This is a genomic window from Binatus sp. (SeqCode), assembly GCF_035272065.1.
In the GTDB taxonomy this organism is placed as follows: domain Bacteria; phylum Desulfobacterota; class Binatia; order Binatales; family Binataceae; genus Binatus.
Window position 1 is genome coordinate 1 of the sequence record NZ_DATEQZ010000059.1, and the last position, 54,329, is coordinate 54,329.

Annotated in this window: 46 protein-coding genes and 1 pseudogene; 23 read left to right on the plus strand and 24 right to left on the minus strand. The window is 60.7% G+C overall.

Annotated elements, in window-relative coordinates:
• Positions 1 to 909, minus strand: a 909-nt coding sequence (locus VJX68_RS11470) for an amidohydrolase family protein (RefSeq protein WP_324095829.1), incomplete at its 3' end; no start/stop codon positions are given.
• A gap of 64 nt (positions 910 to 973) precedes the next feature.
• Here VJX68_RS11470 and VJX68_RS11475 point away from each other — a divergent pair.
• From VJX68_RS11475 to VJX68_RS11485, 3 genes are all read left to right on the plus strand, one after another.
• On the plus strand, positions 974 to 1,459 hold the full coding sequence (locus VJX68_RS11475; protein WP_324095830.1) for a hypothetical protein: 486 nt from the start codon (positions 974 to 976) through the stop codon (positions 1,457 to 1,459).
• Between the two features lie 179 nt (positions 1,460 to 1,638).
• The gene (locus VJX68_RS11480; protein WP_324095831.1) at positions 1,639 to 1,947 is read left to right on the plus strand and encodes a hypothetical protein; all 309 of its coding nucleotides are present in this window, start codon (positions 1,639 to 1,641) and stop codon (positions 1,945 to 1,947) included.
• A 337-nt stretch (positions 1,948 to 2,284) separates the two neighbouring features.
• Complete coding sequence (locus tag VJX68_RS11485; protein ID WP_324095832.1) at positions 2,285 to 6,673, plus strand: G8 domain-containing protein; 4,389 nt, start codon at positions 2,285 to 2,287, stop codon at positions 6,671 to 6,673.
• 125 nt (positions 6,674 to 6,798) lie between these two features.
• Here VJX68_RS11485 and VJX68_RS11490 read toward each other — a convergent pair whose 3' ends face one another.
• From VJX68_RS11490 to VJX68_RS11510, 5 genes are all read right to left on the minus strand, one after another.
• Entirely contained in the window at positions 6,799 to 8,019 is a 1,221-nt protein-coding gene (locus tag VJX68_RS11490; protein WP_324095833.1) for a SpoIID/LytB domain-containing protein, read from the minus strand.
• Positions 8,016 to 8,909 (minus strand): DUF4922 domain-containing protein, encoded by an 894-nt coding sequence (locus VJX68_RS11495; protein ID WP_324095834.1) that lies wholly within the window; start codon positions 8,907 to 8,909, stop codon positions 8,016 to 8,018. The genes VJX68_RS11490 and VJX68_RS11495 overlap by 4 nt, the downstream gene beginning before the upstream one ends.
• On the minus strand, positions 8,906 to 10,180 hold the full coding sequence (locus VJX68_RS11500; RefSeq protein WP_324095835.1) for a glycosyltransferase family 2 protein: 1,275 nt from the start codon (positions 10,178 to 10,180) through the stop codon (positions 8,906 to 8,908). The genes VJX68_RS11495 and VJX68_RS11500 overlap by 4 nt, the downstream gene beginning before the upstream one ends.
• Before the next feature lie 225 nt (positions 10,181 to 10,405).
• The gene (locus VJX68_RS11505; protein ID WP_324095836.1) at positions 10,406 to 11,134 is read right to left on the minus strand and encodes an N-acetylmuramoyl-L-alanine amidase-like domain-containing protein; all 729 of its coding nucleotides are present in this window, start codon (positions 11,132 to 11,134) and stop codon (positions 10,406 to 10,408) included.
• Between the two features lie 102 nt (positions 11,135 to 11,236).
• Positions 11,237 to 11,812, minus strand: a complete 576-nt coding sequence (locus tag VJX68_RS11510) for a DOMON-like domain-containing protein (protein WP_324095837.1) — start codon at positions 11,810 to 11,812, stop codon at positions 11,237 to 11,239.
• Between the two features lie 235 nt (positions 11,813 to 12,047).
• Between VJX68_RS11510 and VJX68_RS11515 the strand changes: the two genes are divergently transcribed.
• Positions 12,048 to 13,505, plus strand: a complete 1,458-nt coding sequence (locus VJX68_RS11515; protein ID WP_324095838.1) for an MptA/MptB family glycosyltransferase — start codon at positions 12,048 to 12,050, stop codon at positions 13,503 to 13,505.
• Positions 13,506 to 13,563: 58 nt separating this feature from the next.
• On the opposite strand, the gene VJX68_RS11520 is transcribed toward VJX68_RS11515, so the two are convergent.
• On the minus strand, positions 13,564 to 14,235 hold the full coding sequence (locus tag VJX68_RS11520; RefSeq protein ID WP_324095839.1) for a class I SAM-dependent methyltransferase: 672 nt from the start codon (positions 14,233 to 14,235) through the stop codon (positions 13,564 to 13,566).
• 109 nt (positions 14,236 to 14,344) lie between these two features.
• Here VJX68_RS11520 and VJX68_RS11525 point away from each other — a divergent pair, with 109 nt between their 5' ends.
• Positions 14,345 to 14,872 carry a VOC family protein gene (locus VJX68_RS11525; protein WP_324095840.1) on the plus strand — a complete coding sequence of 176 codons (528 nt, stop codon included), beginning with the start codon at positions 14,345 to 14,347 and terminating at the stop codon, positions 14,870 to 14,872.
• A 65-nt stretch (positions 14,873 to 14,937) separates the two neighbouring features.
• Complete coding sequence (locus VJX68_RS11530; protein ID WP_324095841.1) at positions 14,938 to 15,768, plus strand: enoyl-CoA hydratase/isomerase family protein; 831 nt, start codon at positions 14,938 to 14,940, stop codon at positions 15,766 to 15,768.
• Positions 15,769 to 15,814: 46 nt separating this feature from the next.
• On the opposite strand, the gene VJX68_RS11535 is transcribed toward VJX68_RS11530, so the two are convergent.
• On the minus strand, positions 15,815 to 17,629 hold the full coding sequence (locus tag VJX68_RS11535) for a lipase maturation factor family protein (RefSeq protein WP_324095842.1): 1,815 nt from the start codon (positions 17,627 to 17,629) through the stop codon (positions 15,815 to 15,817).
• A 280-nt stretch (positions 17,630 to 17,909) separates the two neighbouring features.
• Here VJX68_RS11535 and VJX68_RS11540 point away from each other — a divergent pair, with 280 nt between their 5' ends.
• Entirely contained in the window at positions 17,910 to 18,527 is a 618-nt protein-coding gene (locus VJX68_RS11540; protein WP_324095843.1) for a hypothetical protein, read from the plus strand.
• A 125-nt stretch (positions 18,528 to 18,652) separates the two neighbouring features.
• Here the strand turns inward: VJX68_RS11540 and VJX68_RS11545 are convergent, their stop codons facing one another.
• The 3 genes from VJX68_RS11545 to VJX68_RS11555 all read right to left on the minus strand — a co-directional run bounded on the left by VJX68_RS11545 (position 18,653) and on the right by VJX68_RS11555 (position 21,973).
• A complete protein-coding gene (locus tag VJX68_RS11545) occupies positions 18,653 to 19,081 on the minus strand; it encodes a hypothetical protein (RefSeq protein ID WP_324095844.1) in 429 nt (142 codons plus the stop codon).
• Between the two features lie 131 nt (positions 19,082 to 19,212).
• Positions 19,213 to 20,028, minus strand: a complete 816-nt coding sequence (locus tag VJX68_RS11550) for a Crp/Fnr family transcriptional regulator (protein WP_324095845.1) — start codon at positions 20,026 to 20,028, stop codon at positions 19,213 to 19,215.
• A 193-nt stretch (positions 20,029 to 20,221) separates the two neighbouring features.
• A complete protein-coding gene (locus tag VJX68_RS11555; RefSeq protein ID WP_324095846.1) occupies positions 20,222 to 21,973 on the minus strand; it encodes a thiamine pyrophosphate-binding protein in 1,752 nt (583 codons plus the stop codon).
• Between the two features lie 247 nt (positions 21,974 to 22,220).
• On the opposite strand from VJX68_RS11555, the gene VJX68_RS11560 reads away from it, so the two are divergent.
• The 6 genes from VJX68_RS11560 to VJX68_RS11585 all read left to right on the plus strand — a co-directional run bounded on the left by VJX68_RS11560 (position 22,221) and on the right by VJX68_RS11585 (position 28,517).
• A complete protein-coding gene (locus VJX68_RS11560) occupies positions 22,221 to 23,483 on the plus strand; it encodes an acyl-CoA dehydrogenase family protein (RefSeq protein ID WP_324095847.1) in 1,263 nt (420 codons plus the stop codon).
• 27 nt (positions 23,484 to 23,510) lie between these two features.
• Positions 23,511 to 25,070 (plus strand): AMP-binding protein, encoded by a 1,560-nt coding sequence (locus tag VJX68_RS11565; RefSeq protein WP_324095848.1) that lies wholly within the window; start codon positions 23,511 to 23,513, stop codon positions 25,068 to 25,070.
• A gap of 14 nt (positions 25,071 to 25,084) precedes the next feature.
• Positions 25,085 to 26,317, plus strand: coding sequence for a thiolase family protein (locus tag VJX68_RS11570; RefSeq protein ID WP_324095849.1), 1,233 nt, complete (start codon positions 25,085 to 25,087; stop codon positions 26,315 to 26,317).
• 18 nt (positions 26,318 to 26,335) lie between these two features.
• On the plus strand, positions 26,336 to 26,674 hold the full coding sequence (locus tag VJX68_RS11575; RefSeq protein WP_324095850.1) for a hypothetical protein: 339 nt from the start codon (positions 26,336 to 26,338) through the stop codon (positions 26,672 to 26,674).
• 254 nt (positions 26,675 to 26,928) lie between these two features.
• Entirely contained in the window at positions 26,929 to 28,008 is a 1,080-nt protein-coding gene (locus VJX68_RS11580; protein ID WP_324095851.1) for a ferritin-like domain-containing protein, read from the plus strand.
• 44 nt (positions 28,009 to 28,052) lie between these two features.
• The gene (locus VJX68_RS11585) at positions 28,053 to 28,517 is read left to right on the plus strand and encodes a hypothetical protein (RefSeq protein ID WP_324095852.1); all 465 of its coding nucleotides are present in this window, start codon (positions 28,053 to 28,055) and stop codon (positions 28,515 to 28,517) included.
• Positions 28,518 to 28,575: 58 nt separating this feature from the next.
• Here VJX68_RS11585 and VJX68_RS11590 read toward each other — a convergent pair whose 3' ends face one another.
• The 7 genes from VJX68_RS11590 to VJX68_RS11620 are packed head-to-tail and all read right to left on the minus strand — an operon-like array spanning position 28,576 to position 36,386.
• Positions 28,576 to 29,394: a class I SAM-dependent methyltransferase gene (locus VJX68_RS11590; RefSeq protein WP_324095853.1), complete on the minus strand. Its 819-nt coding sequence runs from the start codon at positions 29,392 to 29,394 to the stop codon at positions 28,576 to 28,578.
• 40 nt (positions 29,395 to 29,434) lie between these two features.
• Entirely contained in the window at positions 29,435 to 30,871 is a 1,437-nt protein-coding gene (locus VJX68_RS11595) for a M28 family peptidase (RefSeq protein WP_324095854.1), read from the minus strand.
• Positions 30,838 to 32,271, minus strand: a complete 1,434-nt coding sequence (locus VJX68_RS11600) for an amidase (protein WP_324095855.1) — start codon at positions 32,269 to 32,271, stop codon at positions 30,838 to 30,840. The genes VJX68_RS11595 and VJX68_RS11600 overlap by 34 nt, the downstream gene beginning before the upstream one ends.
• Before the next feature lie 6 nt (positions 32,272 to 32,277).
• Complete coding sequence (locus VJX68_RS11605) at positions 32,278 to 32,751, minus strand: SCP2 sterol-binding domain-containing protein (protein ID WP_324095856.1); 474 nt, start codon at positions 32,749 to 32,751, stop codon at positions 32,278 to 32,280.
• 13 nt (positions 32,752 to 32,764) lie between these two features.
• On the minus strand, positions 32,765 to 34,378 hold the full coding sequence (locus VJX68_RS11610) for a phytoene desaturase family protein (RefSeq protein ID WP_324095857.1): 1,614 nt from the start codon (positions 34,376 to 34,378) through the stop codon (positions 32,765 to 32,767).
• 11 nt (positions 34,379 to 34,389) lie between these two features.
• Positions 34,390 to 34,797, minus strand: coding sequence for a hypothetical protein (locus tag VJX68_RS11615; protein WP_324095858.1), 408 nt, complete (start codon positions 34,795 to 34,797; stop codon positions 34,390 to 34,392).
• A complete protein-coding gene (locus VJX68_RS11620; RefSeq protein ID WP_324095859.1) occupies positions 34,794 to 36,386 on the minus strand; it encodes a phytoene desaturase family protein in 1,593 nt (530 codons plus the stop codon). Before VJX68_RS11620 ends, VJX68_RS11615 begins: the two co-directional genes overlap by 4 nt.
• 437 nt (positions 36,387 to 36,823) lie before the next feature.
• Here VJX68_RS11620 and VJX68_RS11625 point away from each other — a divergent pair, with 437 nt between their 5' ends.
• The 8 genes from VJX68_RS11625 to VJX68_RS11660 all read left to right on the plus strand — a co-directional run bounded on the left by VJX68_RS11625 (position 36,824) and on the right by VJX68_RS11660 (position 45,762).
• Positions 36,824 to 37,903: an ABC transporter permease gene (locus tag VJX68_RS11625; protein ID WP_324095874.1), complete on the plus strand. Its 1,080-nt coding sequence runs from the start codon at positions 36,824 to 36,826 to the stop codon at positions 37,901 to 37,903.
• 150 nt (positions 37,904 to 38,053) lie between these two features.
• Positions 38,054 to 39,787 carry a carboxypeptidase regulatory-like domain-containing protein gene (locus tag VJX68_RS11630; protein WP_324095860.1) on the plus strand — a complete coding sequence of 578 codons (1,734 nt, stop codon included), beginning with the start codon at positions 38,054 to 38,056 and terminating at the stop codon, positions 39,785 to 39,787.
• 19 nt (positions 39,788 to 39,806) lie between these two features.
• On the plus strand, positions 39,807 to 40,952 hold the full coding sequence (locus tag VJX68_RS11635; protein ID WP_324095861.1) for a nitronate monooxygenase: 1,146 nt from the start codon (positions 39,807 to 39,809) through the stop codon (positions 40,950 to 40,952).
• Between the two features lie 49 nt (positions 40,953 to 41,001).
• Positions 41,002 to 42,591: a xylulokinase gene (locus VJX68_RS11640; RefSeq protein WP_324095862.1), complete on the plus strand. Its 1,590-nt coding sequence runs from the start codon at positions 41,002 to 41,004 to the stop codon at positions 42,589 to 42,591.
• Positions 42,592 to 42,645: 54 nt separating this feature from the next.
• On the plus strand, positions 42,646 to 44,073 hold the full coding sequence (locus VJX68_RS11645; RefSeq protein WP_324095863.1) for a pyridoxal phosphate-dependent decarboxylase family protein: 1,428 nt from the start codon (positions 42,646 to 42,648) through the stop codon (positions 44,071 to 44,073).
• A 32-nt stretch (positions 44,074 to 44,105) separates the two neighbouring features.
• On the plus strand, positions 44,106 to 44,912 hold the full coding sequence (gene hisN, locus VJX68_RS11650) for a histidinol-phosphatase (protein WP_324095864.1): 807 nt from the start codon (positions 44,106 to 44,108) through the stop codon (positions 44,910 to 44,912).
• 84 nt (positions 44,913 to 44,996) lie between these two features.
• On the plus strand, positions 44,997 to 45,152 hold the full coding sequence (locus VJX68_RS11655) for a hypothetical protein (protein ID WP_324095865.1): 156 nt from the start codon (positions 44,997 to 44,999) through the stop codon (positions 45,150 to 45,152).
• The gene (locus VJX68_RS11660) at positions 45,103 to 45,762 is read left to right on the plus strand and encodes a phytanoyl-CoA dioxygenase family protein (RefSeq protein WP_324095866.1); all 660 of its coding nucleotides are present in this window, start codon (positions 45,103 to 45,105) and stop codon (positions 45,760 to 45,762) included. Before VJX68_RS11655 ends, VJX68_RS11660 begins: the two co-directional genes overlap by 50 nt.
• Before the next feature lie 43 nt (positions 45,763 to 45,805).
• Here the strand turns inward: VJX68_RS11660 and VJX68_RS11665 are convergent, their stop codons facing one another.
• Positions 45,806 to 46,027, minus strand: coding sequence for a dodecin (locus tag VJX68_RS11665; RefSeq protein ID WP_324095867.1), 222 nt, complete (start codon positions 46,025 to 46,027; stop codon positions 45,806 to 45,808).
• Positions 46,028 to 46,261: 234 nt separating this feature from the next.
• Between VJX68_RS11665 and bufA2 the strand changes: the two genes are divergently transcribed.
• A complete protein-coding gene (bufA2, locus tag VJX68_RS11670) occupies positions 46,262 to 46,549 on the plus strand; it encodes a BufA2 family periplasmic bufferin-type metallophore (protein WP_324095868.1) in 288 nt (95 codons plus the stop codon).
• A gap of 212 nt (positions 46,550 to 46,761) precedes the next feature.
• Here the strand turns inward: bufA2 and VJX68_RS11675 are convergent, their stop codons facing one another.
• The 3 genes from VJX68_RS11675 to VJX68_RS11685 form a co-directional block, all read right to left on the minus strand.
• Complete coding sequence (locus tag VJX68_RS11675) at positions 46,762 to 49,548, minus strand: glycoside hydrolase family 38 N-terminal domain-containing protein (RefSeq protein WP_324095869.1); 2,787 nt, start codon at positions 49,546 to 49,548, stop codon at positions 46,762 to 46,764.
• Between the two features lie 17 nt (positions 49,549 to 49,565).
• Positions 49,566 to 50,525, minus strand: coding sequence for an ROK family protein (locus VJX68_RS11680; protein ID WP_324095870.1), 960 nt, complete (start codon positions 50,523 to 50,525; stop codon positions 49,566 to 49,568).
• 96 nt (positions 50,526 to 50,621) lie between these two features.
• The gene (locus VJX68_RS11685) at positions 50,622 to 51,833 is read right to left on the minus strand and encodes a winged helix-turn-helix domain-containing protein (protein WP_324095871.1); all 1,212 of its coding nucleotides are present in this window, start codon (positions 51,831 to 51,833) and stop codon (positions 50,622 to 50,624) included.
• 43 nt (positions 51,834 to 51,876) lie between these two features.
• Here VJX68_RS11685 and VJX68_RS11690 point away from each other — a divergent pair, with 43 nt between their 5' ends.
• Positions 51,877 to 53,655 carry an acyl-CoA dehydrogenase family protein gene (locus VJX68_RS11690; RefSeq protein WP_324095872.1) on the plus strand — a complete coding sequence of 593 codons (1,779 nt, stop codon included), beginning with the start codon at positions 51,877 to 51,879 and terminating at the stop codon, positions 53,653 to 53,655.
• Here the strand turns inward: VJX68_RS11690 and VJX68_RS11695 are convergent.
• Positions 53,652 to 53,918, minus strand: a complete 267-nt coding sequence (locus VJX68_RS11695; protein WP_324095873.1) for an alpha/beta fold hydrolase — start codon at positions 53,916 to 53,918, stop codon at positions 53,652 to 53,654. The two genes, VJX68_RS11690 and VJX68_RS11695, sit on opposite strands and share 4 nt — an antisense overlap.
• Positions 53,918 to 54,181 (minus strand): annotated as a pseudogene (locus VJX68_RS11700) (alpha/beta fold hydrolase); the annotation flags it as partial. The gene VJX68_RS11695 and the pseudogene VJX68_RS11700, both read right to left, overlap by 1 nt.
• Between the last annotated feature and the right edge of the window lie 148 nt (positions 54,182 to 54,329).

The window sequence follows — 54,329 nt, forward strand, 5'->3', positions numbered from 1 at the left end:
TGAAGTGCGGCTGCCCCACCCGTAACCCACGGAATGAAAAGTCGGTGAGATTTTCAGCTCGACGCATTTGGCCCAGAACGGATCGTAGTCATATTCGCTGTCGAGACCGAAAGTGTCCATCCAGTAGGTATAGCGAGCGGCTTCGGGAAACTCGCGTGCCACTTTCGGTATAGGCCGCCGGACATAACTGGCGACCATCGCGACTTTGAGCCCCAGTTGTTTCACAGCGTATTCGAGCTCTGCAATCGCCTCATCCGGAGTGTGCATCGGGATCACGGCGGCCGGAGTCAGGCGATCCGAAAACTCGCGGAACAGATCAGCTTTCATGGTGTTCATCGCGCGTGCACACGCACGTCGCAGTTCGGCGTCTTCGATGGCAATGGTGACGAGCCCGATTGTTGGATAGACAACTGCGTAATCCAGGCCCAGCTCCTCGAGCCGCTCATGCATCAATTTGGGGAGCACGGCGGTCGCGAGGTCCCGGGTGTTTCCCGCGGCATTGGCCCACCAGGTCGGCTTGAGAGTCCTTCGCGCGCGGCGTTCTTCGATTGAGAAGCTGGACCAGCGCGGGTCGATGACGCTGTCGAAGAAGGCAGTCCGGAAGCTTTTGGTCATTCGGCTTCCAGCCACCAACTTCAGGTATTCCATGAATACCGGGATCGCCTCGATCGTGTGACCGTCGGAATCGATGACTGGATGACCAAGGCGCGAGCGGATCGCCGCCGATTTTGATTCCATCTTTGTGCTCATCCTTTTGCTCCGGCTATTCACCAATGATTCGTGCCAAACGATCAATTCATCAAGCACCGCACAATACTGAGACTCGCGGCTCTGATTCATCGGCTTACTAAAGCCGCATCGCCAAAGTCCATCGAACAGACGGAGATGTCCCTTGCTCTTCGGGTTCACCGCGGTCTATGTGCCGGGCCAGCCCGCGCCTACGGATCCAAGTGTACGGGCGCTGGAGCAGACGATGGCCGGTCTGATGGCGGAAAACCTGCATACAGGATTAAACGAGAACCTGATGGCGGCGATGGCGGATCCGGTGGAAGAGTCGATGCTGCACATGGTCACGCTGGCCGACTCGGCACGCACGCCGACATTTACGTTCTTCGGCGATCTGAACTTCTTCTTCGAGTCGCCGCCGTCCGCTAGGGGCACCCTTCCGTTCGTTGGCATGGGCTTCGCCTGGAATCACGGTGATATCCAGCCCGAGATCGCGCGCACCTTTATCGGGATCGCCGGTCCGGGCGTCAGAAATCCCGGTGTGACCGACAGCTTCTTCTCAGATCATACCGACGTGCGCCCGACGATTGTGTGGCTATCTGGACTCACCGACGACTATGAGCATGACGGCCGCGTTCTGATGGAGCTGATCGCGCCGAACACGTTGAGCGGCCATCTGCATGCGCATCACGAAACGCTGCTCAGGCTTGGACAAACATACAAAGCAGATTAACGCGCCGTTTAGCCAGCTCGCAATGAGCAGGCTGGTCATCTCGACCAAGGCGCTCCAGATCGACGTCTACCGGAAAGCAGCTGTTCTTCACGGGGCGACGGACGATGAGATCCTGGAAGTGATCCACATCGCGAGTCTCCTATGCTGGACCTCCGCGGGCGGTCAACGCCGCTCACGCGATGGTGATCTATCTTTTCTACGACTCGGAACTAGAGGATGCCGGAAACAACGGAGACAATTGTTCGCGAGGCGACCACGACACCATGGCTTGGGATAACGGCAAGGCTGGTCCTGCTATCCTGCTTATCCACACTCTCCGCATGGATCACCGACCGGCAGCCAGACCGGTCGATCACGGCGGCCAATGGTTCCATCAGTTCAACGACAACGCGTTGTACAATTATGCGGTTGCAAAGGGCTACAGTACGCTGCCGCAAAGCCCCGAGCTTGCATACATGCATACAACGGTACTAGGCTTGCAAGCTTAGCGGAGGCGGCACCGGCGTACGACTTGAAGGAAACTATAGAGGAAGCGATCGAGAACGCCGGCGAGGCCGCATCACAAGGGGCGGCTTGACGTAGCGGCGGCAATGGCGACCGCGCAGTCACCTCCTGTTACCTCTCAAAACTTAATCAATTACGAATTCATTGGTCGTCTCGAATTCCTGGCGATAGCCTGCCTTCATGTCGATGCCGGCTTACAGGCAATATTAGAGCCGTTTGGCTCCCCGAGCTTCACGGCGCCAGTGAAACGCTATTTCGCTGGCTTTGGGTATTTACTAAATGTTACAAAATTGTTCCGGGTCATTTCGAGGGATAACAAAGATGGCGTGGGTTTCAACTGGTTGGCTTAAAGCGCGCTCGCGGCGAATCGCTCGATTCGTTTCAATTACAATCGTTTTCTCGATCGGCTTCATCTGCACGGTTTCTGCCGGCGGACCATCGCATTCGTCGAATCGCGCGTCGATTCCCGAATTCCTGGCATCCGCCAGTGACACATCGCTTTCGACCGAGCGCCGGCAGGCCTTCCCGACTGCGAACAATGACGATACATGCCCGGATGCCAATGGCGATCCGCTCGGACCCGGCAACGCCGCTGTCGACTTGGTGGTGAAGAACGGTACCTGCGTGGTGAACGCAGGTCCTCACATGTACCACAACATCAACATTATCAAAGGTGGAACGCTGCAGTTCAGCGACGCGGCGATCGACCTTTATGCGGCCAATATCATCATCGAAAACCAGGGAACGATGCGTGCCGGCAGCGTCGATACCACCACCGGCGTAATAACGCCGATCACCGGACCGCTAAGGATTCATCTGTACGGTTCAAATCAAGGACCGGGCGGCATGGGAGCGAGCTGCAAGACCGACGCGACTTGCGGCGTTCCCAATAAAGACGGCAACGACGTCTGGCGATCCAACGACTCGATGGAGATGTACCCGAAAGGTTGCAAGGAGACGAAAAACCTTGGGGAGGGCGGTGTCGAGGACTGCTTCTACCAATACGACCCGCTGCCTTTCGACAACGGTAAGCCCGCCGACAGCGACTTCGACCAGAAGGTCGGTTACTACGGCTACAAGGTACTAGGGGTAGGCTACGGCGCAACTCTTCAGCTTTACGGAAAAAAAGGCGCGACCTACGACACGATGGGCGACCCAACCAACACCGGCACGAGTTGGGTTCGCCTGAACAACTGCAATCCGGGCGTGAACGATCCTGCCAAGCAGTGCAATAAGGGTGTGCTGCAACCCGGCGCCAACACGCTGGTATTGTCGAAACCTGTGGACTGGCAGGTGAACGACAACATCGTCATCGCCTCGACCGACTATTTGCCGGGGCATGCCGAGGAGGTGCAGATCAACTGCATCAACGACTCTGTGAAATGCCCCGGAAAGATGACCTTCACGCCGGCGCTGAAGTTTCCACATAACGCGTCGGTTTACAGTCTGAGCAAGGTCACTGGTGGACAGTCGCCGACTGGCTGGACGTCGGTTGACACTCGCGCGGCAGTGGCGCTGCTGACCCGCAGCATTCGTATCGATTCCTATGGAGACACGGTAGCGACCCCCTTTCCGGCGGCGCCAACGCCACCGATAACCCCGGCCACCCAGGGCTACTGGTTCGGCGGCCACATGGTAATCCGCCAGGGATTCAAGGAGGTTCAGATCCAGGGAGTTGAGTTCTACCAGATGGGGCAGGGTGGAAAGCTCGGTCACTACCCGGTGCACTTCCACATGGCGCGCAAGGTTCCAAGCACTACTTTCGTGAAAGACAACTCGGTCTGGGATTCGATGACTCGATGGTACGTCCTGCATGCGACCCAGGGCGTGCTGATGGCGCGCAACGTTGGCTATGCGTCGATCGGTCACGGTTACTATTTGGAAGATGGCACCGAGACCGACAATAAGCTGTATGCCAACATAGGTGTCTTTGCGCGCGCTGCGGTCACCAATATTGAGAATCCCCGTAACGTCCCGGGCATCCTGGCGGCGCCCGACTATCCAATCATCGACCGGCCTCCCGAGAACGGCGGCCCCCTGCAGACTGGCCCCTCGGACGATGTGGTCCCCTACCATTCGGACTGGGACCATCCGACCGTGTTCTGGATCATGAACGGCTGGAACGATTTCGAGAACAACATGGCTGCCGGCGCGGGCACCTGCGGAGTCTGCTACTGGTTGCTGCCCGGTATCAACAGCGGCGGGTCACGGAACATGAACTGGACGTCCTACGCATCCGAACAACAGTTGCCAGACAAGAAGACTGACGGGGGCACTACGCCACTGCAAATCTTTACGGGCAACAGTTGCGTTTCCGCGATGTCTTCATTTCTGACAGTCGGCAATACGACGGCTTGCAATGGCGTTCAAATCGGGCCGAATCGAGACAACGCGGCGTTTCCGGTTTTGAACCAGTCGGCAGCGGTGCCCTCGTCGCTCGACTACAATCTGGCCCCGTCCTCAAAAAACATGCCGCCGGACAAAAACGGGTTCACCACCGACAATTACTATCCGCATATCGGCGGTGGCGGACGTTTCCCCACCAGATGCCCCGGTACGGGAGATTGCAGCAAGCAAAAAGTGTGTAGCAGTACGGATGAGTCGAACTGCGTAATCACTAACATCGACCACTACGCCAGCTCGTTCAATTGGCAGGCGACAAACTTCGCCGCAATCTGGCTGCGGCCGTTGTGGTACTTGTTCATCAACAGCGCCCTTACCGATGTGCAGAACGGTGGAATTACTTTCGTGACCGGAGGCGGTTACACGAAATCCGACGCCATCAACGGACATTGGGCGCTCGCCCGCAAGGACGTCTTTATCGGGAACACGCAAGATCCCGCAGCCAACAGTTTTGCCTTGAACGTGGGACCGTTCAACCCGGGGACCAAGCTGACGTGCGCGGAAGCAGTTGGTGTCGGCAAGCCCGGCAATTATTGTCTCGACGCGAACGACGGCATTTCGTTCGCGCTGGCCACTTTCGCCAATAACCAGCGCTTTTTCAGCATCTATGACGGGCCCGCTTACGAGGATTCCAACGCCTATCTCGATATCACGCGCGCGAATCTGCCTAACGACCCGATCCTGGGATGCAACCCTCAACCCAGCACAGATCCGTCTCCCGACCACAATTGCGCCAATAGCGTCTATTCGCAGGCCGGCAAGATGTTGGGGATGCCGTACGATTCGGTCAATAACGTCTGCTATCTACCTAATGCTGCCATCGCGTGGAAACAACCAAACGGGTTCTACTACCCGCCTGCTTTCCACTCGGACAATCTCTTCTTCAACAATGTCGATATTCGCCACTTCGTCATCGAACCATTATTCAAGCCGACTGGCCTCTTCGTAAGCGATCCAGTCCAGTCCAAAACGAGATACTGTACCTATGACCCGTCGATGTTCACGGGTTTTACCGACATCGATCGGCAGACGGAACTCAATGACGACGACGGGACTTTGACCGGGCTTGTTGGGCCGACAGCGCAGACCGGACTGGTAGGCTCGGTCTCGGTCAACCAGGACCCGTTCTTCAATGCACCCTTGCAGACTCCGGAGTGCCTGTCCGACGTGAACGTAACTCCTTCGAACTCTATAAGTAATCCAAAACTCTACGCGGGCACAGCGGTTACCAGCCCTTACGACTATGTGACCACGGTAGTATTTCCAAACTGTGCCGCCTCGGGAGCCAAGTGCGACGACGAGAACAAGAAGGACTCTATTTCGCCCTGGAGCGCTGACTGTACCAATCAAAATTGCTACGGAGTCCCGCTGTACAGAGAAAACCTGATTCCCGGAGAGATCGAGAAATCGCCGATGGGAGTCCCAATCCGGCTGATGGGTCAAGCCACTTTCCAGAGAAGCAGTCTTACGGTCAATAACGGCAGGTATTACATTGACACCAGTGCAAGCCTGGCGGCACAGAAGGCGGTCAATCCGCCGCAGAACAATATCAAGTTGTGGAACGTCTTCCGGAAGGGCGGCAAGTATTACGTTTTCCTCCTATTTGCCAAGCCCAAAACGGCGAATACTCCCGGCACGAAGCAGACCTATGACATATACGTCGGAACGGGTTTCGATCCGAAAGACAGTAACCAGCTCTGGTTGACGCAAGTAAACCTGCCAAGCTCTTACATCTTCAAGGACGAAGGGCAATTCCCACAAAACCAGGTGTCATACGACAAAACGACGGGTATCCTATCGGTCACTCTGGACATGAGCAAGTTACCAAACTTCGCCACCGAATACGCCGCCGAGCAGAAAAACCAATGCCAACCGTCGTCGTTCTGCCAATGGATCGCCAACCCGGAGATGGGCCAGGATAACTGTCAATGCGCGGCCTCCATATTCTCACCTCCGACTTCGACTTTTCAAACGGCCGAATGTACCAAGACTAACGGTATCTGCAGTTGGGCCACCGAGGATGTCAGCTGTCCCGCGGGCGGTTGTTACGGATTCGGCGTTAAACTGTCCAAGTTTGAGACTAGCGACAGTCCTCCGAACCCGGCGCCGCAGAACGTCGCGTGCCTGACCAGACCTGTTCCGCCACCATTGTCGCCTTACGATGTCAAATGGACTTTGACGACCAATAGTTCGGACTGCAACTACTCGACCACAAATCCGGCAAACTTCTGTACTAGTCCGACCGGCGCTGGTCCCGAAGACTCAGGCAGCAGTCCGGACGCAACCGGCCCTGATTACTCAAACTGAGGGCAGGTCAGTGGAATAGATTCCGACATCTTTGGTACCAACATCCATCAACCGTAGCAACTGACGTTCGGCCCGATTCCATGAGCCGCGAGTCGTAGGGACACCAGATGAGCGCGCGGCGCACATCAAACGCTGACGGTGGTCCCGCGATAGTAGTGCTGCAAGATTTGTGTGTAGGTCTTGCCCTCATTTGCCATAATCGCCGCGCCGATCTGGCATAGGCCGACACCATGGCCCCAGCCGGCGCCTATCAGGACAAAGCGGCCGGACTCCTTGTCTACGACGAATGCGGAGCTGTACAGATGCGTCCGCGATAGGGCGCGGCGAATTTCCAGTTCCTTGCCGATGATGAGGTAGTCGCGTTGCCCCGTGATCTTCAGGCGAAATATTCGGCCTGAAGGTCCGCGCGCTAGCGCCTGCATGTCGCGAATCGGACCAAGGTCCGCGCCTAGCCTTGTGCTGATCAGATCGCCGAGTTCTTCGGGCGTGTACGCAACCCGCCAGCGATAAAAATCCCGGGTCTCCTGATCGAATCCCGGGAGAACACGTGAGAGAAGCTCCGAATCGGTCGTACTGCAGTAAGCAGGCGGGCTTGAACGTATCCATGCCTCAGGAGTGTAAGAGCAGGATTGCGCCGGACCGTCGTAGATAGATTCAAGATAGGGAATATCTTCATGTTCCCAGGCGGTCGCATAGCGCTCGGTTATTCCGCCACAGCACTTGGAAAACCGTGCGTCGCAGATAGCGCCTTTGTAACAGAGAAACTCGCCGGCCGTCGCGCGAACCGCTTCGGCTGCAGCTGGCGAGAATGCTTTGGTGATGCCCTGATACCGCTGGCAGTGGTCGTCGGCGCACACGTCGAAATCCGGATGCGCTTCGCGGCCGTACCAGCGAAGGATTTCGTGAGCATCGAGACTCTCACTTTGCGATTCCACTGAGTGAGAGGGGTTTGCTTTGGGAAACCACAGCCAGCTGCGCGAAATCACCGCGTGAGCTTTCAGCAGTTCGAGCGGACAGCTTGCGCTCATTTCGGATGAAATCACGCTGGCGACGTAGTCTTCGAGCGAAAGATCATTGATCACCGTCAGCCGGGCTTCTCGTTTCATGAGGCGAAGAGCCCCGCGGAATACCTGGCGCTCCTTGCGTTCCCAATGAAATCCGATTCCGATCGTGACGTCGTCGAGCGCAAACGCGCACGATGCCAGGTCCGACGGAGTAAGTGTAACTTCTGAAGTAAACCTGTGGCGCCCGGGGGTGTACGGCTTGCCGAGAGTGTCAGTGAAGGTACCCGTCAATTCGACTTCGACAGCGGATTGTCCTTCGAGCAGTCCTACCGATACGTTCAAGGCTTACTCTCCAGCTTGCGGGCGACTTCCTGAAACTGATCGTCAGGCAAAGTGACTTCTCGGAAAATCGCCGCAATCGCATCACCTGCAATTCTTGCGAAATCATGCGCCAGCGGCACGACAAATATTCCGCACAAATCAATCGATGCCGGACTGACCATCAGTTCGCCCGTGTGAAAGACCTGTGGCCGATGTTTTCCTCGCGGAAACAGATATGTGACCCACTCACCTCTCTCATGAAAGACCGCGATGTTGACCAGCGGCTCCGGCCGTTTGCCGGTCGTTTCCGCGAGCAGAGCGATGGCACGATCCACTCGATCGATCAAAGCGGATCGATCACGTCCACGAAGCATGAACACATTTCTTCCGTAATTCGGAACAGTGACGCCGGTTATTCCAGCCGTGTCGTTCTCGATCGGAAACAATCCTCGCAAGCCTGCCTGAAAGTGCAGGTGGTCTGGTGCGGACGCGCCGCATTCGGGGCCGTTGTAGATTACGAAATATCCGGGGAGGGCCGCAGCGATGTCGAGCATACTTCCGAACTGGTTTGCGATGCGCTGCGAGCCGTGTTCTCCGTGGGCGATTGTCAGGTGATGATCCACGATAGGAAACGGATTGCAGTAGACCGTGAAGTCCCCATCGAACCGCACTCCCTCCTCCTCCGAAGGCAGATTCTCTGCGCATAGGAAGCAGGGGCGTTTGGCAACCGACTCACGGTCGACCGGCGCCGTTGTGCTGGCCATACGATGGGGAATGTGACGGACGTAGATGTCGAACCAATCGATCCGTAGCGGCCGTGTCTTCGCCCGCGCGAGGCCTGCAACGCCTTTCGCGAGTTGCGGCCATGCACGCGTCTGCCGTTTGAACAGTTCTTCTATTTCGTGGATCATCGCCGCGCTCGAGCCTGAAGCTCGATAGTACGGAGCCAGTCCTTGTACAGATCGTATCGATTCGCAACCTCAGGGGGCAGGGCGCTGTCGCTATTGCCTTCCCATCGACGGCAAAGATAAACGGACTGGTAGATGCGGCCGATCTCGTAGTCGCGGCTGATGCGCAACGCTACGGCGTAATCCTCGCCATAGCTGACGTTCGGAAATCCGATACGGCGCAGAACCGACGTGTTGAATGCGCGCGGCGCGCCAAGACCATTGATGCGGAGTGCGTTGTTTCTGCCGTTCTCGCGACTCCACTCGCGGTGATCGATTAGACCAGGCGGGATCTCCTTCAAGGAAAAATCGACCATCGTATAGGAGCCTATGACCATCGCATAATGTCCAGCTTCAAGTTCTGCGACAATCCGGCGAAGGACGCCGTCGTTGAGGTACAGGTCGTCAGAATCAAGCTGGATGGCGTATTGTCCGCAGTGCGTGGAGTAAATCGCCTCGTTCCAGCATCCGCCGATTCCCAAGTCCCGGCGTTCGGGAACGATGTGCTTAACCCGCGAATCGCCGATGCCGCGCAGGATTTCTGTCGTCCGATCGGTCGAATGGTTATCGACAACGAGCACATTGAATTCGAAATCGGTGCCTTGGGTGAGGGCGCTTTGCACGGCGTCGAGAATCGTGCGCTCGCGATTGCGAACCGGGATGACGACGCTGACTTTTACCGGAAATCTTTCTGCCGCGGCGGGAACGTTCTCGAAGCGGGGCGGCAACCAGGCGCCGATTCGTTTGAGATGCGCCGTTGCGATGCGCTCCATCTCGATCTGGTAATCGCGATTGCGCAGATCCACATAGTCGAATTGCTTCTCACCCGTCGGCCGCGCGTCAATCGTCGACGCGCTGTACAACGGTTCGGGAATCCGGATGACGGCGTGACTTTCCGAAATCCGCAGGCGCAAGTCGTACAGGGCTCCCCGTTTCCAGGTGCTGTCGATTCGCGACTGACGTGCAGCCTGAACCGACACGGCGACTACCGGGCCGAAGTCGAAACCGTCGCGGATGCTGCCGCGTTGATAGTCGATACGAGGATGGCCTGCTGCGTCGGCATAGACCCAGCCGGCGCCGGCTTCGCGGATGACCTGCGCCATTCGATCGAACAGGCGCGGCCCGGGCTCGATGTTCACACGCGGGTCGCCGAGGAAGAGGACATCGGAATTGGCGGCGTCGAGGACGCGCTGAATAGTCGCGGATGAGTGGTCCTGTGGGTAGACGATGTTCACGAAAAGCTGATTCTACACCATATGTTGTGGTTTGGAGCCGGAGGTACCACCAGGGGTAGTTTCGTCAAAAACCATTTCGACGGGAAGCGGGAGTCGCCCGGTTGCGAGCGAGCCACGCGAGTGTCGGTCATCCTGGCATTTATCCATACCGTCAAAGTAGCACGCCTAACGCATCGATATCAGGCTGGAAAGTTCATCCCCAAAACTGAGCCAGCGGCGTCATCTTTAGCCTCCAACTGCAGCGCGTCGCGACGACGGTTGTGACCGCACGACGATGACGCCAGCCATCCGATTTGCCTTGAGAAACTCGCTGAGTTCCTGTTCCATGGCATAGCCTTGGCTGCGCGACGCGTGGCGCATAAGGACTCTTTCGCCATCGCGCACGATGATGCCGGCATGAAACACGTCGAGATGCTTGCGCGTCGACGCAAAAAAAATCAGATCACCGGTTTGCACATAGCGTTCGAGCCGAGGCGCTGAGCGCTTCGGCACGCATCTTATGCGAGCCGTATGCGGAGCGAGTCCCGGTACGATATTCAGAACGCGTTTCCTGATGAGTGTTGGGACGGCCGGTATTGAAAGCGGCCTGAATATTCCCTCGCGTATATTGTTGCGAATCCATCGGGTCATGTAGTGGTTGCGTCGTCGCCATTGAATGCGGCCGCGTTCATAGCGAATCTTTCGCAGCCACCCGACGAAGTCATCGACGTTCGAAGCGCGGGCGAGCGCCACGACTGTTTCGATGTATGTCACGCAGTCGAATCCATCGAGGGAGGCCGTGAACACTTCAGGTGTATCGGAGGAGCCGGTCAGCGGATTTGATCTGTAGGGACGTCCAAGGAAACGGCGGGAGAGAACGTCGATTCGGCTGCCGATGGAACGGTGATGCTTCGTTTTCGATAGAAGCTGCTCCACGCGCCGCCGGTTGAGACCTCGTGGTTGCGCGTGCTTCATCAGAATTAATTTTAATGAAACCCACCGCGGGTTTCATGCTTCCTTGAGCAGGGGTGACCCCTGCACCCAATCTCAAGAGAAAGATGCGGGACTTCATCCCTGTTAGAACTTCTTTTGCGGGTCTGGGGGCTCAAGCAGCAGGGCGAATCCGTCGGCGTTGTGAAAATCCGGTTTGTCGGTTGGATGGCGAAGCGCCCAGTACGAGAATCCATCACTCGCCTCGATGACCGCCGAGAGCCCGATGCGGAGAACCGCACGCGGGTGGATGGCAGACAGACTATCAAGCCGGACAATGGCGTCGAGCTCGAGCCGGCTGTCGGTAGAGCGCACGGCGATTTGCGGGCGCATCGTTTCGTCCGCAATGGGACCGCCGTTGCGATAGCCGGATAAGGCGTAGAGGGTCCATTCGCCCGACGGCGCGAAGTTGAACTCGTGATACGCAGATTGCCCTTCCAGCGCGACGAAGGCCTCGAAGCAGGTGTGGTGCCAGAGCTCTGTGCCGATGCGCGGCAAAGCCGGCGAAGGGATCAGGATTCGGGGAATATCTCCGTCGAGGCGGAAGGTCATCTGGAGTTCTGCGCTTGGCGAGCGGCGTACGAACACCTGAACGGCGCGCACTGCCCAGGGGCGTGTCGACGGATGGCACGTGAGGTCGATCCAGTGTTCGGCGGAATGCATCTCAATTCAATTGATAAACGATCATCGTTGTTTGGTCTTTGTCGCGAACCAGATTGATGATGGCGGAGATTTCTTTCAATTTCTCCCGTCACGCTAACCACGATTATCATGGGCTGGCAAATTCGCTGTTCAGATCCTATTTTCGGTTGCGACCCGCCGAAGGGCGCTTCACAGGACGAATGATCAATTTCTTCCACCGCAACCGCCTCAGCGACCACCGCGGGGTTCTGCCGAGTTGAGTGAGCATCAAGAGCCTTCGGTCGGCGCCCCGCGACGGCAACTAGCCGGCCTGGGGTTGCTCATGGCGCTCGCGTTTGCGGCTCTGGGGTCAGGCCGAATCACAGACACCGGCAAACCAGTATCCGAGTTGAGCCGATGGTTTGAGTTGCTTCTGATGGCAGGCGTTTACTGGCGCGGCTACCTCGTGATGCGAGTGGCGGGTCCCAGGGCCCTGCCAACGGTCGTAATTTTCGGCGGAATCTTCGCCCTCCTCGGCCTGGTGCTGCCGCGATTCGACTCGCGCGACTTGTACCTCTACGTGAATATCGGCTGGATGCAGCATCATTACGGCTTGAATCCGTACACCCGTCTCATCTCGGCCGCACCCGGCTGGCAGCATGATCCAATGTTCGCAAAGGCCTGGGTGAAGATGCCTTCCTTGTATGGTTCTCTCTTCACGCTCTACACCCGGCTGGTCGTCGCGATCGGTGGAGGTCACCTGTTGCGCACGATCATGCTCTTCAAGCTGACGGCTGTGGCAGCATATGCAGCGGTAGCGATTCTGATCCGCGTAATCGGAATCAGAGTCGGCCTGGCGCGCGTCGATCTGGCGCTTTTTCTCTATCTTTGGAGCCCGGAGATCTTAATTCATGAGCTGGAACACGCTCACAACGACATGTTTGCAGCGGCCTTCGTCATGCTCGCCATCTGGTTTGCTGCGACGGATCTGCCTTTTCTGATACTGCCGATGATCGTAGCGGCGGTGCTGATAAAGCCCTTCGCCGAGGGAATCCTGCCGTTTGCTTTTTTCTACATGGTCAGGCGCCGGGGATTGTTCCCCGCGCTTTACAGCGCTGCGGCGGCGGCTGGACTTTTTGTTGTCTGCACTCTTCCATTTCGATGGGATTGGACGCCGCTGCCATGGCAAATGTTTGTAGGCACTCTGTTCAGTCCGAACTACTCACTGGCGTCGTCCGCATACTATGTGGTTGACGCTGTGAATCGATTGGCTCCGTTGGGAGCGGCGTACCGATGGGTGACGCACGGTGTGATCGCTGCGTATCTGCTCGCAGGTGCGATTCTGCTTGCCGCTGGTGTGGTCCGCTTTGCGGAAAACCCGCGGCCCTCGATTCAGAATTTCGCCCAGGGCGCCTTGCTGGCGCAGCTCATCGCGATTCTGATAGCGCTGAGCGATTTTTATCCGTGGCACCAGTCCACCCTTCTGCCGGCGGCGCTCGTTCTAGCGCCGGGCAATTGGTTGCGGCAGCTCGCGATCGCGTTGTCGCTTACATGGTTGTTGTATTTCACGAAGATCGGCGATTTGATCATTCTCAACGCGCTCATCATGACCGCTGTACCGATGGTTTGGATCGGTCTTGCCAAGTGGACAGACGTCAAGTCCACGTTCTTCGATGCCGCGTGGCTAAACGCCCGCAGAGAGCCCGTAGTCTCGCAAGGAACTGACAGGGGTTGAGCCTTCGCTTCGACGTGGTGAACAGTTTTTCGCTCTCCAACTTCTTCACTTACTGTTTTCAAGTGCCCCCTCGTAGTGAACCTGTGGAGCCGGCAGTCGGCCGGCAAATGTAGAGCACGTGGGGATAAGGCAGAAAATCCACCATGCTGTGGTGATGGACGCTGAAGCCGCTTGCGCGAAGCTGTGCCATCAGTTGGTCCGGAGCCCAGTAATGAACCGGGGTCCGATAGTCCATCAGCTTGTCCAGTACCCACGTGAACAGCCGCTTGTACCAGGGGCGGTCGGCGACGTCCTTAATAAGAAAAACGCCATCCGGCGACAGATGCTGACGTACCCAGTTGATGAGCGTCGGTACCGACTCGGGTGGAATGTAATGAACGATATCGAGCATGTAGGCGGCGTCGAACTTCTGCGCGGGCGGCAAGTGACGGGCGTCGCCATGCTGGAACTGCACATTGTTTGCGCCAAGCTTCGATGCGGCGGCGCGGGCCATTTCGATCCGTTCGTCGTTGAGGTCGAAGCCATGCACAACCCGGCCTTTCTCGGAGAGGGCGAAAAACAGCGCGAACAATCCGAACCCGCATCCGATATCAACGATCAGCCCCGTGGCCGGGAGATACTGACCGATCTCGGCAAGAAATCTTTGCCGCAAGATGTAGAACCGAACGGTAACGTAGGCACGCACGATTACTGAGTCGTAAGAGTCGATAATGTCGCGGATTTCGGACATGGATAACGTTGTCCCTAGCACAAATTCCAGCCAGTAGATCAGGACCTCGACCAGACGGACGCACAAATGTTACAAGCAAACCAATCGGGCAAGGAGGTGCAGGAGACTAATGTCGCATCAGGGATTCTCCCACATCGGGCTCTCGACGCTGGACCTCGACAAGACTCGCGAGTTCTACGAGGGTGTGCTTGGCTTCAAGCCGGTGCGCTGCGACACGATCGCGGTGAAAGAGGGCGGCAAGATTCGCCACATCTTTTTCGATACGGGACGCGATCAGTTGATCGCCTTCATGGAAGCGCGCGGGGTCCCCGGCGTTCCCGCCGAATACGACGCAGGCATCAACCGCGGGCTTGGAGTGCCGAGCGCGTTCTATCACTTCGCTTTCGAAACCGGCAGTGTGCCGGCGCTCGAACAGAAGCGCAGCGAGTTGCTTGACAAGGGCGTCAAGGTCAGCGAAATCGTTGACCATGACTGGGCGAAATCCATCTACTTCAAGGATCCCAACGGGATGCAGCTCGAGTATTGCTGCTACACGCGCGAGCTCAACGACGATGACGCGCGGATGCAGGATCGCTTCGAGGCATCGATTAAAGGGATGGGCCTCGACGAAGAAATCGATATCGCGCCGAAAAAGTAACGCGAGGGGTCGTTTCGCGCCCGCATGGAGCGGCGTCCTACGCAGCAGCAGGAGGTTTTGTCATCATGGCTACCGACTACAGCGATTACGAATTCCTCAAAGTCGAAGTGGCGGAGCGCGTCGCGACGATCACGATCAACCGGCCCGACTCGCTCAATGCGGTTAACAACGTAGTTCATCACGAATTGGAGCAGATCTGGATCGACGTGCGCGCCGATCGCGACGTCAACGCGATCATCCTGACCGGCGCTGGACGCGCTTTCTGCGCGGGCGGCGACGTGAAGGGAATGGCCGGCGGAAGTCTCGTGCAAGGTGGCAGCAAGGGGAAAGGCCGGGGACGCGGTCCGATTACGGCTTCCAACGGGCGCCGGTTGGTTGACAATTTTCTCGACGTTGAGCAACCCGTCATCGGCGCCATCAACGGCGACGCGATCGGCTTGGGCGCGACGCTCGCTTTGCTTTGCGATATCACCGTCGTCTCGGAAAAGGCGCGCTTTGCCGACACGCACGTCAAAGTCGGGATCGTCGCCGGCGACGGCGGCGCGGTCATCTGGCCGCTGCTAATCGGCCCGCATCGCGCCAAGGAATTCCTGATGCGCGGAAATTTCATTAGCGGCGCCGAGGCCGGCCGTATCGGTATGGTGAACTATGCGGTTGCGCCGGAGCAGGTGATGCCCAAGGCGCGCGAGCTCGCGCAGGAACTGGCAGATGGCCCGACGCTGGCGATTCGATGGAGCAAGCTGGCCGTCAACAAGTGGCTCAAGCAGCAGTCCAATTTGATCATGGACGCCTCGCTCGCTTACGAGATGATGACCTTCAACACCAAAGATCATCAGGAGGCTGTCAAGGCGTTCGTCGAGAAGCGCAAACCCGATTTCGTCGGGAACAAGGAATAAGTCGTAGCGAAAGCACGCACGCTGAACCGTGATTCCTCGAGGGAACTCACGACCCGAGAGCTATCGCGGGATAATAGATTCCTTCCGGCTGCCTCACCCACCACGCGCCCGTGGTTCTTTTTTCTTCAGGGCTGGAATAGCGATAGTCGTAAAGCAAGGCCCTCACATAGAGAGGCGGCTTATGAGGGAACGGGTTGACTCCGAGCAGCGCCGTCACCTCCGGCGAATTTTCCAGCAACCGCTGCAAGAACAGCGAGAACCAGGGACTTTCCGAGGCCGTCCCCAGGGCGGCAAACCACATCTGCCAGTCAAGGCGCGGCTGGTGCGGAAAGTTCCATCGCGGCCGCCGCATGACGTCACCCGGTTTGTATTTAAACCCGTACTCGCGCCAATGGACGCCATCATCCGAGCCCTCGACAATGATTTCCGGTAGGGTCGTGGTCATCACGGCGAACAGACCGTAGGTATTGACGAGACGCAGCGGCGCGATTTGTTCGTTGACCCACGCGGCCGGGGCTGAGATTCGGCCGCTGAACACCGCATCAAGCTGTGCAAGACCGATTAGCACAATCAACAGCGCGAACGCTGCGACGACATAAGAAACGATTTTCCCCGGGTTGACATCGCGGACTTGGTGTTGCACGAACCCGGTCACGCGAGCAGGAAGAACCTTGCGCAGCGCGGCATCGTCAAACAGCACCAGGCACAAGGCCATCGTAAGGAGATTGAAAAAAGCGTAATTGCCGGTGAGAAGGATCACCACCTGCAAGAACAAAGTGCCGCATGCCGCGATGAACCTCAGCCGCCGTGGAAAGAAAATCAAAAACGGCAGCGCCAGTTCTATGACAAACGTCGCCACCGTTGACGCTGTGAGCACAGCCTGCGGCAGGTGATGGGCGTACCAGGCCAGCGGTGTCGGCAGCGGCGCGGTCTGAAAATAGTAGGCGAGCGCGGAGAGGTTAGCCCACGTGGGATCGGCGCTCAGGAGCTTTACCGCACCCGAAAGAAACATGAAGCGGAACAGCAGCCATCGCAGCAGCCAGATCCCCGGCCTTGTCGCCATGCTCAGAACAAGCGCAAGAAAGCCAGATTCGAGCAAAAGCGCATCCCACTGAAAGCCCATGAAAGTCTGACCCGCGTAAAACAGCGAGAGATAGAGCGTATAGAGAAAGAATAGGCTTAAACGCGGCAGAACGTTGAAAATCAGGAGCAGCGACAGCGCCGCCCCCGCCCAGCAAGTGGCCCGAATGGCGAAATCGCTTTGGTCCAGCCAGAACACCATTGGGACTTGCCAGTAGCTTGCCAAGCCGAGCTGGCTCCGGGCGGCGCCGGCGAATTCGGATAGCGGCAGAATTCCGTGGCTGCCGATCAATCCCAACGCCTGCACGCCAAATGAAACGAAGGCAACAAGATAGATCAGTCCAATGGCTCGGAGAAACAACCAGGAAATCAGCTCGAAACGCGGTGGTTCATAGTCGCGCCCCCATAACCACAGGCTGGGGCGGTAAAGTGCGGAACGGTGCGAAGCGACAATCGGGTACATGCGCTCGGCAATCGCAGCAAAACTGGGAAGATGCCGATAAAGCGTCAGCCAGAAGCCTTTGCCGTTCGCGTGACTTAAGGTAAGGAAAGCGGCTTCGGCGCCGCTCGCGATTTTCCCGTCGGGCGCTATGTATTGGACGGCGCGCTGGAATGCGGCCAGAGGAATTTCCGGATATTGTGCGGCGACTTCCTGGTAAGGCGCATAGGTCACGCGGTCACCTGTGAGTCTCTGCCAATAGCGCACCCAGTAGACGCAGAACCCGCAATCGCCGTCGTAGATCAGGAGCGGCTGGCGGCGGAGGGCGTTTGTTGTTTGCATGACGCCCAAATTATGCCTGAAGAGTCAAAGAAGAAAAAATTCAATGTTCCAGGTTTAGGGAATTGTCTTGAGCCGGACCGGCGCAAGTTGTGCGGCGATACGTGTTTCACGGTGGCGCGAAACGAATCACGCGTGAGTCTTTCGGATACATTATCGATCCTTTGGGAGATATGCTCAGGACTCAATACCCTTCGGTGCACTGGTTTTTTTGACATCGATCTTTGGCAGAAACCTTGCTTAAAATTGCGGCAGCCTCCACGCGATCGCGAGGTAAAGGCAAATGCTCTACATGATTGGCGGCGCTCCGCGTTCGGGGAAAACCACGGTTGCGCGACGGATGCTCGCTGAGCATGGAGTCCCGTACTTTTCGATTGACACTCTAATCGCCAGTTTGGCGAGCGCGCAGCCTGAACTTGGAATGCGGGTGAGCGATCCTGCGCTGAAGCGGATGGAAATAGTTTGGCCGACGATTCGCAAGGTCGCCAGCGATGTAGTGCAGAGCGGCGACGATCTCCTGCTAGAAGGCGACGTGATTTTACCCAAGCATTTGATTGAATTCGGTCACAGTACTAACACCGGCATCAAGGCATGTTTCATCGGCTATGCGGACGTGGATCCGGTAAAGAAGCTGCGCGCGATTCGGGAGCATGCCGCGGGCGGAATAGACTGGACGGAGGAACTCGACGATGCTCGTCTGCTCAATCTGATCGGTGAGCTTCGCACCTTCAGCGAATACCTGCGGCGCGAATGTTGCCACTACAAGATTCGCTATTTCGACGGGTCGACGTGTTTCGCGAGCGCGATCCGCGACGCCAAAGCCTATCTGCATTCGGCCGCCCAGCTCGAGCACCTGCACGCCCCGCCATCTCGTCAATCCAGCTTGCGCTTGCCATCGTAGGCAGGGCAGTTTCGCGTCACCGCCGGGCTCTGCGGCTTCTTTCGCGGCGCGACATTGTCCTCCGGTCGCCGTTTTGAGAGCTATCAAAAGCCGAAGGCGCGCTTAATGCGGCACCAGGGCGTCATTCAAGGACTCAGGCTGCTCAATTTAGCGATTTCGCTTGTGATAATATTCTTCTCTTCTGCGATCTTTCTCTGCGCATCCTGCACAAAGGCAAAGTCGGTGGTCGCTTCATTCAGTGCCTTTTGAAAGATGCTGACAGTCTCGCGCGCTGAAGCCGTATCCAGAACTGCTTGCGCATTCGCATTGAAGAGGCCGGTCAATTTTTCCCGCATCGGCGGCGAACCATTGTCTGGAAGAGTATTCAGATAATTCAGGCAATCGATGTATGCCTGGCGTGTTTGTGCTTCATCGAAGATGGCCCGGTCCAGGCGCTCCTGGGCGGCCTTAGCCTCGGCCGCTGCTCTTTCGATCCGTATTCGGCATTGGGTCAAACGCCGGTCGCTTGCTGACACTTGTTCCGTCGCAACCCTCAGCATTTCGTTAAAGGTCAAGAGGCGCGTATCGCAAGGCATGGGATTTATATGCCTCCTTGACCGGATGACTCCTCCTACACGCGCGCGATCCGGATCGTCACTCTCCGATTGCCGATAGATCCGTTTTTCATTTTGCCCCGATTTCCGCCTTATTCTCTCATTTCAATTCGGGCATCCGGCGAATTGCGATTCGACCTTTGGCTATGCAGGTGACCTACTCTCGGAAATTGAGGTTGTGCCCCAGCTCTTGTAAATGAGCCATGCGTTTTATGCGGTGGGTTGCTGATCGAACGCTCGATCTTATCCAAGCGCACAATCATCTGCCGGCCTTGACGAATAAGCAGACGCTCACGCTCGAATGCGGCAATATGTTCGGTGACTCTTGGCCGTGTCGCACCCACCAGGCCGGCCAAGTCCTTGTGGCTGAAGGCGACTCGCAAGAGGGTGCCGCGTGACTCTGTGACTCCGAAGATCGAACACAATTGAAGAAGTGTAAGTAAAAGACGCTCGCGAAGGACGAGGCTCCCTCCGAAGAAGCGATACCATTGCATCAGATTGTTTTCGTGGAATTCTCTTAAATCAGATCTGGGCACATCCCTGGTGATGACGTCGAATTGGTCCCAGCTCACACTACCGACCCTGCAATCGCTATGAGCCTCGCATCGAAAATGCCACCGGTTGACGGAGAGAGAAACAAACTGAGGGATCGGACCGGGCGCAAGCAAGGCGATGGTTACGCGCTGGCCAGCCGGGTTCATGCAAGTGATCCTCGCCACCCCCTTCAGCAGGACATGGACACCAGCCGCGAGCGACTCTTCAGGGAGGATGAGAGCACCTCTTTTGAAATTTGCAGGGTTGAGGCGGCTCACGAGGTCGTTGAGTGCCAAGGGCGAAAGAAACGACAAAGATTCCAACCGATTCAGCAAGTCGAGGTCGGTGCAAGTCGCGGTTTTCCGTCTGTCCATTTTCCTTTCCTTTCCCCCCGACTAAAGCGCCCATCGGAGTAAGGCAAGGGCCATACCAATCAACAGCGGCTGCGAAATGACTGTTTGCGGAGCTTACGCAACCGGATTTTCCGACGGCATCATAAGCAGCTTCTTGCGTCTCAAAAAATGTCTCCAATGGAACCAGTCTTGAAATCCTTTGGAGACACTCTCTTCAATCCAGCTTGCGCTTGCCGTAGTAGGGCAGCGTAGTTTCTCCGCCGGCGTCGGGCTTGGGCTTTTCCTTCGCTGGTCCGGAAAGGCCGGCGCTGTACATCGCGAGAGTGCCCGGCTCGATCACGTCGCGGTCCGTGACGATGTTGAGGCAGGCGGGCCGTCCCGAATCGAGTGCCCGCTTGAGCGCCGGCGCGATATCCGCCGCGCGCTCGACCAGTTCGCCCTGGGCGCCTAGCCCCTCAGCCGCGCGTTCGTAATGAACCATCCCAAGCTCGGTCGCCATGGTGCGGCCTTTGCCCCACATCAGCTCCTGCCCATGCTTCGACATCCCCCATTGCTGGTCGTTGTTGATTACGACGGTGATCGGCAGGTTGTTCTTTGCGGAGGTATGGAATTCCGAGAAATTGAGGCCCGCCGATCCGTCGCCGACGATGCAGAAAACCTGTTTGTCAGGATGTGCGGCCTTGCACGCGAGTGCGAACGGGAGGCCGGTTCCCAGGCATCCGAGATAGCCGTGCGTCAGGAATCGTCCCGGGTGGCGCGCCGTCCACGCGTTCGACATCCAGGCGGCGGTCTCGCCGCCGTCGGCGACCACAATCGCGTCGGTGCTCAAGGTCTTGGCGATCTCGTGCACCATTCGCGCCGGATGAATCGGGCCGGGTCCGTCTTTGAGCACATCGTCGAAGCGATGGCGCATCCCGTTGCGAACCGCGCTCAACCGCTCGATCCATTCCTCGTGACGATCGAATTTTTCGTTCTTCGCCGTTTCGCAGACCTGGCGCAGGAATTCGCCACAATCGGAAACGATGCCGAGTTCAATATTCCGGTTGCGCCCGATCTCCTCGGGCTCGATATCCACCTGGACCACGCGTGCATCGGACGGAATCACCGAGTTGCGCCCGCCGGTGAACAGCCCAATCCGCGTGCCGAGCAGGATTACGAGATCGGCATTGCCGCCGCTCTTCGCATGGAGATGAATCGCGCCGAAGCCGCCGAAGCATAGCGGATGCTCCTCGGAAATCGAGCCGCGCGCCTTGGCGTTGGTCATCACGGGGGTGTTGGTAAGCTCGGCAAAGCGCGTCAACTCCGCCGCGGCCTGCGCGAACCATACTCCGCCGCCGGCGAGGATAGCCGGGCGCTTCGCCTCGCGCAGCCATTTGAGCGCCTGCGCGAGCGCGGCTCTGCCCGGACCGGCGGGGTCCTTGGGCCGATAATTTTTCGGAAACTCGACTCGCTCCTCATCAACGCGCGCGAACAGCACGTCAATCGGCAGCTCGAGGAAGACCGGCCCGGGGCGGCCTGAGGTCGCATGGCGGAATGCGGCGGCGAGGTATTCCGGAATCCGCTCAGTATGCGTGACGCTGCGCGCCCACTTGGTGATTGGCCGCAGGATGCCCATCTGATCGACCGCTTGCAGCGGCAACTTGTCATCGTCGGCGAGTGGGCTTCGGCCGCCGATCAGAATCATCGGGATCGAGTCCATGAACGCGTTGGCGACTCCAGTGACTGCGTCCGTGACACCCGGCCCCGCTGTCACGATGGCGACGCCCGGACGCCCGGTCGTGCGCGCCCATCCGTCAGCCATGTGGGCCGCCGCCTGCTCGTGACGAGTGTCGATCACGCGGAAGCCGTGTGCAGCGCAGGCGGCATAAATCGCATCGAGATGGCCGCCATGGAGCGTGAAAATCTCGCGTACGCCCTCGTGCTCAAGGGTCCGAACCAGCATCTCGCCGCCATCGATCTTTGCCATTAGAACCTCCTTGCCGTCCGCGCTATCACGCAAGTACCGTGCGCGATCCTTGTTCCAGCTTATAGACCCGCGATCCTTGTTCGCCTAGAGAGCGCCACCCCATTTTGAGTGTCCCGAAAGGAACCATTGAGGCGATCGGCTACACACCGATGAGTGAAACAAGGTTCACTGAACGATCGTTCATTTCAGGCACGAGGTATGCAAAGCATTTCGCACCCGTCAGAACAACAATCGGGGGTAGCGAAGAATGGACATCTACCGCGAGCTAAATGTCGAATTCCCTAAAGATATCGAGTCCGTCAAAGAGAGCGTTCATCGCTTCGCCAAGGACGTCGTTCGCCCGGCGGCCACAGTGCTCGACCGGATGACCGACCCGCGCGAGGTGATCGCGCTCGATTCGCCGCTAAGAAAGGTTTTCAGACAGGCATACCAGTTGGGTTACCACGTCGCCGGCCTTCCCGTGGAAATCGGCGGACTGGGACTGCGTGGGCTCGGAATGCACGTGCTGATCGAGGAGATGGCCTGGGGCGCGGGCGATCTGGCCATAAGCCTTCTGGCCACGAGCTTCCCGTTTTCTGCCGCCGCCGCGAGCGGCAATCCGGAGCTCTACGAAAACTTCGTCAAGCCCTTCATCGCCGATCGCGAGGGCGGCATGATTGGATGCTGGGCGATCACCGAGCCTCAGCACGGCTCCGATGAACTGGTGCCGGGTACGCCCCAATTCCACAATCCGCGCGTGACGGGTCAGGTCGTCGCCCGGGCCGAGGGCGACTCGTACATGATTAATGGACAGAAGGCGGCGTGGGTCTCGAACGGCACGATCGCAACTCATGCGGCGCTCTATCTGACGACCGAGCCCAAGGCCGGCATGGCGGGCGGCGGTATCGCGTTCGTCCCGCTCAATCTGCCGGGCGTGTCAAAGGGCAAGCCGCTCAACAAGCTCGGCCAGCGCGCGCTGAATCAAGGCGAAATTTATTTTGACAATGTGAGGATTCCCCGTAGCTGGATGCTGACAAAGAGCGCGGGCTACGAGCTCGAACTCGAACGGACTCTCACCTTTGCCAACTCTGCTATGGCGGCTGCGTTCACGGGCGTGGCACGCGCTGCCTACGAGGAAGCGCTCGAGTACTCGAAGCAGCGCGTGCAGGGCGGGCAGGCCATTTGCGAGCATCAACTTGTACAGAAGCATCTGTTCGAGATGTTTACGAAGGTCGAGGCATGCCGGGCGCTGTCACGCGCAGTGATGATCTACAACCAGACCTCGACGACGCCGTCGCTGGAGCATGCGATCGCGGCCAAGACGTTCTGCACGCAGGCATCGTTCGAAGTTGCGAGCGACGCACTCCAGGTATTCGGCGGCAATGGCCTCAGCAAGGAGTATGGAATCGAAAAACTTTTCCGCGACGCACGCGCTTCATTGATCGAGGACGGCACTACCGATGTCCTGAGCCTCGCGGGCGCACGCCAAATTCTGAGTCACAACGGCGTGACCGCACACGCGGCGGCGTAGCCGCGCCGGAATCGCGGAGGAATCAACATGGCGCGTCTTCAAGGACCGATCGAGCAACTGATCAGGCATCGCGTCGCGCAGCACCCGGGCGAGGTCTGGCTCAAGTTCAAGGACGAGCGTTTCACCTGGCAGCAGGTGCTCGACAATATCCAACGCGCCGCCAATGGCCTGCTCGAACTGGGTATCCATCCCGGCGAGCGCGTCGCGATCATGATGGGCAACCGGCCGGAATTTCTCTGGCTTCATTTTGCCATCGGATTTATCGGCGCCGTCAGCGTTCCCGTTAACACCTCGCAACGCGGCGCCACGCTGCATCACATTCTCGCGGATTCGGATTCAACCGCGGTCATTTTTGAAGAGCCGCTCAGGGAAGCGGTGATGGCGGTCAAGGCTACCGTGCCGAGTCTCCGGCGCACGGTGGTCGCGGACGGCAAAGCAGGAGACGGAGTCGATTGGACGCTGGAGCGATTGCTCGATCATCCCGCTCGCGAGCCGCAAGTAGAGGTCGGCCAACACGCGGGCGGCGGCGGCATGATGTACACGTCCGGGACAACCGGACCGCCGAAGGGCGTCGTCGCCAGTGGGTCAGATGGCTTCTCTCTTGCCGCCGTCCTTGCCGCCACGGGGGTCAAGCCGGGCGAGACGATGTACACGGCGCTGCCCCTGTTCCACGGCAACGCGCTGATGATCTCGGGGTTCGGCTCGATGACGCTCGACGCGAAATTCGCGCTGGGCGAGCGCTTCAGCGCGTCGCGGTTCTGGGACGACTGCCGCAAATTCGACGGGGTCGAATTCAACACGCTCGGCGGGATGCTCTCGATCCTGCTCAAGCAGCCGCCACGGTCCGACGATCGAAAGCATAACGTGCGCGGCGTGCTCTCGGCGGCCTGCCCGCCAAGCGCGTGGAAGGAATTCGAGGATCGGTTTGGCGTGAAGATCGTCGAGTTCTACGGCATGGTCGATTCGCCGGGACTCCTGCTCAACGACACCGGACGGGTCGGCTCGATGGGCAAGCCGGTGGGCGGCGTGGATTTCAAGGTGGTCGATGACGCCGACAATCCGCTCCCTGCAGGCAAGGTGGGCGAGTTGGTCTTCCGTCATCCGAAGGGGCAGCTCAGTCAATATCACAAGCTTCCCGACGCCACCGCCGAGGCGTATCGAGGCGGATGGTTTCATTCCGGCGATCTCGCCAGGACCGACGACGACGGGTTTTTCTATTTCAGCGGCCGCAAGAAGGCGTCGATTCGCCGGCGCGGGGAGAACATTTCCGCCTGGGAAATCGAAACCGTGGTCAACGAGCATCCCGCGGTGCTCGAATCGGCCGCGTACGCGGTGCCCTCCGAGCTCGGCGAGGATGAAGTCAAAGTCGCAGTCGTTGTGAGAGATGGTGTGCGCTTCGCGCCCGAAGAGCTGATCGAGTTCTGTCGCGGAAGAATGGCCTACTACGCCATCCCTCGATATGTCGAGGTCGTCGACGAGCTTCCCAAGACGGGAACGCAACGAATCCAGTACGCCGCACTCAAACAGCGCGGAATCGGCAACGCGTGGGATCGAGAAAAAGCGGGAATCAACGTCGCCCGCGCATGACAGGGAGAATCGATATGTCCAACAGGGAACGTGTAACAGTCGCCGGCGTCGGGATGACGCGCTTCGGCAAGTATTCCGAGCGCGGCGTGCGCTCATTGGCCGAAGAAGCGGTGGGCGACGCGCTCAAGGACGCCGGCGTCGCGCCGAAGGACGTCGAGGCGGTTTTCTTTTCCAATGCGATTGCCGGATTGATCACCGGTCAGGAAATGATCCGCGGGCAGGTTGCCCTTCGCAACACCGGAATCCTTGGCGTCCCGCTGTTCAACGTCGAGAACGCGTGCGCCTCGGCGTCGTCAGCGTTTCATCTCGCGTGGATGGCGACTCAATCGGGACTCTACGACGTCACGCTCGCTGTCGGCGCCGAGAAGATGACGCATCCCGATAAAGCTCTCACGTTCAGGGCGATCGGCACTGCCGTTGACCTGGAGCAGCTTCGCGAACTCAAGGCCCGAATGGAATCAGGCGACAAGAAACCGGGAATCGAGAGTGGCGGCGAAAAAAAATCGTTCTTCATGGACATCTACGCGGCTTCCACGCGCGAGTACATGAAGATAAGCGGTGCGACCGCGGAAACTTTTGCCGATATCGCCGTGAAGAGTCATGCCTTCGGCGCGCTGAATCCAAAGGCACAGTTCCACGAACGCGTCACACGTGAGCAGGTGCTTGCCGCGCGCGAGGTCTCGCCGCCGCTGACCGTGTTGATGTGTTCGCCGATCGGAGATGGTGCAGCCGCGGCAGTTCTCATGTCGGAGAAGTACGCACGGCGTATGGGTATCCCGACGCCGGTTGAGGTGCGCGCGTCTGTAATCTTTTCGGGGCGTGATCGCACCGCCGACGAACCCACCGCGCTCGAGCGCGTGACCAAGCGCGCTTACGAAATCGCTGGTGTAGCGCCGTCGGACGTCGACGTGCTCGAGGTCCACGATGCCGCCGCGCCTGCGGAACTCATCGCATGCGAGGAACTCGGGCTTTGCGGCAGGGGTGAGGGTCCCGAGTTTCTCGCGAGAGGAACGATGGAGCTTGGCGGCGCCCACGTCGTGAATCCCAGCGGTGGACTCCTCTCGAAGGGCCATCCGATCGGCGCCACCGGAATCGCGCAGATCGTGGAAATCGTCGATCAACTGCGCGGGCGATGCGGTGAGCGTCAGGCGGAGGGCGCGCGCGTTGGACTCACCGAAAACGGCGGCGGTTTCCTGGGACGCGACGCCGCGGCGATGTCGGTTCACATTTTCTCGAGGCAGACCTGAACCTCTGGAGTATCGATGATGACCGGGCAAACGATCGAAGCATACGAGTCAGTCAGGACCTGGCGGCGCGATCTGAGCGATCAGTGGGGCGGCGACCCGATCGCCGAAGAGCCGGACAAGCTGCAAGCGCTCGCGCGCTTCTGTGAATTCGTGGGCGAGGATCCCGATGCGATTATCGCGCGATGCTTTCGGGTTCGGAAGTCAGACGGCGAGCAGGTAATCAGCTTAAAATGGCGCGCCTATTATGCTCAAAAGATTCGCGAGTTTCGCGAACAGAACCCGGACCAGGAGTCACAACGCCTTGCCGCCAACGTGCTGAGTTTTCTGATCCACAACGGTGTGCTGGTCCAAGTCTAGGAGCAAGAGCCACCTTGCCGCGATCGCCGCAAATCGACGCGCGCATCGGCTCCAACGGATGCAGTGTGATTCGATCAGCAACACCGAGCGCTGTCCCGGCCGGCATCAAATATCGACCGAACGGTTGGTAGGCTCGGAATTTTCGCCGATTTTTTCGCCGCTTGCGGCGTCGTGAAGCTGGCACAGCTAGTGCTTGCCCATATCCAAGCCGTCCCATCGCTGCCGGAAAGATGTCCGGCGAGGAGAAATTCCCGATGTCACATGTCAGTGAGAGCGTCGAGCGCGCACTCGATACCTTGAGTGAAGTGCGCAAGGGCAAACTGGATCTGGGCTGGATGAACGCGAATCCAGCTGGATGGGGAGTACGAGCCACTCCGCGTGACGAACGCGGGCTCGGCCTGGAAGATATCAACCATGTCGGCTCTTACGGTAAGGTTCCCGACGAGGGCTCTCACTACGGGAGCATGGCGCCGCGCGGCTCCGAAATCCCCGACGATATGCCTTCGCTCGGCTGCTACGACATCAATGACAAGTCGCTCGTCTGGGCCGACAACGTTGCCCATCTGTATGACGAGGCGGTGGCGCGTCAATGGAGCTCGGCGCGCGATATCCCGTGGGATCAGCTCAAGCCGCAGCGCGAGGACCTGGAAAAGGCGATGTGCCAGGTATGCACCAATCTGGCCGAGGTGGAGTTCGTCGCGGGCGATATGCCGGCCAAATGGCTGTGGCACATCAACCACGACTTCCACGAGGTCAAATGCTTTCTCGCCTCGCAGATTTTCGACGAGGCGCGCCACATGGAGGTGTTCCGCAAGCGGGCGCTGGCCAATGGCGGCGGCCTGCTGCGCTCATCGCCGGACTCGGAGCAATTGCTGCGAGTGATCCTTGAGGCGCCCAACTTCACGACCGGCAGCGCGCTGATGCACATCCTGGGCGAGGGCTTCGTGCTGACCCTGTTCCGCAACGGCGAGATGTTCGCGTTGACGCCGGTCGAGAAGAAGATCTTCCGCCTTTGCATGCAGGATGAGGCGCGCCATGTCGCCTACGGCACGATGCACTTGAAGTATTTCCTCGAAAAACATCCCGAGCGCGAGGAAGAGATCCACGAGATCCTGAGCCGCGGCGAGGAAGCGACCTTCAGCCTCAATCAGACCCAGGACACCGTCGAGGCGCGCGCAATCCTGGCCGGCGGCGGGCTGGAGCATATCGAGGAGGGCTTCCAGAAACTCGGCTACCTCTTCAAGAAACAGATCAACGAATACCTGTACCGGCTCAAGATGGCGGGGATCGAGCGGCGTTCGCGGCTCGCGATCCCCTTCGAATTGCCGCTGTAAGCGCAGCGCGTGGAACTGACGAGCGTCCCAAGGAGGCAAGCACCATGAATCTGTTCCCATCTGTGGAGTTCTTCGAAGCGTTGCGCGAGCGAGCCAATAGCGATCCGGAGCGTTTGCGCCGCCTCGGCACGGTGGACATGACGCTGGTGGTGAAGATCGACTACCCCGATCGCGTCGAGTGCTACGAGATCGTCTTCGCCGGCTACCGATGCGTCCGCACGAGGCGCATAGCGAGTCCGAGCAATGCGGCAAGGGGTGCAATCGTGGTGGAGGGTCCGTATGCAGCCTGGCGCGAAATGATCAACAACATCGTCGCGAACGGGCACGCCGATCTCGAGCACACCCTCAATACGCTGACCTTGATGGATACTCCGTTACATGTGGATTCGGACAACCAGCTCGATACTGACCTGTTCTATCGCTACCAAGAGAACCTGCAAGAGTTCTTCGACGGCGCTGCCGCTATCGGCGCGCCTTTTTCCGCGAGTGCCGCTGCGCATCTCCAATGACGGGGCGCACAGTGAGCGCGTCGGCGCCCGTGCGGGCTAGCCCGCCGGGCTTCGACGGTCACTTCACGCCCATCCTGAGCCGGTAGCTCCAGAACCACGGCACGATCGAGTCGCCGAGAGCGTGGCGCGCCGCCTCGCGCAACGCTGTAATCCCGATCTCATCCTCGCCGATGCCGTGCTTGAGCAGCGTGGCGATCTCGCCCTGGCTAAGCGCGAGCCCGACCAGCCGCTCCGCGCCGCCATTCTCGACGTGATGAAGCCCGACCTCCTTCACGTAACGGAACCGCCCGCTCTGCTTCATCCTTTCCAGATGCCCGCCCTTGTTCCATTGATGAACCTCCGGCGCCAGGCGAATCGAGCGCTCGCGCGCCTCCGCTTTCGCTCGGCATGCGTTGTAAGCCTGCTCGGCTTCAGCGTTGAGCGTCGGCGGCCAGTCGCAGTCGTAGGCGGCGAACACGCCGCCGTCGCGCAAAATGCGCGCAACCTCGGCGAAGGTGCCGTTCGGTTCCATCCAATGCAGCGACTGCGAGCATGTAACGATGTCGGCGTAGCGGTCGGGGAGGCCGGTCGCGGTCGAGAGCCCCTCGATAAACCTGACGGCGCCCGCACTGGAGTCGGCCGCGCGACGCTCGGCCTGCGCGCGCATGTCGGCATTCGGCTCGACGCCGACGACCGCGGCGGCGCTTCGCGTCCACAGCAGGGTCGAAAGTCCGGTGCCGCTGCCGAGATCGACGACCACTGGCCGTTGCTTTGCGGCCAACTGCGTTAGGAGATCTACGATGATTTCGGGCGGCCTCGGCCGGTGCGTGTCGTAGAGTTCGGCGAAGCCGGAGAAGCGCTCGGTATTGGCGGCGACGCGGGCGCGATCGGAGCTCATGACGTGAACCCGCTCATGCGCCAAGTCTAGTTGCGCCGCGTTACCGAGGCGAGGGAGCGGCGGCGCTTTCGCGCATCGCGGCCGCGCTCACACCGTGAGTCGAAGCAATGATGCGGATAGCGGCGCGGGTCAGGGGCACCAGGCTCAGGCGGTGAATCTTGTCGAGCGTGTCCATCGCGTCGAAGAGATAAAAGGGGGCGGTGAGGAAGTTGACCAGCGGCACGCCAGCAAGATGAAAGGGGCCGCCGTCACTGGTTGGCATCGGGCCGAAGACGTCGGGCGGCAGGAGCAGCGAACACTCGAGCTGCTCGGCGACAATCGCCTCGCGCACGATTGCCTCGAGTGGTGCGAGCCTGCTGGTGAACCACCAGCGCGGCTCTGGATGTCCGGAAGCTACCAGGACACCGTCACGCTCGACGATCTCGTTCGCGGCGTGCTCGAGGTGGACTTCGAGCACGACGCCAGTAAGCTCCGTCCTGTGCCGGTCGATGAACGCGTGCACTCCGGCACCGCCGGCCATGTGTCCCGCGTTGAGAAGGAAGACCAAGCGATGCGGACGCTCCTCCGGCGCAAGGCGCGACCAGTAGCTGGCCTGCGCCAGGACGAGCGCCACGCCTGACGCGTCCTCGACGGCGGATGACCACGGGCCGTCGTGATGAGGGCCGACGATGACGCGGTCGTCGTCGGCCCCCGGCAGTTCGCCAACGACGTTGTAACTGATGATGTCGTGGCGGATCGCGCGGTTGACCAGCGTGCATTGCACATGACCTGCGTCGCACAATTGCCGCAGCCGTCCGCCGTCGCTGCCGTTGATCCAGACTCCGGGGATCGCACGTGCCACGCCATCATAGGGGACGTAGTACCGGTGCGAATTGCCGGGATAATCGTTCAAGACGCCTATGAATCCGAGCGCGCCCGCCGCCAGCGGTGCATCCATAACTGCCATGAAGTGAGAGTTGAACGGCAGCACCTGGTTAACCCCGGTAAGCGTGCTATCCGGATCGTAGCGGCGCCAGTTGGCATCGGCTTCGCCGGCGACGGCGCCTGCGAGCAGCACAGGAAAGTCCGCCGGGAAGCGCATGAGCGGCACATCGACTAGAGCGATCGCGCCGCGAACGGCATCGGGCGTTTCGTCGCGCCATGGAACAAGCCCGGCATCGAGACCGTCGGTCGCTGCCGAATGGGGCAGCGCGAAACAGGGAATGCGTAACTCGCGGTCATCCGCACGCACGATCAAAACTGACTCGAGCGGCTCCCAGTAGGGTAGCGTAACTGGCTCGAGCCGCACCTGCTCCAGTCCCAGTTGGCGGAACCGCTCCAGGCAGAAGTTCTCAGTCCAGCGATCTGCCGAATACCCGGGTCGCCGCACACCGCGGGCAAAGATGGTTTCGATCCAATCGAAGATGCTGCGCTCGTCCGGGACGAACGCGTCTTGCGGAACGTTCAATCCCAAACGGGCGGCCTTCGGCCGATCCATGGCTGTGCCTGTTCGAGCTGGCCCGCTAGCTGGATCAGCGTCGCTTCGTCGCCGTAGCGCCCACCGAACATCACTCCGATTGGCAAGCCTTCGCGATTCCAAAAGAGCGGCAACGAGATCGCCGGTTGTCCGGTGATGTTGTAAACGGGGCAGGCGACCGCAAAGTTCGTCATCGTTTCGTCGAGCAGCGTCGTGGCCGGACTCATGAAGTCGATAGCGCCGATCCGAAGCGGCGGCTGACCCAGCGTCGGCGTCAGGAACAGATCGTGTGATTCGAAGAATGCCGCAAACTGACGCGAGGCCTGTTGGAGCAGCGCTTGCGCAATCAGGTATTGCGGCGCCGATACGTTTCTCCCGCGCTCGTACATGTTCCAGGTGAAGGTCTCGAACTTGTCGGGCGCCGGCTCGGCGCCGGTCAGCATGCGCGTCGCCTCGATCGAGAGTGCCACCCCTGCCGCGTAGACCGTTTCGAAAAGCTGCGCGAGCATCTTGTAGTTGAGTTGCGGCGCCGCCTCTTCGACCTCGTGTCCAAGTTCCGCGCACAGCTTCGCCGCTCGCCGCGTCGCCTCGACGCAGTCCGGATGAATGGCGCCGCCCAGCGGATTCTCCGTCGAGAACGCGATTCGAAGCCGCTTCGGCGGCGTTGACGCCTCGTGCAGGTAAGGCCGGATAGGCGATGGCGGGAAGTATGGATCGCCGGGCATCGAACCCGCGGTCGCGTCGAGGGCGGCCGCGCTGTCGCGGACGGTTCTGCTCAACACGTGCTCGACCACAAAGCCGCCGAGGATGTCGCCGAGATTCGGCGCGAGCGAGATGCGGCCGCGCGTCGGCTTGAGTCCGACCAGCCCGCAGCACGCCGCGGGGATTCGAATCGAGCCGCCGCCGTCGTTGCCATGAGCGACCGGCACGATCCCCGCCGCGACCGCCGCGGCCGAGCCGCCGCTTGATCCGCCCGGCGTACGCTCGAGGTTCCACGGGTTGTGCGCCGGTCCGTAAAGACGCGACTCGGTCACGGGCGGGATTCCCAGTTCGGGCGCGTTGGTCTTGGCGAATGGGATGAAGCCCGCGCGCTTGTAGCGGGCCACCACCTCCGAGTCCGCCGGCATCGGCGCGGCAGGAACGAACGCGCACGCCGAGCGCGTCGGCATCCCGGCGCAGTCGCCCATGATGTCCTTGAGCAGAATCGGCACGCCCGCGAACGGCGCATCGCCGGCCTTGTGCGCGTGCGCCGTGGCGCGCGCGCGGTCGTAGTCCTTGAAAACGATCGCATTGAGCTTCGCGTTGTGTTTTTCCGCGCGCGAAATAGCCGCTTCCATCAGCTCAGCCGGTGTAACCTTGCGCTCGCGCACCATGCGGCCCAAGGCCAGGCCGTCGAAGGAAGCGTATTCGTTGAATGCCATTACAGGTCAGTGCGCTGTCGGCGCATCCGCCTGCGGGACGGTTGCCGGCTTGCCTTTCGGCCAAGTCGTTTCGATCTCGCGCGCGTAAACGTCGTAGATCACATTCACCAATTCGGCATGCCTGATCAGGACTCTCATGTCGCCGGTGATCTTGATGCTGCCCTTGAGTCCAGCGTCGATCAAATCGATAAGTCCCGCGGCGACTCCCTCGAACACCGACGCGGGCAACTCGAAAATGAAATCGAAATCCTTGCGCGGCGGTGCGACCTCCACCTGCCGGTATTCGATGCATTTGCCGTCGGACAACACCACTACGAAATTGCGCACCTCGCCATCCGTAAGATATGGCGAGTGCGCATCGCCGACAATCTTCGCGAGCACGTTGATAGTGCCGCGCGGCGCATTGCGATCAACTTCGGGATTTTCGTTGAGGAGCTTCTTCAGAGCGTCGTACCATTCCGTGGTGTAAATCGCAGGCATGATCGATCCTCCGCTAGTAGAGCCGTCCTTCCTCCTGCCAAATCTTCGGCAGATTGTGGTCGTGCGCGATCACCTTGTACGCGTTGTAGCCGCCGGCAGCGCTGACGCCGCCGCCGCTCGCCGACGAGCCGCACATGTAGAGTCCCTCGATCTCGGTGCGGTAGATGTGCTCGCGCGGCAGCCCGACATTCATCCTGCCCAGCCGGCCTTGCGAAAAATCACCCTCGGGCATCGCCATCCGCCGCTCCATGTCGAGCGTGACATACAGCTTGTCGGCGACCACGTTCTCGCGCGTCATGTTGGGGGCGTACGCGCGCCAGAGTTCGAGGAATTTTCCGTTGTAGCTGCGCCGCACTTCGTCCCACTCGTCCGGGCTCAGGCACGACGCGCGCGGAAAGAAGAACCATCCATTCATCGCATGGAGTCCTGGCGGCGCCTGGCTCGGATCCCACAGCGAGTTGACCCAGGTTCCTGCGCCGGGACGTTCCGGAATCTGCCCGCCGTAGGCCTCCAGGATGTAGTCGGATACCTGGTGAGCATCCTCGAATCCGACGATCGTGTAGAAGCACTTGTTGATGTCGGCGTTGTGCCGCGCGGACTTGTAATCGGGCGGATTGCGCAATGCGAACGACGGCGTCCCGAGCACGTGCTCCGGACCGAAGTGCCAGCTCGCCATGCGCTCTTTGCGGAAGTCGCTCAGGTTCTCCCATCCCATTAGATCGATGAAGGTGGTCTTCGGATCGGCATTGGAGGCGACCAGTTTGCGCGCCTCTACGGTGCGGCCGTCCTTGAGCCTGACTCCGATGGCCCGTCCGCCCGCGTTCAGAATCTCGACGACCGGGCTGTTGTAGCGGAGGTCCGCGCCTGCCGCGAGCGCCGCACTCGCCATCGCATGCGCGAAGGTATGGGTGCCGCCAATCGACATGTAATGATTGGCGCACAGCCAGATCACGCACATCACGAATCCCATGCCGTCGCCGGTGTGCAGGTTCGCGCCCCATTCGATGCACTGGCGATACAAGGTTGCCCGCAGCTCGCTCGACTCGAAAAGCTCATCGATGAGCACTTTGGGGCACTTGTTCATCTCTTGCGGCTTGAATCCGATGTCAATCCAAAGCTGCAGCAGCCGGCCCATGATGGTTTCGGTGCGGCCGCCCTCGGCCGGCGCCTCGGACGCCGGCGGGCTGTAAAGCATCGCCGAGATGTAATTGTTGGCGTCGAGCACTTTGCGCCGGATCGCGTTGAAAGTGTCGGCGTCGCGGCGTGAGTAGTAGGCGATACTCGCATGAGTCTTGTCCGCGAATTCGGGGCGGTAGATGATCAGCGGCGGCCTGCCATCGGCAAATGTGATCCCCACCTGCGCATCGGGCTTGATCATCCGTGCGCCGAAGCTGGGCAGGTCGAAGTCGCGATAGAAGGGCATCACCTCGATGAACTCCATGTACTGGGCATGGAGGTTGTGCCAGAAGCCGGGCACGGTAGCCTCGTCGGTATGCGCGCCGCCGCCTTCGTCGTGACGCCGCTCGAACATTCCGACTTTCAGGCCTGCGCGCGCTAGATAGGCGGCGAGGCAAAGCCCGTTGTGGCCGGCCCCGATAATCACCGCGTCGTAAGATGCGTCTGCCATATAAGTCTCCTCTAACGCGCGCCGTCGCGAGCGAGCTTCATCAGCCGGTGGACTCGCAAGGGAAGAAAAGGGTTGCGAAGCCGCGACTTAACTTTGAGACGTCCCCGAAGATGCTCGATTAGCGGATTGCTGCGACCCTGGAGCAACTCAGTCAGCGATCGGTACGGTCCCGCAATGCTGGCATCGAGCGGTTCCACACTGCCGTCGCACACCGCGATTTGACTGCCGAGAAAATCGACCGTGACGGACGCGCGATAGTCAGTCGCCGTCAGACCCAGGCGTCCGCGCAAACGCCCCGCGCGACGCCGGCGCGATGCTGAATCGGCCAGCTGCTGTTTGAGGAACTGCTGCACGATCGATGCGAGCCCGCTGGTCGAGCCGTCGGCGAGCAAAACCGGGATATCTGCGATAGCGGTCATTTCCACCAGCGTTCGACGTGCTGATCGTGGGCGATAATCTCGAGTGCGTTGTAAGCCGGCGCGAAAGTCACGAACCCGTGGGGATGCTGCGTGGCGCCGCACATGTACAGATTCCCGATCGGAGTCCGATACTCCGAAAGAATCGGGCCGGGGCGATGGTCCAGCATGTTGCCTAGATCGATCAGCCCGCCGATCCAGTCGGCCTGAACCATGTTCGGCATCCGCCGCGTGATGTCGAGCGGCGAATAGGTCGCCCAGTCGAGAAACGTGCTGTCGCTCAGGTTGGGGGCGGCCTCTTTCCACACGTCGATGCATCGCTGGCCGTATTCGCGGGAGATCTTGTCCCACGCGGCCGGACCGCCGGCGGCGAGATTGTATGGCGCCATCTGGCGGAGCAGGCCGGTGTAGAAGCCGTCGGGCGCGTCAGTCGGATCGTAGAGCGAATTGACCGCGGCGTTGGGCCGCGGATCCAGAAGTTTGCCGACGCGCAAATCGCGCCAATCGTCATTGAACTGCTTCTGATTTTCGTAGCCAAGGTTAACCACCCAGGCCTCGTTGACGTCGGGATCGAACGCGGCCGCGCGATACGCCGGCTTCGCCATCATCGCCAGATGGACGCTGAAGAACGTCGAATCCATGTGCGGAAAGTTCTTGACCTCGGCCGCTAGTGCAGCGGGCAGGTTCTCGGGCCCGACCATTTGCAAGAAAGTCTGCTCGAGGCTGATCGAACTCGCGACCAGATGCTTCGCGCGCACTTCGCTGCCATCTTCGAGGCGGACGCCGACGGCTTTTCCGTTCTCGACCAGGATCTTCTCGACGCCATGATTCAGGAAAACGCGTCCACCGGCTTGCGCGAGCGCTTCCCACAATGAATGGGCGAGCGCGTGCGAACCGCCAATGCAGATGTGCCAGTTGTCGATCTTGCTCAGCAGCAGTGGGAACGAAACCGCGAGCCCGCGGCGATCGGTCGCGTAGCCGGCGAGCGCCGCGTGAAATGAGAGATGAGCCTTGACGCGATCGTTTTCGAAATGGTGGTCGAGGAATTCATTGATCGTCTGATGGCGCAAATGGACGCTCAGGTACTTGCTCTTTTCTTCGACGCCCCAAGTCACCAGCGCCTTGGTGATGTCCTTGATCGAGGTCGGCGGCGAATACATCAGTGTGCGCAGGATCAGGTCGCGGTAGCCGCGCGCCTCTTCGTAAACGGCGTGGAAAGTGTCAGCGTCCTTGCGCGAAAAACGCGCAATCGATTCGCAGGTCTTGTTGAGATCGGTATGCACCACCAGAGCGGAGCCGTCCTTGAATACGCTCGCCATCTGGACCGGCGGCTGGACGTAACGCAATCCGTGCCGCGTGATGAGTTCAAGGTCATCGTAAACCGGGCAGATGCCGACCAAGGTGTGATAGTTCGCGTGAACGTTGTGCAGGAAGCCGGGCCGCGTCAGTTCCTCGGTGCAGAGGCCGCCGCCCTCTTCGGTGCGCTTCTCGAAGACCCCGACACTCATTCCCGCCTTGGCGAGATAAGCGGCGAGCGCCATACCGTTGTGGCCCGCACCGATGATGATGGCGTCAAAAGTTGCATCGGGCATCGAATGATACCTCCGGCGTTGGTCCAGCGCGTTTCATTGGCTAGCGGCTGCCTCGGGCTGATACCGACCAAACGGTTGATTCGCATAAGTTGTGCCCTGCGAAGGAAAACCGCCGCCGCAGACTGGAAGCGAGGCCATTTTTAACGGACTATCGCGTTTTCCCAAGGCAAAATACGCGCAACGCTCAGGGCAAGGGCCTAATGGCTGTCGGCAAGCCTGTATCCGTTCGCGCCCGTGACTGTTGCGATCGGCGACACTGCCGAGCGAGCGCGAAGGCAGCGAGTCGCAATTTTGCTCGCAAGTGCAGGCCGCATTACCCACGAGGCGTTGGCGCGCGAGTTGCTCATTGTCACCACTAGCTTAGTGTGATTTTCAAATTGCTACCGCTCGCTGGACTTAATCTTTGGCGCCGCAACCGACAGCGCACGCTTTTGACTGTGCTCGCGGTCATGACGGCCTCGATGGTGTTTTCGGCGGTAATGGTTATCCCGTTTGCTATGACCGCAATCGTCAATAGGGCGGATGCGGTTCCCCGCCTCGCCGTCACCAACCGCGCGGCGGTGAGGAGGGGACTGCCCGAGTCGTACTACGGGAGGATCGCGGGACTGCCCGGCGTGGTCGCTGTGAACCGGATGAATTGGTTCGGCGGGATTTATGATGATGTGAGGCATCAGTTCCCGAGCATGGGAATTGACGCCGACAATCCCGACGTAGTCTGGCCCGAGTACGCCCTCAACCATGACCTGGTGAATCAGTTCAAGATCAACAAGAACGGCGCGATCGTCGGCATCGCCACGCTGCAACGCTTTCGATGGCGCGTTGGCGACGAGGTCGCGCTCCATGAGCCTTCGATACCGCTAACCCTGACCTTCCGGATCCTCGGCACCATCAGCAGCGGTCCGGACCTGACCGTGTTCCTGTTCCGCCGCGACTACCTCGAGGACGCGATGCACAATCCCGGACTCACCAGCATGCTGTGGGTCCGCTGCGCGAGCATGGATGATGCGACGCGTTTGACCGCCACGATTGACGAGATGTTCCACAACTCTTCGGCCGAGACGCGCACGGAAACGGAGAAGGAGTTCATGTCGCAGATGGTCGCGAAATTCGCGCCGATTGCTCACGTCGTGCAGGGGATTGGCCTGAGCGCGGTGCTCGCGATCGCGCTGGCAGTGCTCAATGCCGCGTCGATGACGGTGCGGGAACGGACGCGCGAGATAGCGGTGGTCCAGAGTCTCGGATTCACGTCGGGCCAAATCCTGTGGGAAACGGCGGTCGAGAACGGGATGATGGCGCTGCTAGGAGGAAGCGTAGGCGTCGCGGTGGCGGCCACGGCGCTCGATCAAGCGCGTGGATTTGTTCCGAGCTTCGGTCCGCTGCTGTCATTTGGAATACCGCCGCCGGTCATGGCTGCTGGTCTGGCGGTAGCGGTCGCGGTCGGACTGGCCGCTGGGATATTGCCGGCAATCCGCGTGACTCACGCGACCGTGCTGGACGGACTGCAGCGAGTCGCGTGAAATGGTTTGCTACCGCCGATTTTCCGTGGGACATGTTCGATGCGGCCGGATACGAGGGATGCTATGAAAACCTGCAAATCTATCGGTGAATCGCCTGCAATGACGCAGGCGCGCGGACTTCGGGCCTGGTTCGTTGCCGTTGCGTTAGTGATGGCAGTGGCGCCTGGATTTCGGCTGAGCGCGTTTGCCGGCGGTCCCGGCGTTTTCGCCGGCGTTGTCCGCGATCAGAACGGGCGACCGGTTGAAGGCGCGACGATTACGATCACCAATCGCGAGCTCGAACGCAGTACCAGCGTGTTCGCAGCGAAAGACGGCAGCTTCCGAATGCCGGCGCTGGAACGCGGCCTTTACGATCAGCGGGTGCGCAGGGTCGGATACAAGGATATTTCGGAGAACGGGATCTCCCTGAAAGACCACGCCGGCGGCGTGACTCTTACGATGATCACAGAGACCGATCCCAATGAGCTTGCATGGCAACTGCCGGCGAACCGATGGACACCGCTGGTGCTCGAGCGGCTCTCCAGTGACACGCGGCGCGAAGAGTTCGTTCGCCAGTGCGCGTACTGCCATCAGCAGGGCAGTTGGGCCACCCGCGTGCAAAGAAGCGACGAGGACTGGCACGCGATCTTCATCAAGATGGGACGGATGGGCGGCACAATCTCGCCCGAGCTGCAAAAGGAACTTCCCGCCGCGCTGAACGCCGCCTACGACGACAAGAATTATCTGGGCAAGCTGACCGAGCCTGAGTTCATCGCGCCGCCTGCGCCTGAGGGCCGCGCCGCGACTGCCGTCATAACTGAATGGCAGGTCGGCACGCCGGCCTCGATGCTGCACGATATCGCAGTTCATCCCGACGGCGCGATCTGGGCGGTGGATACGGGAGGAGACCGGCTTTACCGGCTTGATCCAAGCACCAACCAACGCGAAGAGTTCCCGATTCCGACCGGCGACTCGCCGATCGGAGGCGTGTTCCACGGCTCGGGACTCCTGCAATCGCAGGGTGCGACCGCGCGCGTCGCGCCGCACAGCCTGCAAGTGGCCGCCGACGGTACGATTTGGGTGACGCTTTGCCTCGGCAACAAGGTGGCGCATCTGAATCCACGCACAAAAGGCTGGACGATATACGAGCAGAAGGACGGGCTGTATCCGCATACGATGCGAATCGATCGCAAGGGCAGGGTCTGGTACACGCTCGCGGTCAGCAACGGCGTCGGGATGATCGATCCATCGAGCGGCGAGCAGCGCGTCTACCAGTTGCCGGCGCCGAGCTTTGCGCAGGCGCTGGCGCTTCGCGCGATGCCGCTCGTAATGTGGGCGTCGGAGCATCTTGGTTTCTCTCCGCCGTCGACCGGCGAAGGCGCGACGCTGCCGGTGCCATACGGAATCGATATCGCCCCCGACGGCGGTGTATGGTTCAGCGAGCTCAACGCGCGCCGAATCGGACGGATAGATCCAGAGACAGGCGAAATCCGGGTGGTCGAGACTCCGTTCAGCGGCCCACGGCGCATGCGCTTCGACTCGAAGGGCAATCTCTGGATTCCGGGATTCAGTTCCGGTCTGATCGCGCGCTACAATCCGGATACGAGGCAGTTCAAGACCTGGAAGTTGCCCACCGGCGGAGTGGAAACTCCGTATGCGCTCAATGTGGACCGGCGCACCGATACGGTCTGGGTATGCGGCACCACCTCCGACACGCTGATGAGCTTCGATCCCGCGACCGAGCGTTTCACCGTGTATCCGCTCCCTACTCGCGTCACGTTCACGCGCGAAATCGACTTCGACAAGAGTGGTGCAATCTGGACATCGAACTCGGATTTCCCGGCCTGGCACATTGAGGCGCCCGCGCCGTCAGTAATCCGCATTCAGCCCGGCCCTGCGTCATGAGCTGCGAGGAGTTGCCTGAATGAAAACACCGATTTGCAAAATGCTCGGCATCGATTTTCCACTGCTGGCCTTCAGCCATTGCCGCGACGTAGTGGCCGCCGTGAGCCGGGCCGGCGGCTTCGGAGTGCTTGGAGCGACCGGTTTCACGCTCGATCAGCTCGAGCTCGAGCTGAAATGGATCGACGATCACATCGACGGCAAGCCCTACGGCATCGACGTGCTCATTCCGGAGAACCTCTCGATCAGGTACGACAAGAGCGTCACGACGCGCTCGCTCGTCGAACACATTCCGCAGCAACACAAGGATTTCGTGCGCGAGCTTCTTTCCAGGAGTGGAATAGAGCCCTCGCAAGCGATTGAAGAAGGGCGCGTCCGGTCTCCGGATGCGCCAGTCCCGTTTCAGCCGGAATACGCGCTGAAGCTCCTCGAGCTTGCGTTTCACCATCCGATCAAATTGATCGCCAACGCGCTCGGCGTGCCGCCGCAGGCCATGATCGACATGGGCCGTCAGCACGGGGTGCCGGTCGCGGCGCTGGTGGGAGCGCCGGAACACGCGGTGCGGCAGGTGAAGGCGGGAGTCGATATAATTGTCGCGCAAGGCGGGGAGGCCGGCGGCCATTGCGGCGAAGTCTCGACGATCGTGCTAATCCCCGAGGTTCTTCGCGCGATCAAGCCAATCCGCGACGTTCCCGTATTGGCCGCCGGCGGCATCATGACCGGCCGCCAGATGGCCGCGTGCATGGCGATGGGCGCGGCCGGGGCGTGGACCGGCTCAGTGTGGCTGGCGACGACAGAATCCGAGACCTCGGAAATCTTTCGCGAGAAAATGATCGAAGCGCGCTCGCGCGACACCATCCGTTCCAAGGGCCGAACGGGAAAACCGTCGCGCCAGTTGCGTTCGACATGGACCGACGCGTGGGAGGGACCGGGCAGTCCCGGCGCGCTGCCGATGCCGCTGCAGAGCCTCATCAGCGAACCCGCTCTCCACGCCGCCGATCTCGCGGCCGAGCGGGGCAACGCGAAGGCGCGCGAAATGGTCACCTATTTCGTCGGCCAGGGCGTCGGTCTGGTGGACAGCGTGAAATCAACTCGCGCGGTGGTAAAAGAATTCATGGAAGAATTCGTCGAGGCGGTCTCCGATCTGCAGGCGCTTATGGAAGACTAGGCGCTCACGCAAGCATCAGATAGTTACAAACCACGGGCGGAACTCATCGATGCCTTCCTCCACTCCGCTGAAATGCGTGCTCGCCATCGATATGGGCTCCGGCAGCACGAAGGCCGCCGTCGTTTCGAGCGCGGGCGAAGTCGTCGCGTCGGTAATCCGCCATACGACTACGAAGATGATGGAGGGGGGCGCGGTCGAGCAGGATCCCGAGGAATGGTGGCGCTCCGTTTGCGATGCGGCGAAGGAGGCGGTCGCGGCGTCGCGCGTGCCGGCGCAACAGATCATCGCCGTCGCGTGCACCACTCTATGGGCCGTCACCGTGCCCGTTGACGAGGGCGGCGCCGCAATCGGAAACGCGATCTCGTGGATGGACACGCGCGGCGCGAAATACAATCGCGCGATCTCGGGCGGATGGCCGCGCATCCAGGGCTACGGCCTGTTCAAGGTGCTGAAATGGCTGCGGTTCACGGGCGGCGCGCCAGTTCAATCGGGCGTCGACGGCCTCGGCCATATCCTCTTCATCAAGAATGAGCGCCCCGAGATATATGCTCGGACCTTCAAGTTTCTCGAGCCGATGGATTACCTCAACCTGCGGCTCACCGGACAATTCGCGGCTTCGTACGCGACGATGTTCACTTACTGGCTGACCGACATTCGCAATCCTAACAGGATCGACTACGTCCCCGAGTTGCTCGCGATGGCCGGCGTCGATCGCGCCAAGCTGCCGGACTTGCGGCCGGTCAACGCCGTGCTCGGCACGATCAAGCCCGAAGTCGCCGCGGAGCTGGGTCTGGCGCCTTTCACTCGCGTCGTGATGGGCTCCGCCGACGGCCATGCGGCGACCTTGGGCGCGGGCACAGTGCGCGACTACGAGGGCTACTTCTATATCGGCACCTCGTCGTGGATGAGCTGTCACGTGCCGGCGAAGAAGACCGACCCGCTGCACATGCTTACTGCGATGCCGGCCGCGCTGCCGGGCCGCTACATGGTCGGCGCGGAGCAGGGCGCGGCGGGACGCAGCATCGAGTTCCTGAAAGACCTCCTGTACCCGGCCGGCAACGCGAATTCTCCCAACGACGTTTACGCCGACATGAATCGGCTCGCCGCGGAGGTTGCGCCGGGGAGCGACGGATTGATCTTCACGCCATGGATCAACGGCGTGTTCGCGCCGCACGAGGACGCATCGACGAGGAGCGCCTTCTTCAATCAGAATGTGCGTACCGGCCGCGGTCATTACGTGCGCGCAGTGATGGAGGGCGTCGCGTACAACCTGCGATGGCTCAAGGGCCACGTCGAGAAGTTCATCGGGCGGCCGTTCGAGCAGCTCAATTTCATAGGCGGTGGCGCGAGCTCGGATCTGTGGTGTCAGATCCACGCCGACGTCCTCGGATGCACGGTGCGACAGGTCGCCAATCCGCGCAATGCCAACGCGGTGGGCGCTGCGATGGCGGCGTTTGCGGCGCTGGGTGAGATCGGGGTCGAGGAAATATCCGCAAAGGTGAAGATCGCCGCCGAGTATCGGCCGATCGAGACCAACCGGCGCCTGTACGATCGCCAGTTCCGCGAGTTCCTGGAGTTCTACAAGCGCAACCGCGTGATCTACCGTCGCCTCAACCCCGTCGCCCGCGCGTCGGATTGAACTTGGCGATGGACTAGTATTCAAATCGACGAGACATCTCCAAGGAGTCGTGCCATGCCCAAGGCAGCGAAGAAGCAGCAAGAGTCCACCGGACCTTTCGGCGATATGTTTCCCTATCGCGAAACCTTCGAGACCTATCGCGAGTTGCCCAGTAAGAGCCGCCGGCCCGAGGACGTCATGCGCGAGTTGCGCAGCATCGCGCGCGAGGAAAACGCGCGCTGGCAGACCGGTCAGATCTCGGGCACCTACTACCATGGCGGGATGGAGCACTACGCGTACCTCAACCGCGTGTTCTCGCTCTTCTCGCATGTCAACCTTCTCCAGCGCGACATGTGCCCGAGCGGCACCAAGTTCGAGGGCGAGGTAATCGCGATGACTGCGCGGATGCTCGGCGCGGAGTTGGCGCGCGAGAAGGATCCGCAGGCCGACGTTTGCGGCGCGATCACTTCGGGCGGCACCGAGAGCATCATTCTGCCGATGCTGGCGTATCGCGAGGGAGCCAAGGCCGAGCGCCAAATCACGGCGCCCGAGATGGTGGTGCCGGATACGATTCACCCGGCATTTTCCAAGGGTGCGCACTTTTTTGGTATCAAGCTGATCCGCGTTCCGGTCGGTCCCGATTACCTGGCCGACGTGGACGCGATGCGGAACGCCATCGGCCCCAACACCATCGCGATCGCCGGCTCGGCGGCGAATTATCCGCACGGGCTGATCGATCCGATCGAGAAGTTGTCCGACCTCGCGCTCGAAGCCGGAGTCGGTCTGCATGTCGATAGCTGCTTCGGCGGTTTCATCCTGCCGTGGATCGCAAAGCTCGGCTACGACATTCCGCCGTTCGACTTCCGCCTGCCGGGCGTCACCTCGATGTCCTGCGATACGCACAAGTGGGGCTATGGGCTGAAGGGCGCGTCCGTCGTGCTCTTTCGCAATCGCGCGTTGCGCCGGCGCATGTACTTTGCGATGACCGACTGGCAGGGCGGCTTGTATGCGTCGCCCACTGTTGCCGGCAGCCGCTCCGAGGGAATCAGCGCATCGACTTGGGCCGCGATGGTCACGCTCGGCGAGGAAGGATACCTGAAGGCGACCCGCCGCATCATGAAGGCAGCGGACACGATCAAGTCGGGGGCCGCAAAAATTCCGGAGCTCAAGATTATAGGCAAGCCGACGTATTGCATCGCATTCACGTCCGACAAGGTGGACATCTACCACGTCAACGATTTTCTCGCGGAGCGTGGATGGCGCCTTAACGGGCTTCAGAAGCCCGCGGGCTTTCATCTGTGCGTCACCTTGCCGCAGACGCTGCCGGGGGTGGCGACGCGTTTTGTCAGAGACATCGCGGCCGGTGTCGATTACGCGAAGAATCCGCCGGCGACGCCCGCGCGCAGCGGCGCGGTGTACGGCGGCGGCGCGGCCTCGCTCGATCCTTCGATGGTAAATGAACTGATGCTCGCATGGCTCGACGCGAGCACCGAAGTCCCGTAACCGCCGCCTTCCGGCGAGACCAGCCTATGACGATGATGGACGATCGCGCGATCGGAGAGTACACCGCCTTTGCCTGCCATCTGGCGGACCTCGCGGGGCGCACGATCCTGCCGTACTTTCGCGTGCGCCTCGCGGTCGAGAATAAGAGTGCTGGCGTTGGCTACGATCCGGTGACGCTCGCCGATCGTGCAGCGGAGCAAGCGATCCGTGACGAGATTCAGCGCGTCTATCCCGGCCACGGAATCCTCGGCGAGGAGCATGGCTTCGCGGCCGGTACCGACGGACTGACCTGGATCATCGATCCGATTGACGGCACGCGCGCCTTCATCATCGGGCAACTTCATTGGGGCGTTTTGCTCGCGCTCAACGACGGCGCACGGCCGGTGATCGGCGTGATGCATCAGCCTTACACGGGCGAGACGTTCGTCGGTTCACGCTTGGGCGCCGAACTGAGGCGCGGCGGCTCAAGCAACCCGCTTAAGGCGCGCGAATGTCGACGGCTCGAAGACGCGATCGTGTGCGCAACCGATCCCGCGATGTTCTCGGGGCCGGGCGAACGCGAGGCGTTTCGCGAGGTCGCCTCGAAGGCGCGGATGAGGCGCTACGGCGGCGATTGCTATTCGTACTGCCTGGTCGCCGCGGGCTTTATCGACCTGGTGATCGAATCGCGCCTGCAGCCCTACGATATCCAGCCGCTCATTCCGATTATCGAGGCCGCAGGTGGAATCGTGACGAGCTGGTCGGGCGGCTCGCCTTACGACGGCGGGCAGATCATCGCCGCCGGCGATCGCGAGCTGCACAAAATCGCGCTCGCGATACTCGCACCCGCCGCGCGATAACCGATCTTCCATATACAGCTTCGATCAAGCAGGCGCGATTGTGCTATGCGAAATCGATCCTCGGGAAGCGTGAAGGAGACCGCCATGGCAGCTTTGTCCGCGATCGTCGAGCAGCTTATCGATGGGCCGGGATTCGTGCTGATGCCGAATTTGATGGCCGCGTCCGAAGCGGCGCAGGCGCGCTCGCGCGTTGGAAATCGCGGAGTCGCCGTCCGCTTCCACGTTCGGCAGACGCAATGAGAGGACCGGCCAGCAACACATTCGCGGGCTGCTCGCGCATGGCGAGATTTTCGAGCGCATGGTGCAGCATCCGGCGCTTATCGAAATCGCCGAGGCGATGCTGGGTGACGACATGACGCTAGGCGCGTACTCCGCGCGGATTCTCTATCCCGGCGCGATAGAGATGGGGGTTCACGTTGACTATCCGTACTGGGCGATGCGTGGGCCGTTCGCTGTCCGGCCGCCCCTGATGGTCCAGGTCATCTGGATGCTGCAGGATTTCACCGAACAGAACGGCGCCACGCTGGTCGCGCCGCGGAGCCAGTTGCGATGCGCGCGGCCGAATCGCGAGGATTTCGCGCGCGAGGCGATCAAGATTACAGGCGCGGCCGGCGACGCGATCATTTCGCACGGACTGCTGTGGCACGACACTTCGCAAAATCACAGCGAGCAGCCGCGCGTGGCGCTTTTGATCAACTATGGCCTGAAGGTGATTCGGCCGCTCGATTCGGAGATAGCGAAAGTTCCGCCCGCCGTGCTGGAACGCGCGACGCCGAAACTTCGCCAGTTGCTCGGGCTGGAATTCGCCAACTCGCTCGCGCGCGACCTGTCGAGAGATGGGCTGTACTGACGCGAATCCAGCCCCATTCTTTGATTCCTCGTGAGAGGGTTTCTCAAACGACGGAATCGCCTTCGAGGCGGAATCCGATCCGCACTTCCACCTGGAACGTTGGATCGCCTTTCTTGTTCACTGAGCCGCGAATATTTTTGACCTCGAACCAGTCGACATTTCGTAGCGTCTGGCGCGCCTTGATGATTGCGTTGCGCACCGCCTGCTGGACGCTGTCCTCGGACACGCCGACCACCTCGATTATCTTGTACGTCTTATCTGGCATCGGACTCTCCTTTGCGTGAGATACGGATTTTCCCGCCTCAACGTAGTGTCTGGATCATTTCCCCGTGCCCCGCAATGGGATCGCCGGTCTTTTCTTGACGAGTGGGGAATTTGACGCGGAGACTAGTTTCGAAGCAGACTGCATCGTCCGGCAACTTAACTTGTTTCAGCGACGGCGAATTGGCCGGAATGGACCGGCGGAAATTCGCGGCAAACTCGAAGGGAGAACTATCTGATGAAGCGAACGAAGGTGGCAGGAGCTATGCTCGCGACAGCGGTCGCATTGGCATTCACCGGTAGCGTAGTCAACGCCGGAGACGCGCCAAGCCCTTCGACCCAAGCGGCGCAAGTCAAGTGCCTGGGCGCGAATGCATGCAAAGGGCAGAGCGCATGCAAGACTGCAACGAACGATTGCAAGGGCAAGAATTCGTGCAAGGGCAAAGGCTACGTCATCACCACCGACGCCAAATCCTGCGAGAGCCAGGGCGGTCACGTCGGCAAGAAAGCCCCGATGGCGATGTAGCATGACCAGAGCATGACCAGCAGTGCGCCGCGAGTTCTCCGGGACAGATAGACGCTCACCCGGCATTTTGGTACAAAGGAGGGCGCTGACTGGTGTTTGCCCCCCTTTCACCAGTTCGCGTCGGGCTGGCGTTTAAACGCGCTGGCCCGTCTCTTTTTCAAAAGGAAGAGGGCCGTTGATAAAGTGTTCCCGCAACTGGGAGCGGAAGTGCCTTAGGCGCGGCGCGACTTCGACGTGGACGATCGAACTTCGAAGGTCACGATCTGAAACGGGCGCAGCTCCATCTCGACGGAGCCGTCGCGTCGCCGCTTGAGCTTGACGCCCTTCAACGGCCGGCCCGCGAGATCGACCAGTCGAGCTTTGCGGCCGGCGCCGAAGCTGAATCGCGCGGTTTCCGGCGACTCGGAAGCGCTGAACGCGCGCACGATGTACGCGCGGGCGCGGTCCGTCGCGCGCGCGGTGGAAAACTCCACTCGCGGGTTGTCGCAGGCGCAAAGGCGATTCTCCGACACATCCATCGCGGAGCGAGCCTGGAACACGCGCGGCGGATATGCATACGCCTGGCTCAACTGCACCACGCCTGTGTCGGCATACGAACGGCGCCAGGTCGTGACGGCGAATTGAAAACGATGTGGGCCGATTTCCTGCGCGTCCGGCGTCTCGAACTCCGGGCCCGCGTCGCCGCGGCGCATCTTCAGGTCTTTGCGCGAAAGCCATCCCACGCATCTGAGCAGCGTCAACAGGATTGTCGTACCGCCGGCGTCTCGCCTAGCCTCGGTCTCGTAGATGCCGCGGCTCATCATCGCCGCCGATAACTCCGCCGATTGCACCGCGGTGAACGTCCGATGCGGCGCCGTCGGATAAATGTCTTCAGTCACGCCAGCCGGCTCGGTTGGATCGATCGAGCGGCGGACGATTCCGAAATTCGTGTCCGAGAGCGATTCTGACGCGGCAATAGGCGTCGACAGCGCGATGCGAATTCGATGATCGCGCGCGCGATTATCAATCTCTGCATCAAAATCCACGCGCTGCAGTCCCGCGTAGATGGTGGCCGTCAGTTGAATCGGAACCTCAACGGTCTCCGCCGCGCGCGCCGAGCGATCTTTGGTGAGCGCACTCGGAAGATTGAGAACCGACGAGAGGGCGATGCGGCTTTTCACCGTGCCGTGCTCGATCACGCGAGCGGCGAGCGACGCCGGCTTCGAGATTGCCGCCGAATCGGCAACCGGGTCGAAGTTGTATTCGTCACCGCGATCGCCATCATCCTCGAAATAAATCTCAAGCGCCTGGTTGTTCTTCAAATCGTCGATTTTCAATCCGCGCGATGATGGGCTGAGCCTGAAGTATTCGTTCTCGATCGATTCGCCTCCAGGCGCACTTGCCGGCGTACCAGCAGCGGGTTCGTCCGAGCGAACGAGCCGATAAAGACTGAAGCCGGCCTGCGTGAGCGCGTCGGCCACGAACGTGATCTGCGCCCGCGCGGCGGCGGTAGCACGGATTCGAACTATCGCTTCGTCGGGGACTTCAAGAATTCGGCGGCGAAAGTCATTCGGATCCAAATCGCCCGCCGCGCTCCGGCTGACGAACATGCGCAGATCGAATCGGTTGTCCCCATCGCGTTCGAGCTCGAACCGGTTCACATACTGGCCCATTACCTGGGCGCCGGCGATCAAGCCTTTGAAGTCCGCTCCCTTCAACTCGATTTCGAATGGCCGCGCCAGCCGAGCGATATCGATCGCGACGGGAATGCGGCACCCGTCGCTGTCCATCGCGACGTAGCTCGCGTGCGGATCCTCGACTTCTGTTTCACCGGTGACGAGCGCGCGGCGAGCGAACGTCGGGTTGAACACTGCGATTGCGGGGTCGCCACCGTTTCGCGTCGCAAGCACCGCGTTTGAGGCGCGGCGCGCAACGATCTCGCCGATCATCGCCGCCTGATCGAAGCGGTAGCGCATATCCTGATGGACTTGATCGATCGAGCATCCGCAGATCGAGTCGTGCGGATGATTCTGAATCTCCGTGCGCCACGCAACCTCGAGCAGCGCGGTCAAGTCGTCGGCGCGACTCGAAAGGGAAGCGAGCGCGGCCAGCGGATCGGCAATCCGCTCGAGCAGGTACGAGTTCTGGAAATCGCGCTGCTTTATCCACGCTCGCGACGAGCTGACGCCCGGCGTGAGATTCGAACGCGCAGGCGATCGCAATTCCCCGCGGACGCGAGGTGTGCCGTCGACGGGAAGCTCGGCAAGCCGCGCCATGTATTCGTCGAGTGTGCCGACCTCGGCCGTGAACAGCGCGCGCCCGGCCGCTTCCTTCAACCGCTCGAACACCGCGACGTCGGGTTCCGCGTGATCGTTGCCGTTCATCACCAGGATTGGAGCGCCGCCGGAGAACTCGCGTTCCCGTGCGGCGATTTCGTTCACTCGCGCGATCGTCGCATCAGCCGAATCTGTCGGGATGCTGGCGCCGTTGAAATAGCCGAACGGCAGGAAGACCGTGAACAGCGCGCTGCCGTCGAGCGCTTCCCAGATGAATCGATTGTGATTCACTTCGCGTCCCACTCCGCGGAAAGTGACCGCGGCCTTGAGCCCGAAGCCCGAAAGAATCTGCGGAAGCTGCGCGGCGTGACCGAATTGATCGGGCAGATAGCCGGTCTCGGCGCACTTGCCGAATCGCCGCGCGATACGCGTGCCGATCTCGAGATTGCGAATCAGCGCTTCGCCGCTCGCAAGGAAGCTGTCCGCGAGCAGGTACCACGGGCCGATTTGGAGCTTGCCGGCTTTCACCAGCTTTGCGATTCGGCGCGCGCTGTCGGGACGCACTTCGAGGTAATCCTCGAGCACGATCGTCTGGCCGTCGAAATGAAAGCAGGGCAGGGCGCCGCTCTCCAGTTGCGCGAGCATCTTATCCATCATCGTCAGCAGACGCGCGCGCATCCGCTGAAACGGCTGGTACCATTCGCGATCCCAGTGAGTGTGAACGACGAAATAAAGATGCTCCATGAACCGCGCCTTGCCGCTTAGAGTCCCACCGCGACGCACAGCGCTGCAACATCGCCGATACGCTCGCCCAACGCCGCCGGCACCACCCGGCAAGAGGCGGCAGACGTGGGCAACGCTTCGCGCGTCATCACCTCGCGTGCAGGTCCCAGAATCATGTCGCCCGTGCGCATCGCCAGCCCGCCGATCACAATTCGCTGTGGATTCAAAACATCCACCAGGATCGCGATAACCTGTCCGAGCCGCTCGCCGGTCGAGCGCACGATGCGCATCGCGACGACATCGCCATGCTTCGCCGCCGCGCAAACGTCGCGAGCCGTTAATAGGCTGCGACGCGCCGTCAGCGTCGTGCGATGCCCGCGCTTGCGCGCATCCGCGACGGCGCTCATCGCGACCTGCGCCATCCCGCCGCCGCTCGCCCATCCTTCGACTGAACCGCGCTTGTGATATCCGACAGGACCGCCGCGCGTGAGCCGCACATGCCCAATCTCGCCGGCGAGATCGTCAGTGCCGCGGTAGAGCCGCCCGTCGACGATAATTCCCGCGCCAAGTCCCGTGCCCATCGTCAGGAAAATCATGTTGTCGGTTCCGCGCCCCGCGCCGTAGCGATGCTCGGCGACCGCGCCGGCGTTCGCGTCGTTCTCGAGATTGCAGCGAACGCCGAATTGCCGCTCGAGGATCGTCTTGATTGGAACATCGATCCACGTGGCAAGGTTGGGCGGCGACTGGATAATCCCGCGTACTCGATCGAGCGGGCCGCCGCAACTTACGCCGATACCGCGGATCGCCGAGCGCGAGATCCCGCGCCTCTTCAGCATCGTGCTGATTCCCTTACCTATCTGATCGAGCGCGCGCTTCGGTCCTTTGGCGGAGATGGTGGCGAACTGGAGACGGTCGCTGACCTCCGGCAGCCGCTGTGAGACGACGATCGCCGTCTTCGTGCCGCCGATATCGACACCGATCCAGACTTTTGCCGGCACGTGCGCTCGCCCTCGACGCTTTAGTAGCGGGCAAGCAGTATCAAACGACCGGCGTTTTCACCAGTCATTGAAAAAGTCTGGAACTATTGTCGCACACTACGTGCGCGTTGAGCATAGCTTCTTTGCGAGGTCACCGCGTCGCGTCACCTTGATTCGTTCGAGGCCCAGCCACGGCGCCATCGTGACAAGCTCGCGCATCAGCGGCTCTACCACTGCGCTCGGTCGGACGCCGGGTTCGCAATGCGCTCCCTGAACGAGGAGCGTCCGGGTTGCGCGATCGGATTTCAAATCGACGCGGGCGACCAGCCGGTCTCCCAGCAGGAACGGCAACACGTAGTAACCGTACTTGCGCTTCGCCGACGGAGTATAAATCTCGATCCGATAGCGGAACCCGAAGATTCTTTCCGTGCGCGCGCGTTCCCAAACGAGCGAGTCGAACGGAGAGAGCAGGGCGTGCGCATCCAGCTTGCGCGGCGACTTGGCATCGCGCTCGAGGTACGCCGGCGCCGGCCATCCTTCGACGCTAACGGGCATCAGTTCTCCCGTCTCGACGAGTTCCCTGATGCGATGCCTGCCTGCGCCGATGCGGATGCGAAAGTAATCGCAGAGATCTTTCTCAGTACCCACACCGAGGGCGCGCGCGGCGATTCGCAATAGTGCGCGCTGTGCGTCTTCGATTGCAGGAGTCGGCATCGCGAGCACTCGCGCCGGGATAACTCTATCGGGAAGGTCGTACAGCCGCTCGAAGCCGCGTCGCCCCGCTGCCGCTACTTGCCCCGCTGCGAACAGCGCCTCGAGCGCGCGCTTGCCATCGCTCCATCCCCACCATCCGCCCTTGCTTGCGCCCGCGCCGCTGATCTCGCGAGCGCTCAGCGGGCCTCGCTCCGCGATCTCGTCGAGCGCCGCCCGCATGAAGCCCGGCCGCCGGCGCTCGAGAGTAGCAACCCTTGTGTCACTGTCCTTGTGATTCTCGGCCGCCTCGGCCATGCGCCAGCGGAGCAGCGGATGCAATTCGAACGGCATCAACGACGCCATGCGTCCCCAGTATTCGAACAGCTCTCGATCGGCAGGCGCACCGAGCCACGACGAGTCGAGCATTTCCGGCGCGTAAGAACCCAGGCGCGAAAACAGCGGCATGTAGTGAGATCGCACCAGTACGTTGACCGAGTCGATTTGCAGCAGCCCGATTTGCGCAATGACGCGTCGCAAATGCCGGCGGTCGGGACGCGCGGACGTCCGTGGACTCGCGAACCCCTGCGCCGCGAGCGCAATCCGTCGCGCTTCGTCCGCCGAGATTCCCGTTTTCACGTTTGTAGCCAATGCGGCGCGAAAAGATTACTTCTAATTTCCTATGGCTTTTGTAAATTCTGACAAGCTCGCAAGCGACCATACCGCCGCGGCCCTGGTCGCGCCCGATTGCCGCGGGATGAACTTTTACCGCATCGACCGCGGGCTGCGCGACCTGCTCGATCTCCACATGGAACCGCGGTTGCGCGCCGCGATGGAGCCTCATCTCGATCGCCTCGGGCAACTCGCAGGCGGCCGGCTCGACGAGCTTGCGGAAATCGCCGACAAGCACCCGCCCGTGCTCCATTCGCGCGATCGTTTCGGCCGCGACGAGGACTGGGTCGAGTTCCATCCCGCCTATCGCGAGATGGAGCGAATCGGTTTCGGCGAATTTGGTCTGCATGCGATGGCGCATCGGTCCGGGGTGCTCGGATGGCCCGAGCCTCTGCCCTACATCGCGAAGTACGCGTTCCAGTACCTGTTCGTGCAGGCCGAGTTTGGCCTGATGTGCCCGATCAGCGTGACCGACACCGGCGCCGTGCTGGTCGAGAACTATGGCAACGACGACCTCAAGTCGCGCTACCTCGGCCGCATGCTGTCGCAGAAAATGGACGAGATTTTCAAGGGCGCGCAATACATGACCGAGCGCGTCGGCGGCTCCGACCTCGGCAACAGCGCCGTGGTTGCGAAGCGCGAGGGCGATTTCTGGCGGCTCTACGGCGACAAATGGTTTTGCTCCGCGGTTGACGGCGACGTCGTGTTACTATTGGCGCGTCCTGACGGTGCGGCCGCAGGATCGCGCGGGCTCGGGCTCTTCCTTATGCCGCGGCGATTGGAAAACGGCGAGCGCAACAACTATCGAATCGCTCGCCTCAAGGACAAATTCGGCACGCGCTCGATGGCGAGCGGCGAGGTTGTGCTCGAAGGCGCGATCGCCTTCCAAATCGGTGCGCTCGACCGCGGCCTGCGCCAGATGATGGACATGGTGAATCTCAGCCGTATGTCGCATGGCGCGCGCGCCGCCGGCATGATGCGCCGATGTCTCAACGAGTCGCTCCAGGTCGCGCGTCATCGCTCCGCATTCGGCCGCCCGATCATCGAGCATCCGCTGCTGCGGCGCCAGTTGATGAAGCTGATGGTGCCGACCGAACAGGCACTTTCGGTTTTCACTTACGACACGACGATGATGGACCGGGCGCGCGCCGGCGACGCGGAAGCCGAGCGCGTGATGCGCATCCTGACCGCCGTGCTGAAGTTCCGCGCGTGCCGCGACAACATCCGCGTCGCGACGGGCGCAATGGAGGTGCGCGGCGGCAACGGCTACATCGAGGATTGGGTCAACTCGCGCCTCATCCGCGACGCGCACATCGGCGTGCTGTGGGAGGGCACCAGCAATATCAACGCGCTCGACGTGATCAATCGCGCAGTCGCCAAATCCGGCGGTCACGAGGCGCTCGGGCACGTGCTGAAAGCGAAGCTCCAGGCAGCGACCGCAGCGCCTGCCGCGTTTCGCGCGGAAATCGCGCAGCTAATCGATCGCGCGGTCGCATTCGCCGGCGAGGTCGCAGCCAAGCCGAAGCACGAACGATTAGCCCGTCTCGCGACCGACGCTCTTTATAATGTGGCGAGCGCCGCGCTGATGACCTGGGAAGGCGCGACCGCCGGCGCCAACGGCGGCGACGCGCGGCGCATGGTCCTCGCGCGCATGGTCGTCGAGCATCGCGTGCGTCCCGAAGATCCGCTGGCGGTCGCAGCGTCTGACTGGGAAGAGGACGCGATCACCGCGCTCCTCGACCCGGGCGCAGTATCGCTCGAACGAGCCGCGCGGCTTGTGAGTGCCTAGTTCCTCAGCCAGTCCACGATCTTCTGGTGGATGCCGACCGGGTCGGCCGCCTGAAATGCGTGGCCCGCGCCCGGGATTATGTACATCTCGGCCTGCGGGATCTTGCTCTTGATGATATTCGAGTTCTCCGCCGGCACCAGCACGTCCTTGTCGCCGTGCACGATCAGCACCGGGCACTTGATTTGCTCGAGTCGGTCGTACGCGTTGAACGTCTGGATTCCCGCCATCGCGCGGTCCGCGGTTTCCGGCGGCGTCGGCGGCATCATTTCATCCCCGCGATCATCATCTGTTTGATCTCGGGATGCTCGGCGACGAATTCCTGCTGCATGAGCACAGGCAGCAGAAGGTCGAAGGCCTTCTCGGCATCGGTCGGCATCATCTTCTGCGCAGTCATCAATTTTTCGATAATTTCCGGCGACGCCATCTTCACCGTCGGCCCTCCCGCCATCGTGCATCCAAGCACGACCTTGCTGACCTGCTCTGGATGCCTGAGCGTCAGCTCCTGCGCGATCATCCCGCCCATCGATACGCCGACACTTTTGCTTTTGCGATTCCGAGCGCGCGCAGCAGATTGCTCGCGTCATCGGCCATGCCCTCGACGGTGTAGATACAGTCAGGCTTGTCGCTGAGCCCGGTTCCGCGATTGTCGAAGTAGATAGACTTGAAGCCGCTGA

Excerpts from the sequence above, each read along its gene's own strand:
- VJX68_RS11475 (WP_324095830.1), top strand. The coding sequence starts at position 974 with ATGGCCGGTCTGATGGCGGAAAACCTGCATACAGGATTAAACGAGAAC.
- VJX68_RS11480 (WP_324095831.1), top strand. The coding sequence starts at position 1,639 with ATGGTGATCTATCTTTTCTACGACTCGGAACTAGAGGATGCCGGAAAC.
- VJX68_RS11485 (WP_324095832.1), top strand. The coding sequence starts at position 2,285 with ATGGCGTGGGTTTCAACTGGTTGGCTTAAAGCGCGCTCGCGGCGAATC.
- VJX68_RS11495 (WP_324095834.1), bottom strand. The coding sequence starts at position 8,909 with ATGATCCACGAAATAGAAGAACTGTTCAAACGGCAGACGCGTGCATGG.
- VJX68_RS11505 (WP_324095836.1), bottom strand. The coding sequence starts at position 11,134 with ATGAAGCACGCGCAACCACGAGGTCTCAACCGGCGGCGCGTGGAGCAG.
- VJX68_RS11510 (WP_324095837.1), bottom strand. The coding sequence starts at position 11,812 with ATGCATTCCGCCGAACACTGGATCGACCTCACGTGCCATCCGTCGACA.
- VJX68_RS11520 (WP_324095839.1), bottom strand. The coding sequence starts at position 14,235 with ATGTCCGAAATCCGCGACATTATCGACTCTTACGACTCAGTAATCGTG.
- VJX68_RS11525 (WP_324095840.1), top strand. The coding sequence starts at position 14,345 with ATGTCGCATCAGGGATTCTCCCACATCGGGCTCTCGACGCTGGACCTC.
- VJX68_RS11530 (WP_324095841.1), top strand. The coding sequence starts at position 14,938 with ATGGCTACCGACTACAGCGATTACGAATTCCTCAAAGTCGAAGTGGCG.
- VJX68_RS11535 (WP_324095842.1), bottom strand. The coding sequence starts at position 17,629 with ATGCAAACAACAAACGCCCTCCGCCGCCAGCCGCTCCTGATCTACGAC.
- VJX68_RS11540 (WP_324095843.1), top strand. The coding sequence starts at position 17,910 with ATGCTCTACATGATTGGCGGCGCTCCGCGTTCGGGGAAAACCACGGTT.
- VJX68_RS11550 (WP_324095845.1), bottom strand. The coding sequence starts at position 20,028 with ATGGACAGACGGAAAACCGCGACTTGCACCGACCTCGACTTGCTGAAT.
- VJX68_RS11555 (WP_324095846.1), bottom strand. The coding sequence starts at position 21,973 with ATGGCAAAGATCGATGGCGGCGAGATGCTGGTTCGGACCCTTGAGCAC.
- VJX68_RS11560 (WP_324095847.1), top strand. The coding sequence starts at position 22,221 with ATGGACATCTACCGCGAGCTAAATGTCGAATTCCCTAAAGATATCGAG.
- VJX68_RS11565 (WP_324095848.1), top strand. The coding sequence starts at position 23,511 with ATGGCGCGTCTTCAAGGACCGATCGAGCAACTGATCAGGCATCGCGTC.
- VJX68_RS11570 (WP_324095849.1), top strand. The coding sequence starts at position 25,085 with ATGTCCAACAGGGAACGTGTAACAGTCGCCGGCGTCGGGATGACGCGC.
- VJX68_RS11575 (WP_324095850.1), top strand. The coding sequence starts at position 26,336 with ATGACCGGGCAAACGATCGAAGCATACGAGTCAGTCAGGACCTGGCGG.
- VJX68_RS11580 (WP_324095851.1), top strand. The coding sequence starts at position 26,929 with ATGTCACATGTCAGTGAGAGCGTCGAGCGCGCACTCGATACCTTGAGT.
- VJX68_RS11585 (WP_324095852.1), top strand. The coding sequence starts at position 28,053 with ATGAATCTGTTCCCATCTGTGGAGTTCTTCGAAGCGTTGCGCGAGCGA.
- VJX68_RS11590 (WP_324095853.1), bottom strand. The coding sequence starts at position 29,394 with ATGAGCTCCGATCGCGCCCGCGTCGCCGCCAATACCGAGCGCTTCTCC.
- VJX68_RS11595 (WP_324095854.1), bottom strand. The coding sequence starts at position 30,871 with ATGGATCGGCCGAAGGCCGCCCGTTTGGGATTGAACGTTCCGCAAGAC.
- VJX68_RS11600 (WP_324095855.1), bottom strand. The coding sequence starts at position 32,271 with ATGGCATTCAACGAATACGCTTCCTTCGACGGCCTGGCCTTGGGCCGC.
- VJX68_RS11605 (WP_324095856.1), bottom strand. The coding sequence starts at position 32,751 with ATGCCTGCGATTTACACCACGGAATGGTACGACGCTCTGAAGAAGCTC.
- VJX68_RS11610 (WP_324095857.1), bottom strand. The coding sequence starts at position 34,378 with ATGGCAGACGCATCTTACGACGCGGTGATTATCGGGGCCGGCCACAAC.
- VJX68_RS11615 (WP_324095858.1), bottom strand. The coding sequence starts at position 34,797 with ATGACCGCTATCGCAGATATCCCGGTTTTGCTCGCCGACGGCTCGACC.
- VJX68_RS11620 (WP_324095859.1), bottom strand. The coding sequence starts at position 36,386 with ATGCCCGATGCAACTTTTGACGCCATCATCATCGGTGCGGGCCACAAC.
- VJX68_RS11630 (WP_324095860.1), top strand. The coding sequence starts at position 38,054 with ATGGCAGTGGCGCCTGGATTTCGGCTGAGCGCGTTTGCCGGCGGTCCC.
- VJX68_RS11635 (WP_324095861.1), top strand. The coding sequence starts at position 39,807 with ATGAAAACACCGATTTGCAAAATGCTCGGCATCGATTTTCCACTGCTG.
- VJX68_RS11640 (WP_324095862.1), top strand. The coding sequence starts at position 41,002 with ATGCCTTCCTCCACTCCGCTGAAATGCGTGCTCGCCATCGATATGGGC.
- VJX68_RS11645 (WP_324095863.1), top strand. The coding sequence starts at position 42,646 with ATGCCCAAGGCAGCGAAGAAGCAGCAAGAGTCCACCGGACCTTTCGGC.
- hisN (WP_324095864.1), top strand. The coding sequence starts at position 44,106 with ATGATGGACGATCGCGCGATCGGAGAGTACACCGCCTTTGCCTGCCAT.
- VJX68_RS11655 (WP_324095865.1), top strand. The coding sequence starts at position 44,997 with ATGGCAGCTTTGTCCGCGATCGTCGAGCAGCTTATCGATGGGCCGGGA.
- VJX68_RS11665 (WP_324095867.1), bottom strand. The coding sequence starts at position 46,027 with ATGCCAGATAAGACGTACAAGATAATCGAGGTGGTCGGCGTGTCCGAG.
- bufA2 (WP_324095868.1), top strand. The coding sequence starts at position 46,262 with ATGAAGCGAACGAAGGTGGCAGGAGCTATGCTCGCGACAGCGGTCGCA.
- VJX68_RS11675 (WP_324095869.1), bottom strand. The coding sequence starts at position 49,548 with ATGGAGCATCTTTATTTCGTCGTTCACACTCACTGGGATCGCGAATGG.
- VJX68_RS11690 (WP_324095872.1), top strand. The coding sequence starts at position 51,877 with ATGGCTTTTGTAAATTCTGACAAGCTCGCAAGCGACCATACCGCCGCG.
- VJX68_RS11695 (WP_324095873.1), bottom strand. The coding sequence starts at position 53,918 with ATGCCGCCGACGCCGCCGGAAACCGCGGACCGCGCGATGGCGGGAATC.